The organism is Bradyrhizobium sp. LA6.1 (assembly GCF_040547805.1).
Taxonomy (GTDB): Bacteria; Pseudomonadota; Alphaproteobacteria; order Rhizobiales; family Xanthobacteraceae; genus Bradyrhizobium; species Bradyrhizobium barranii.
The window spans coordinates 1-56,213 of record NZ_JBEPQK010000020.1 but is presented as its reverse complement, the minus strand read 5'-3'; the positions used below and the strand labels follow the sequence as shown (position 1 = coordinate 56,213).

General features: G+C 64.1%; 53 protein-coding genes (1 of these 53 running past the window's edge). 26 read left to right on the top strand and 27 right to left on the bottom strand.

From position 1 onward, the window contains the following. Both ptsP and ABIB99_RS35710 read right to left on the bottom strand, forming a co-directional pair. Positions 1-1,599: the 5' portion of a phosphoenolpyruvate--protein phosphotransferase gene (gene ptsP / locus ABIB99_RS35715; RefSeq protein WP_063980570.1), read on the bottom strand. It extends 669 nt beyond the left edge of the window; 1,599 of the gene's 2,268 nt are visible here — the first part of the coding sequence; its start codon is at positions 1,597-1,599; its stop codon lies beyond the left edge, outside the window. A gap of 288 nt (positions 1,600-1,887) precedes the next feature. After that, positions 1,888-3,144 (bottom strand): aspartate kinase, encoded by a 1,257-nt coding sequence (locus tag ABIB99_RS35710; protein ID WP_063980571.1) that lies wholly within the window; start codon positions 3,142-3,144, stop codon positions 1,888-1,890. 174 nt (positions 3,145-3,318) lie between these two features. Between ABIB99_RS35710 and ABIB99_RS35705 the strand changes: the two genes are divergently transcribed. The 3 genes from ABIB99_RS35705 (at position 3,319) to ABIB99_RS35695 (ending at position 5,574) form a co-directional block, all read left to right on the top strand. Then, positions 3,319-3,786 carry a PH domain-containing protein gene (locus ABIB99_RS35705; RefSeq protein WP_354180191.1) on the top strand — a complete coding sequence of 156 codons (468 nt, stop codon included), beginning with the start codon at positions 3,319-3,321 and terminating at the stop codon, positions 3,784-3,786. A 14-nt stretch (positions 3,787-3,800) separates the two neighbouring features. Continuing rightward, positions 3,801-4,568: a bifunctional 2-polyprenyl-6-hydroxyphenol methylase/3-demethylubiquinol 3-O-methyltransferase UbiG gene (gene ubiG, locus ABIB99_RS35700; RefSeq protein WP_354180189.1), complete on the top strand. Its 768-nt coding sequence runs from the start codon at positions 3,801-3,803 to the stop codon at positions 4,566-4,568. A gap of 106 nt (positions 4,569-4,674) precedes the next feature. Continuing rightward, positions 4,675-5,574 carry an EamA family transporter gene (locus ABIB99_RS35695; RefSeq protein WP_354180187.1) on the top strand — a complete coding sequence of 300 codons (900 nt, stop codon included), beginning with the start codon at positions 4,675-4,677 and terminating at the stop codon, positions 5,572-5,574. A 13-nt stretch (positions 5,575-5,587) separates the two neighbouring features. Here the strand turns inward: ABIB99_RS35695 and ABIB99_RS35690 are convergent, their stop codons facing one another. Genes ABIB99_RS35690 through ABIB99_RS35675 form a run of 4 tightly spaced genes read right to left on the bottom strand, consistent with a single transcriptional unit; the run spans position 5,588 to position 8,062 of the window. Continuing rightward, entirely contained in the window at positions 5,588-6,070 is a 483-nt protein-coding gene (locus ABIB99_RS35690; protein WP_071908489.1) for a DUF1178 family protein, read from the bottom strand. Beyond that, positions 6,067-6,945 carry a carbon-nitrogen hydrolase family protein gene (locus ABIB99_RS35685; RefSeq protein WP_014490423.1) on the bottom strand — a complete coding sequence of 293 codons (879 nt, stop codon included), beginning with the start codon at positions 6,943-6,945 and terminating at the stop codon, positions 6,067-6,069. The genes ABIB99_RS35690 and ABIB99_RS35685 overlap by 4 nt, the downstream gene beginning before the upstream one ends. After that, positions 6,942-7,217, bottom strand: coding sequence for a glutaredoxin 3 (grxC, locus tag ABIB99_RS35680; protein ID WP_063980577.1), 276 nt, complete (start codon positions 7,215-7,217; stop codon positions 6,942-6,944). The genes ABIB99_RS35685 and grxC overlap by 4 nt, the downstream gene beginning before the upstream one ends. Positions 7,218-7,252: 35 nt before the next feature. After that, positions 7,253-8,062 (bottom strand): ComF family protein, encoded by an 810-nt coding sequence (locus ABIB99_RS35675; protein WP_028149485.1) that lies wholly within the window; start codon positions 8,060-8,062, stop codon positions 7,253-7,255. A 143-nt stretch (positions 8,063-8,205) separates the two neighbouring features. On the opposite strand from ABIB99_RS35675, the gene ABIB99_RS35670 reads away from it, so the two are divergent. Further along, positions 8,206-9,072 carry a methyltransferase domain-containing protein gene (locus ABIB99_RS35670; RefSeq protein ID WP_247316473.1) on the top strand — a complete coding sequence of 289 codons (867 nt, stop codon included), beginning with the start codon at positions 8,206-8,208 and terminating at the stop codon, positions 9,070-9,072. Between the two features lie 139 nt (positions 9,073-9,211). Here ABIB99_RS35670 and ABIB99_RS35665 read toward each other — a convergent pair whose 3' ends face one another. From ABIB99_RS35665 to ABIB99_RS35655, 3 genes are all read right to left on the bottom strand, one after another. After that, positions 9,212-9,622, bottom strand: a complete 411-nt coding sequence (locus tag ABIB99_RS35665) for a (deoxy)nucleoside triphosphate pyrophosphohydrolase (protein ID WP_354180183.1) — start codon at positions 9,620-9,622, stop codon at positions 9,212-9,214. A 10-nt stretch (positions 9,623-9,632) separates the two neighbouring features. Then, complete coding sequence (argJ, locus tag ABIB99_RS35660; protein ID WP_354180181.1) at positions 9,633-10,874, bottom strand: bifunctional glutamate N-acetyltransferase/amino-acid acetyltransferase ArgJ; 1,242 nt, start codon at positions 10,872-10,874, stop codon at positions 9,633-9,635. A gap of 100 nt (positions 10,875-10,974) precedes the next feature. Beyond that, positions 10,975-11,895, bottom strand: a complete 921-nt coding sequence (locus tag ABIB99_RS35655) for a peptidylprolyl isomerase (protein ID WP_063980581.1) — start codon at positions 11,893-11,895, stop codon at positions 10,975-10,977. Between the two features lie 353 nt (positions 11,896-12,248). Between ABIB99_RS35655 and secA the strand changes: the two genes are divergently transcribed. Then, entirely contained in the window at positions 12,249-15,089 is a 2,841-nt protein-coding gene (gene secA, locus ABIB99_RS35650; RefSeq protein ID WP_231143790.1) for a preprotein translocase subunit SecA, read from the top strand. A 245-nt stretch (positions 15,090-15,334) separates the two neighbouring features. Here secA and ABIB99_RS35645 read toward each other — a convergent pair whose 3' ends face one another. After that, a complete protein-coding gene (locus tag ABIB99_RS35645; protein ID WP_014490415.1) occupies positions 15,335-15,769 on the bottom strand; it encodes a MarR family winged helix-turn-helix transcriptional regulator in 435 nt (144 codons plus the stop codon). Between the two features lie 179 nt (positions 15,770-15,948). On the opposite strand from ABIB99_RS35645, the gene ABIB99_RS35640 reads away from it, so the two are divergent. The 7 genes from ABIB99_RS35640 to ABIB99_RS35610 all read left to right on the top strand — a co-directional run bounded on the left by ABIB99_RS35640 (position 15,949) and on the right by ABIB99_RS35610 (position 23,522). Next, positions 15,949-17,133, top strand: coding sequence for a substrate-binding domain-containing protein (locus ABIB99_RS35640; RefSeq protein WP_063980616.1), 1,185 nt, complete (start codon positions 15,949-15,951; stop codon positions 17,131-17,133). Between the two features lie 151 nt (positions 17,134-17,284). Further along, positions 17,285-18,799 carry an amidase gene (locus ABIB99_RS35635; RefSeq protein WP_063980617.1) on the top strand — a complete coding sequence of 505 codons (1,515 nt, stop codon included), beginning with the start codon at positions 17,285-17,287 and terminating at the stop codon, positions 18,797-18,799. 96 nt (positions 18,800-18,895) lie between these two features. After that, complete coding sequence (locus ABIB99_RS35630) at positions 18,896-19,753, top strand: branched-chain amino acid ABC transporter permease (protein ID WP_063980618.1); 858 nt, start codon at positions 18,896-18,898, stop codon at positions 19,751-19,753. A gap of 2 nt (positions 19,754-19,755) precedes the next feature. Further along, entirely contained in the window at positions 19,756-20,973 is a 1,218-nt protein-coding gene (locus tag ABIB99_RS35625) for a substrate-binding protein (protein ID WP_063980619.1), read from the top strand. A gap of 6 nt (positions 20,974-20,979) precedes the next feature. Further along, a complete protein-coding gene (locus tag ABIB99_RS35620) occupies positions 20,980-22,113 on the top strand; it encodes a branched-chain amino acid ABC transporter permease (protein ID WP_063980620.1) in 1,134 nt (377 codons plus the stop codon). Continuing rightward, positions 22,100-22,834 carry an ABC transporter ATP-binding protein gene (locus ABIB99_RS35615; RefSeq protein ID WP_063980621.1) on the top strand — a complete coding sequence of 245 codons (735 nt, stop codon included), beginning with the start codon at positions 22,100-22,102 and terminating at the stop codon, positions 22,832-22,834. The genes ABIB99_RS35620 and ABIB99_RS35615 overlap by 14 nt, the downstream gene beginning before the upstream one ends. Continuing rightward, positions 22,827-23,522: a branched-chain amino acid ABC transporter ATP-binding protein gene (locus ABIB99_RS35610; protein WP_063980622.1), complete on the top strand. Its 696-nt coding sequence runs from the start codon at positions 22,827-22,829 to the stop codon at positions 23,520-23,522. Before ABIB99_RS35615 ends, ABIB99_RS35610 begins: the two co-directional genes overlap by 8 nt. A 109-nt stretch (positions 23,523-23,631) precedes the next feature. Here the strand turns inward: ABIB99_RS35610 and ABIB99_RS35605 are convergent, their stop codons facing one another. The 4 genes from ABIB99_RS35605 to ABIB99_RS35590 form a co-directional block, all read right to left on the bottom strand. Then, positions 23,632-25,191 carry a L,D-transpeptidase family protein gene (locus ABIB99_RS35605; protein ID WP_225048569.1) on the bottom strand — a complete coding sequence of 520 codons (1,560 nt, stop codon included), beginning with the start codon at positions 25,189-25,191 and terminating at the stop codon, positions 23,632-23,634. A 453-nt stretch (positions 25,192-25,644) separates the two neighbouring features. Beyond that, positions 25,645-26,607 carry an acetyl-CoA carboxylase carboxyltransferase subunit alpha gene (locus ABIB99_RS35600; protein WP_063986022.1) on the bottom strand — a complete coding sequence of 321 codons (963 nt, stop codon included), beginning with the start codon at positions 26,605-26,607 and terminating at the stop codon, positions 25,645-25,647. Between the two features lie 273 nt (positions 26,608-26,880). Beyond that, positions 26,881-27,837, bottom strand: coding sequence for a site-specific tyrosine recombinase XerD (xerD, locus tag ABIB99_RS35595; RefSeq protein ID WP_354180174.1), 957 nt, complete (start codon positions 27,835-27,837; stop codon positions 26,881-26,883). 17 nt (positions 27,838-27,854) lie between these two features. Beyond that, the gene (locus ABIB99_RS35590) at positions 27,855-28,001 is read right to left on the bottom strand and encodes a hypothetical protein (RefSeq protein ID WP_035730492.1); all 147 of its coding nucleotides are present in this window, start codon (positions 27,999-28,001) and stop codon (positions 27,855-27,857) included. Positions 28,002-28,159: 158 nt separating this feature from the next. Here ABIB99_RS35590 and ABIB99_RS35585 point away from each other — a divergent pair, with 158 nt between their 5' ends. The 3 genes from ABIB99_RS35585 to ABIB99_RS35575 all read left to right on the top strand — a co-directional run bounded on the left by ABIB99_RS35585 (position 28,160) and on the right by ABIB99_RS35575 (position 31,322). Further along, positions 28,160-28,786 carry a shikimate kinase gene (locus ABIB99_RS35585; RefSeq protein ID WP_085403588.1) on the top strand — a complete coding sequence of 209 codons (627 nt, stop codon included), beginning with the start codon at positions 28,160-28,162 and terminating at the stop codon, positions 28,784-28,786. Beyond that, a complete protein-coding gene (aroB, locus tag ABIB99_RS35580; RefSeq protein WP_354180171.1) occupies positions 28,783-29,931 on the top strand; it encodes a 3-dehydroquinate synthase in 1,149 nt (382 codons plus the stop codon). The genes ABIB99_RS35585 and aroB overlap by 4 nt, the downstream gene beginning before the upstream one ends. A gap of 86 nt (positions 29,932-30,017) precedes the next feature. Next, positions 30,018-31,322 carry an HlyC/CorC family transporter gene (locus ABIB99_RS35575; protein ID WP_071908474.1) on the top strand — a complete coding sequence of 435 codons (1,305 nt, stop codon included), beginning with the start codon at positions 30,018-30,020 and terminating at the stop codon, positions 31,320-31,322. Positions 31,323-31,457: 135 nt separating this feature from the next. On the opposite strand, the gene ABIB99_RS35570 is transcribed toward ABIB99_RS35575, so the two are convergent. Continuing rightward, positions 31,458-31,733, bottom strand: coding sequence for a BolA family protein (locus ABIB99_RS35570; RefSeq protein ID WP_028149466.1), 276 nt, complete (start codon positions 31,731-31,733; stop codon positions 31,458-31,460). A gap of 158 nt (positions 31,734-31,891) precedes the next feature. On the opposite strand from ABIB99_RS35570, the gene ABIB99_RS35565 reads away from it, so the two are divergent. Further along, the gene (locus ABIB99_RS35565) at positions 31,892-32,524 is read left to right on the top strand and encodes a J domain-containing protein (RefSeq protein ID WP_014490400.1); all 633 of its coding nucleotides are present in this window, start codon (positions 31,892-31,894) and stop codon (positions 32,522-32,524) included. Here ABIB99_RS35565 and ABIB99_RS35560 read toward each other — a convergent pair. Next, positions 32,521-33,567 (bottom strand): sensor histidine kinase, encoded by a 1,047-nt coding sequence (locus ABIB99_RS35560; RefSeq protein WP_135216430.1) that lies wholly within the window; start codon positions 33,565-33,567, stop codon positions 32,521-32,523. The two genes, ABIB99_RS35565 and ABIB99_RS35560, sit on opposite strands and share 4 nt — an antisense overlap. A gap of 185 nt (positions 33,568-33,752) precedes the next feature. Next, a complete protein-coding gene (locus ABIB99_RS35555; RefSeq protein WP_135216431.1) occupies positions 33,753-34,856 on the bottom strand; it encodes a citrate synthase/methylcitrate synthase in 1,104 nt (367 codons plus the stop codon). A 78-nt stretch (positions 34,857-34,934) separates the two neighbouring features. Between ABIB99_RS35555 and ABIB99_RS35550 the strand changes: the two genes are divergently transcribed. Then, complete coding sequence (locus ABIB99_RS35550) at positions 34,935-36,146, top strand: citrate synthase family protein (protein ID WP_135216432.1); 1,212 nt, start codon at positions 34,935-34,937, stop codon at positions 36,144-36,146. Positions 36,147-36,231: 85 nt separating this feature from the next. On the opposite strand, the gene ABIB99_RS35545 is transcribed toward ABIB99_RS35550, so the two are convergent. Beyond that, positions 36,232-36,891, bottom strand: a complete 660-nt coding sequence (locus ABIB99_RS35545) for a DedA family protein (RefSeq protein ID WP_135216433.1) — start codon at positions 36,889-36,891, stop codon at positions 36,232-36,234. Positions 36,892-37,188: 297 nt separating this feature from the next. On the opposite strand from ABIB99_RS35545, the gene cobS reads away from it, so the two are divergent. From cobS to ABIB99_RS35510, 7 genes are all read left to right on the top strand, one after another. Continuing rightward, on the top strand, positions 37,189-38,187 hold the full coding sequence (gene cobS / locus ABIB99_RS35540) for a cobaltochelatase subunit CobS (RefSeq protein WP_063980631.1): 999 nt from the start codon (positions 37,189-37,191) through the stop codon (positions 38,185-38,187). 3 nt (positions 38,188-38,190) lie between these two features. Continuing rightward, positions 38,191-38,601, top strand: coding sequence for a GNAT family N-acetyltransferase (locus tag ABIB99_RS35535; protein WP_028149462.1), 411 nt, complete (start codon positions 38,191-38,193; stop codon positions 38,599-38,601). Then, positions 38,598-40,505 (top strand): cobaltochelatase subunit CobT, encoded by a 1,908-nt coding sequence (cobT, locus tag ABIB99_RS35530; RefSeq protein ID WP_014490393.1) that lies wholly within the window; start codon positions 38,598-38,600, stop codon positions 40,503-40,505. Before ABIB99_RS35535 ends, cobT begins: the two co-directional genes overlap by 4 nt. Beyond that, a complete protein-coding gene (locus tag ABIB99_RS35525; RefSeq protein ID WP_354180166.1) occupies positions 40,502-41,572 on the top strand; it encodes an esterase-like activity of phytase family protein in 1,071 nt (356 codons plus the stop codon). Before cobT ends, ABIB99_RS35525 begins: the two co-directional genes overlap by 4 nt. A 31-nt stretch (positions 41,573-41,603) precedes the next feature. Continuing rightward, a complete protein-coding gene (locus tag ABIB99_RS35520; RefSeq protein WP_354180165.1) occupies positions 41,604-42,299 on the top strand; it encodes a hypothetical protein in 696 nt (231 codons plus the stop codon). A 287-nt stretch (positions 42,300-42,586) separates the two neighbouring features. Beyond that, positions 42,587-43,699 (top strand): NADH:flavin oxidoreductase/NADH oxidase, encoded by a 1,113-nt coding sequence (locus tag ABIB99_RS35515; protein ID WP_354180164.1) that lies wholly within the window; start codon positions 42,587-42,589, stop codon positions 43,697-43,699. Positions 43,700-44,025: 326 nt separating this feature from the next. Next, positions 44,026-44,433 carry a hypothetical protein gene (locus ABIB99_RS35510; protein ID WP_063980635.1) on the top strand — a complete coding sequence of 136 codons (408 nt, stop codon included), beginning with the start codon at positions 44,026-44,028 and terminating at the stop codon, positions 44,431-44,433. 245 nt (positions 44,434-44,678) lie between these two features. Here ABIB99_RS35510 and ABIB99_RS35505 read toward each other — a convergent pair whose 3' ends face one another. Together ABIB99_RS35505 and ABIB99_RS35500 are read right to left on the bottom strand one after the other, a co-directional pair. Further along, the gene (locus ABIB99_RS35505; RefSeq protein WP_014490387.1) at positions 44,679-44,924 is read right to left on the bottom strand and encodes a PilZ domain-containing protein; all 246 of its coding nucleotides are present in this window, start codon (positions 44,922-44,924) and stop codon (positions 44,679-44,681) included. Between the two features lie 361 nt (positions 44,925-45,285). Next, entirely contained in the window at positions 45,286-46,623 is a 1,338-nt protein-coding gene (locus tag ABIB99_RS35500; RefSeq protein WP_354180161.1) for a T6SS phospholipase effector Tle1-like catalytic domain-containing protein, read from the bottom strand. 276 nt (positions 46,624-46,899) lie between these two features. On the opposite strand from ABIB99_RS35500, the gene ABIB99_RS35495 reads away from it, so the two are divergent. Then, the gene (locus tag ABIB99_RS35495; protein WP_225005617.1) at positions 46,900-47,448 is read left to right on the top strand and encodes a nucleotide exchange factor GrpE; all 549 of its coding nucleotides are present in this window, start codon (positions 46,900-46,902) and stop codon (positions 47,446-47,448) included. A gap of 333 nt (positions 47,449-47,781) precedes the next feature. Here the strand turns inward: ABIB99_RS35495 and ftsZ are convergent, their stop codons facing one another. From ftsZ to rpmB, 7 genes are all read right to left on the bottom strand, one after another. After that, a complete protein-coding gene (gene ftsZ / locus ABIB99_RS35490) occupies positions 47,782-49,035 on the bottom strand; it encodes a cell division protein FtsZ (protein ID WP_084794938.1) in 1,254 nt (417 codons plus the stop codon). A gap of 59 nt (positions 49,036-49,094) precedes the next feature. Next, positions 49,095-49,706 (bottom strand): hypothetical protein, encoded by a 612-nt coding sequence (locus ABIB99_RS35485; protein ID WP_354180158.1) that lies wholly within the window; start codon positions 49,704-49,706, stop codon positions 49,095-49,097. A gap of 298 nt (positions 49,707-50,004) precedes the next feature. Continuing rightward, positions 50,005-50,493, bottom strand: a complete 489-nt coding sequence (locus ABIB99_RS35480; protein ID WP_354180156.1) for a hypothetical protein — start codon at positions 50,491-50,493, stop codon at positions 50,005-50,007. 20 nt (positions 50,494-50,513) lie between these two features. Next, on the bottom strand, positions 50,514-52,463 hold the full coding sequence (locus tag ABIB99_RS35475) for a DUF3732 domain-containing protein (protein ID WP_354180154.1): 1,950 nt from the start codon (positions 52,461-52,463) through the stop codon (positions 50,514-50,516). Then, complete coding sequence (locus ABIB99_RS35470) at positions 52,463-52,945, bottom strand: three component ABC system middle component (RefSeq protein ID WP_354180152.1); 483 nt, start codon at positions 52,943-52,945, stop codon at positions 52,463-52,465. The genes ABIB99_RS35475 and ABIB99_RS35470 overlap by 1 nt, the downstream gene beginning before the upstream one ends. A 24-nt stretch (positions 52,946-52,969) precedes the next feature. After that, positions 52,970-54,133 carry an ABC-three component system protein gene (locus tag ABIB99_RS35465; RefSeq protein WP_354180150.1) on the bottom strand — a complete coding sequence of 388 codons (1,164 nt, stop codon included), beginning with the start codon at positions 54,131-54,133 and terminating at the stop codon, positions 52,970-52,972. A gap of 254 nt (positions 54,134-54,387) precedes the next feature. Beyond that, entirely contained in the window at positions 54,388-54,699 is a 312-nt protein-coding gene (rpmB, locus tag ABIB99_RS35460; protein WP_063980641.1) for a 50S ribosomal protein L28, read from the bottom strand. 602 nt (positions 54,700-55,301) lie between these two features. Here rpmB and ABIB99_RS35455 point away from each other — a divergent pair. Beyond that, positions 55,302-56,087, top strand: a complete 786-nt coding sequence (locus ABIB99_RS35455; RefSeq protein ID WP_354113820.1) for a DUF3108 domain-containing protein — start codon at positions 55,302-55,304, stop codon at positions 56,085-56,087. Positions 56,088-56,213: the final 126 nt, after the last annotated feature.

Sequence of the window (56,213 nt, the reverse complement as noted above, 5' to 3'; positions counted from 1 at the left end):
GAGTGCGGGATTCTCCTCGATCACCGCTTCCATATAGGGCAGTGCCTTGTCGCCGCCGATGTCGAGGGTGCGGAAGGTGACGGGCTTGGTGCCGGCAGCATCCAGCACCGTGCGATAGAGCGCGAGCTGGTCGCTGGTGCGCGGCAGGCTCTGCCCCACCATGAATTGCAGCTCGGTGCGGAACAGGCCGATGCCGGCGCTGCCGGTGTCCTCGATATGCGGCAGGTCGATCGCAAGACCTGCGTTGATCATCAGCTCGACCTTCTGGCCGTCCTTGGTGACGCAGGGACGGTCGCGCAGCGCAAGGTATTGCGCCTGGCGGCGGGCGCGGAAGCGCACGCGTTCGGCGAAGGCGGCTTCGACCTCCTGCGACGGGCGCACATAGATCGAGCCCGAGGTGCCGTCGACGATGATGGCGTCGCCGGGATCGGCGATGCCGGGCGCGTTCGGGACTTCGCCGACCGCGGGGATGCCGAGCGCGCGGGCCACGATCGAGACGTGGGAGTTGGCGGTGCCTTCCTCCAGCACGATGCCGCGCAGGCGCTTGCGGTCGTAATCGAGCAGCGCCGCAGGGCCCATCGCGCGCGCGATGACGATGGCATTGTCGGGCAGTTGTTCGCGCGAGGGCGCGTGGTCCTGGCCGACCAGCTGCCGCATCAGGCGGTAGCCGAGATCCTCGAGATCGTGCAGCCGGTCACGCAAATAGGGATCGGTCGAGCGCAGCATGCGCGCGCGGGTGTCGGACTGCACGCGCTCGACGGCGGCTTCCGCCGTGAGGCCGGTCGCGACCGCCTCATGCAGCTTGTGCGACCAGCCCTGGTCGTTGGCGAACATGCGATAGGCTTCCAGCACCTCGCGGTGCTCGCCGCCCTCGGCAACGTCGCCACGCTCCAGCATGCGGTCGAGATCGGCGCGCAGCTTGGCGAGCGCGGTGTCGAGCCGCTTGATCTCCTTCGGCAGATCCTCGGCGATGTAGTCCTTGATGACGACGCGCGGCTCGTGCAGCACGACATGGCCGAGCGCGATGCCTTCCGAGAGGATGGCGCCGACCTTCTGCGCCGAATGCCGCGCGGCCGGCTCCTGGCCCGGCTGGGCCAGCGCAGACAATTCGCCGGAGGCGATCAGCTCCGCCAGCACCATCGCGGTGGTCTGGAGCGCCTCGAGCTCCTCCTCGACATAATTGCGCTTGGCGCGGTTCTGCACCACCAGCACGCCGAGCGTGTTGCCGGCGCGCAGGATCGGCACGCCGAGGAAGGAGTGGTAGATTTCTTCGCCGGTCTCCGGGCGGAACGAGAAGGCTGGGTGGCTTTGCGCGTCGCTGAGGTTGAGCGGGGTCGCCTCGCTGGCGACGAGGCCGACCAGGCCCTCATGGGCGCTCAGCACGGTGTGGTGCACAGCCTCGCGGTTGAGGCCTTCGGTGGCGTAGAGCTCGAGCGTGTTGTCGATGCGCAGCACATAGACCGAGCACACCTCGGCCACCATATTGGCGGCGATCAGCACCACGATCTTGTCCAGCCGCTCCTGGGCCGAGACCTGCTCCGCCATGGTTTCGCGGAGCCGTCTCAACAAGACGCGGGGACCTCCCGACGCGCTCCGCATGAACCGTCAATCTCCTCCGTCTGCCTGGCCCGGCGGTATCGGCCGGCGGCTGGCCCAAAATTCCAGAAAAACAACCAAATTGTTCGTCCGGCGCAGGCACAAACACAAATCTACTCAAGATTTAGCGCTTGCACCGAATCAGCGCCGCCTGAACTGGGACACAGTCTGCGGCAGCCCACCCTGTTCGCCGTATAGCGAATTGAGGCTTGTTTTGCCAAGCAAAACGCCTGCCAAACGCGAAGGTGTGTACACCTTCGCGTTTGCTGCGACCGCTAAGAGAAAATTCGTCTAAGCCTGATCGAGACCGTAGAGCGTGTGCAGGGTGCGTACCGCGAGCTCGGTATAGGCGGTGTCGATCAAAACCGAGAATTTGATCTCGGAGGTTGTAATGGCCCGGATGTTGATATTCCGTCCGGCGAGGGCCGAAAACGCCTGGGCGGCGACGCCGGCGTGGCTGCGCATGCCGCTGCCGATTACCGATATCTTAGCGACGTCGGTGGCGGTATCGAGCCGGGCATAGCCGATCTTGCCCTTGGCGGCCGTGATCGTGTCCTTGGCACGGGTGTAGTCGGCCGCCGGCACCGTGAAGGTGAGATCGGTGGTCTTGCCGTCCTCGGAGACGTTCTGCACGATCATGTCGACGTTGATGTTGGCATCCGCCAGCGGGCCGAAGATCGACGCTGCCACGCCGGGCTTGTCCTCGATCTGGCGTACCGAGATCTGGGCCTCGTCCTTCGAAAAGGCGATGCCGGTGACGACGTGGCTTTCCATGATCTCCTCCTCGCTGCAGATCAGCGTGCCGGGCGGCTGGTTGGCATGCGGGTCGATATCCTCGGGCTTGTCGAAGCTCGAGCGGACGAAGATCGGCATGTTGTGGACCATGCCGAGTTCCACCGAGCGGACCTGGAGCACTTTTGCGCCCTGGGAGGCCAGTTCCAGCATGTCTTCGAACGCGATCTTGTCGAGGCGGCGGGCCTTCGGCACGATTCGCGGGTCGGTGGTATAGACGCCGTCGACATCGGTGTAGATGTCGCAGCGGTCGGCCTTGACGGCGGCGGCGATCGCCACTGCCGAGGTATCGGAGCCGCCGCGGCCGAGCGTGGTGATGCGATTGGTCTCGGGATTGATACCCTGGAAGCCGGCGATGACCGCGACCTCCTTGCGCTCCCGGAAGCGCTTGATGATCTCGCTGCCGTCGATGTCCTCGATCCGGGCCGAGGCATGGGCGTCGCTGGTCTTGATCGGGATCTGCCAGCCCTGCCAGGAGCGGGCCTGGATGCCCATGCCCTGAAGCACGATGGCGAGCAGGCCCGACGTCACTTGTTCGCCGGAGGCGACGACGGCGTCGTATTCGCGCGCGTCGTGCATCGGCGAGGCCTCGGTGCACCAGGCCACCAGCTCGTTGGTTTTGCCGGACATCGCCGAGACGACCACGGCCACTTCATGGCCGGCGTCGACCTCACGCTTCACATGACGTGCGACGTTGCGGATACGTTCGATATTGGCGACGGACGTGCCGCCGAATTTCATCACGAGGCGGCTCATGACGACGCGTGCATTCCCTCATAAGGATCAGTATGGTGACCCGCACCGGACGGGTGCCGGCGGACACCGACCGCGCGTATACATAGCGGCGGGGCCGGGGGCAAGCGGGTTCCTGCGGGGGCAGGGTAAGGTCCGACCTAAGGTCGGGCTTGGGGGTATGGGTTAACCGAGATCATGGCGCGTTATATCGACGAGATCCTGCAACCGGGCGAGCGGGTGCTGTATTCGACCAATGCGCACTGGATCTTCTATTTTCCGGCCATCGTGGCCTGGATCGCGGCTCTCGCCTTTCTCGGTCTGATGCCGCAGGCCACGGCCGATGGCCTCAGGGTGCTGTGCCTCATAGCCGCCGGCGTCGTAGCTCTGGCCGCCCTTTACTGGACCATCAAGGGCTGGTTCCATCGCTTCACGACCGAGACCGACGTCACCAACTTGCGGGTTGTGCACAAGACGGGGTTCATTAAGCGCCGGACCTTTGAAATGGCGCTGGACAAGGTCGAGAGCGTTGATGTCGATCAGTCGATTCTTGGACGTATTCTCAACTACGGCGACGTGACGATTCGCGGCGTTGGCGAGGGGATCGAGAAGATCACGACCGTCGACTCGCCGCTCGCCTTCCGTAGTTCGATCACCACGCGGTAGGACCGCGCCTAACCATGAGCATGCAGCAAAATACTTCCGCAACCGCAAGCCCGGGCTCGACCGTCGACGCCGCCGAGATCGCGAAATTCTCGAAACTTTCGGCCGAGTGGTGGGATCCCAACGGCAAGATGGCGCCGCTGCACCGGATCAACCCGCTGCGGCTCGGCTACATCCGCGATGCCGCCTGCCGCAAGTTCGAGCGTAATGTGCGCAGCCTCAACTGCCTCGGCGGCCTGCGAGTGCTCGACATCGGCTGCGGCGCCGGCCTGCTGTGCGAGCCGCTGTCGCGCCTCGGTGCCCAGGTCATCGGCGTCGATCCCTCGGTCAGCAACATCGCCGCCGCGAAGCTGCATGCCGACAAGAGCCATCTGTCGATCGATTACCGCTGCACCACGGTCGAGGAGATCGACCCGCGCGAGCGCTTCGACATCGTGCTGGCGATGGAAGTGGTCGAGCACGTCGTCGATGTCGGCGTCTTCCTCAAGCGCTGCGCGGCGATGCTGAAGCCGAACGGGCTGATGGTGGTCTCGACGCTGAACCGGAACTGGAAGAGCTTTGCGCTCGCCATCGTCGGTGCCGAATACGTCCTGCGCTGGCTGCCGCGCGGCACCCACGAATGGAACAAGTTCGTCACCCCCGACGAGCTGACGAAGTATCTTTTGGACAACCGTCTCGTCATCACCGAGCAGACCGGCGTCGTCTACTCACCCTTCGCCGACAAATGGACCCTCTCCTCCGACATGGACGTGAACTACATGGTCGTGGCGGAAGGGATGGTCTGAGGGGTACGCGAGGCGCGAGCATCGCACCCATGACGTGGGCGTGATTGACCTGCTTCGCCGCTAGCGGCAGGTTGGCCACGGCTTCCCCTCCTACCGCTCCACCCGCATGCTTACCATCGCCAGCCTCTGGATTCCCTTCACCGTCATTGCTGCGCTAGGCCAGGTCGCGCGCAATGCGATGCAGCGGTCGTTGACGAAGCCGCTGGGGACCTGGGGCGCGACCAATATCCGCTTCCTGTTCGGCTTCCCGTTCTCGCTGCTGTTTCTGGGCGTGGTGCTGGTCGCAACCGGTGATCACCTCGGCATGCCGCCGACCGTGTTCTGGCCCTGGCTACTGCTCGGGGCGCTCAGCCAGATCGTTGCGACCGGGCTGATGCTGCTTGCGATGAACGATCGCTCCTTCGTGGTGACGACGGCCTACCTCAAGACCGAGGCGATCCAGACCGCAATTTTCGGCTTCGTCTTCCTCGGCGATCACCTGACCTGGCTGAAGGTGCTGGCGATCGTGATCGCGACTGTCGGCGTCGTCATCACCGCACTCCGGCCCGGCGGCAAGAAGAGCTTTGCCGAGCTGAAGCCGACCATCACCGGTCTCGTCGCGGCCGCGGCATTCGCGTTGTCAGCGGTCGGTTTTCGCGGCGCCATCATCAACGTGCCTGACGTCTCCTTCGTGACGGCAGCGTCGTTCACGCTGGTGCTCGGCCTGTTCGTGCAGACGCTGATCCTGACCATCTATCTGCTCTGGCGGGCGCCAAAGGTGCTCCAGTCGATCCTGGGGCTGTGGAAGCCGTCGCTGCTCGCCGGCTTCATGGGCGCGTTCGCCTCGCAATTCTGGTTCCTGGCTTTCGCGCTGACGGCGGCAGCCAATGTCCGAACGCTCGCTCTGATCGAGGTGCTGTTCGCGCAAGGCGTAGCGTATTACTCGTTCAAGCAGCCGATCGCGCCGCGCGAGATTTTCGGCATCGTGCTGATCGTTGTTGGAGTCGCGTTGCTGGTGGGAGCCTGACGCGCTTCGCGCGTCAGTTCCTATCTTCCGGCAGCGTCGGCAGCGGCGACACCTCGATGCCTTCGTCGATCAGCGACTTGGCCTCGTCGGGCGAAGCCTCGCCATAGATCGGGCGGTGCTCCTTGTCGCCGTAATGCATCGCGCGGGCTTCGTTCGCAAAGCGCTCGCCGACATTGTCGGCGTGCTTGACGATGTGATCGCGCAGCTCCTTGAGCTTGGCGCGCAACTCGCGCTCCTGCGCCATCATCAGCGAGGTCGGTCCCGACGGCGCAGCCTCGGGCGCAGGCGTTGAGGCCGGCTCCGGCGGCGGCGTCGCCCGTCCGCGGCCCTTCTTGCCGATGATCCGCGGGGCCATGATCGCCTTCTCGACCTTGGCCGAGCCGCAGATCGGGCAAGTCACGAGCTTGCGCTTCACCTGCGAATCATAAGCCGACGAGCTCTGGAACCAGCTTTCGAATGCGTGGCTTTGGTCGCAGTGGAGCGCGTAGCGGATCATGCCGATCCCCGCACGAGGTGAAGATGGTCCGGCCCGGCCTTGGGATCGGCGACGCCGAAGCGGCGGCCGTGCTGAAGCGAGGGGATCGCGCGGCGGGCGGTCTCGACCTTGGCCGGGTCGATCTTGGCCATGATGATGCCGGGCTCGACGTCGCCCTCGGCGAGGATCTCGCCCCAGGGGTCGATGATCAGCGAGTGACCATAGGTCTCGCGCTTGTTCTCGTGCAGGCCGGCCTGCGCGGCGGCGAAGATGAAGCAGCCGGTCTCGATCGCGCGCGAGCGCAGCAGGATGTGCCAGTGCGCCTCACCGGTCTTGCGGGTGAAGGCCGAGGGCACGGTGATGAAATACGCGCCGCTCTCGGCCAGCGCGCGGTAGAGCGCGGGGAAGCGCACGTCGTAGCAGATCGTCAGCCCGACGCGGCCCCAGGGCAGGTCGGAGATCACGGCGGTCTCGCCCGGCTGGTAATTGGCGGATTCGCGATAGCTCTCGCCGTCCGGCAACTCGATGTCGAACATGTGGATCTTGTCGTAGCTCGCGAGCACATTGCCCTCGGGGCCAATCAGGAAGGACCGATTGACCGCCTTCTCCGGCGAGAAGCGCAGCGCCAGCGATCCGACATGGATGTGGATCTTCAGCTCGGCCGCGAGCGCGCGATAGGCCCTTAGCGAGGTGTCGTCCTCTTCGCTCTGGAGGTGCTCGAACAGCGCCTTGCGGTTGAGCTGCATCATGTTGCTGACTTCGGGCGTCTGCACGTAGTCGGCGCCATCGGCCGCAGCCTGCCGGATCAGCCTGGTGGCCTGCGCGAGGCTCGGCTCGGGCATCAGGCCGGTGCGCATCTGGATCATCGCGGCGGTGAAGGTGCGATCCTCGCTCATGACACCGCCTTTACGCTTTCGAGCAGGCCGTCGAGCTTGCCCTCGCGGTCGAGCGCATAGAGCTCGTCGCAACCGCCGACATGGGTTCCGCCGATCCAGATTTGCGGGAAAGTCGAGCCCCCGCCGGCGCGGTCGTACATCTCTTCGCGCCAGGACGGGTTCCTGGCGATGTCGAACTCCGTGAAGGTTGCCTTCTTGCGGGTCAGCAGCGATTTGGCGGCGGAACAATAGCCACAGCCCGGCCTGGTGTAGATTTCGACAGCGTCGGTCATGTCGTGTGGCGCTCTCATGTCATGAAGTCATTGAATTATATGGGACGGGGGCCGCTCTCGACAACCCGGGCGAACACCAGCACGTCCACCTGGGCCGCCTTGGCGCGGAGCAGGGCCCGCGCACAGGCGTCCAGCGTCGCCCCCGAGGTGAGGACATCGTCGATCAGGACGATGCGGCGGCCCTGGATTTCCGCCTGGCGGTCGGGGGATACCTGGAATGCGCCCTGCACATTGGTGGCGCGCTGGGTCCGCGACAGGCCGATCTGCTGCTCGGTCGCGCGCACCCGGCGCAGCACTTCACCGCGCACCCTGACACCGCTCTGCCGCGCGATGATGCGCGCCAGCGCCCCGGACTGGTTGTAGCGGCGCCGCCACGCCCGGCGCCAATGCAGGGGCACCGGCACCAGCATGTCGGCTCCGGTGAGCAGTTCGGCGCCCGCGCGCGCCATCCAGCGACCCATGGCCGGCGCCAGATCGGTACGGTCCTGGTATTTCAGCGCATGCACCAGCGTGCGCGCGACGTCGTCATAGCGCACCGCCGCGCGTGCACGCTGGTAGGCCGGCGGGCTCGCGATCGCCTCCATCGACAGCATGTCGGGGCCGGGATCATAGACGAAGGGAATGCCGAGGCGCGGGCAATAGGGCCGCTCGATGAAGGACAGCCGCGCCCAGCAGGCCGCGCAGACGCCTTCGCCATCGACCGGCTCCCGGCAGGACACGCACAATGTCGGCAGCGCAATGTCGAGCGCGAGCCGTGCGGCACGCGACAGCACGTGGCGGCCGGCCGTCCATGCGGCACGCAATGGCGCGGCGATGGAGCGGGTGGGGGCGGCGTCGGCTTCCATGAGGGGAGGCTAGCGTTATGGGAAGAGCCGCTCAAGCGACTGAATCGATCTCGTGCCCCGGACGCAGCGCAGCGCTCCCGGCGATGCGAAGCATCGTCCGGTGCGGTGCGCTGCAGAGCCGGGACACGAGAGAGGAGATTGCCATGGCGGTCGTGATCGGCGTAACCAGCGGCATGGCCCAGACCCCGCAGACCCCGCCCGCTCTGTTCGATCGCGCATTGCTGCATGCGCGGCAGCGGCGCGCACATGCGCAGGGCGAGGTGACATTCCTGCTCGATCGTGTTGCAGAGGACATGACTGACCGGCTGGCCGCCGTGATGCGGGAATTTCACGCTGCGGCCGATCTCTGGACGCCCGGAGAGGGGCTCATAGGGCTGCCATCACTTCGGCGGATCGCGCTCGACGAAGCGGGCGCGGAAAAACTGCCCTTTGCCCCGGAAAGTCTCGACCTCGTCGTCTCGGCGCTGGCGCTGCAATTCGTCAACGACCTGCCGGGGGTGCTCATGCAGGTGCGGCGTGCGCTGAAGCCGGACGGATTGCTGCTCGCCGCGATGATCGGCGGCGACAGCCTGACCGAGCTGCGGCAGGCCTTTGCGGCGGCCGAAGCCGAATGCGAGGGCGGCGTGTCGCCGCGCGTGGCCCCGTTCGCGGATTTGCGCGACATCGGCGCGCTGTTGCAGCGGGCGGGCTTTGCGCTTCCGGTCACCGATGTCGACCGTGTCGTGGTGCGCTACGCCAATGCATTTGCGCTGATGCAGGATCTCCGCCGCATGGGCGCGGCCAATGTGCTGATCGAGCGGCGGCGCACGCCGACGCCCCGCGCGACGCTGCTGCGCATGGCCGAAATCTACGCCGAACGCTTTGCGGATGCCGACGGCCGCATCCGCGCGACATTCGACATCATCTGGCTCTCCGGCTGGGCCCCGCATGCAAGCCAGCAGCAGCCGCTCAAGCCGGGGTCGGCGAAAGCGAGCCTGGCGGAGGCGGTGAAGAAGGCGGGGAAAGAGTGATCCTCATGGTGAGGGGGCGCGTAAGGCGCGCTTAGCGGACAATGCTTCGCATCGCCGCGAGAACCATGCAGGCCCCGCTCTTGCCGTGTGGCCATCCTTCGAGACGCGCGTGCCGCGCTCCTCAGGATGAGGTCCGTACTCACATCAGCAAATCGATCAGATGCGGGATCAGCGGAATGTCCGCGGGCGGCATCGGGTAGTCGCGCAGCTTGTTGGCGCGGACCCAGGCCAGGGTCTGGCCTTCGCGCGGCGTGACCAGCCCCTCCCAGCGCCGGCAGATGTAGAGCGGCATCAGCAGGTGAAAGGTCTCGTAGCCGTAGCTCGCAAAGGTCAGTGGCGCCAGGCACGGTTCGGCGACGGTGATGCCGAGCTCTTCATGCAGCTCGCGGATCAGGCTCTGCTCCGGCCGCTCGCCGGGCTCACACTTGCCGCCGGGGAATTCCCAGAGGCCGGCAAGCGTCTTGCCCGGGGGGCGCTGCGCGATCAGGACGCGCTTGTCGGCGTCGACGAGCGCGCAGGCCACCACCAATGTCAGTTTGAGATCGGCCATCGGCGTTCGCTTAAGACCTGTAATCCCCGTTGATCGCGACATACTCCTTCGTCAGGTCGCAGGTCAGCACGCGGTCGCGACCCTTGCCGAGGCCGAGCGAGACCTTGATCGCGATTTCCGGGGCCTTCATCGCTTCCGACACCTGCGCCTCGTCATAGGACGGATCGCGCGCGCCGCTCTTGGCGACGCGGATGCCGTTGAAGGAGATCGAGAGCTTGTCGCGATCGGCCGGCTCGCCGGCTTTGCCGACCGCCATCACCACGCGGCCCCAATTGGCGTCCTCGCCGGCGATTGCGGTCTTGACCAGCGGCGAGTTCGCAATCGACATCGCGATCTTGCGCGCCGAGGCCTTGGTCTTGGCGCCCTCCACGGTGATCTCGACCAGCTTGCGCGCGCCTTCGCCGTCGCGGGCGACCTGCTCGGAGAGATTGGCGAGCACCTGGTTGAAGGCTTTCACGAAGGCCTTCAGTCGCGGATCGCTGGCCCGGCTGATCTTCGGTGCGCCGTGCGCGGCTGCGGCGCCGGTGGCGAAGGCCAGCAGCGTGTCCGAGGTCGAGGTGTCGCCGTCGATCGTCACCGCGTTAAAGGTGTCCTCGACGCCGCTCTTGAGCAGGGCTTGCAGGGCGGCGGGTGCGATCGGCGCGTCGGTGAAGATGAAGGACAGCATCGTCGCCATGTCGGGGGCGATCATGCCGGCGCCCTTGGCCATGCCGTTGATGGTGACCTTGGCCTTGCCGAGCTTGACGGTCGCGGTCGCGACCTTCGGGAAAGTGTCGGTGGTCATGATGGCCTTGGCCGCGGCGAGATAGTCGCCGGACTCGGCAGTCTCGGCCAGCCGGCCGAGCACACCGTCGAACTTGGTCGCGTCCAGCGGCTCGCCGATCACGCCAGTCGAGGCCAGGAAGATCTCGCCCTCGCTGCATCCGACCGCCTTGGCCGCGATCTTCGCGGTCAACGCGGTGGAGCTGCGCCCGGTCTTGCCGGTGAATGCATTGGCGTTGCCGGAATTCACCACCAGCGCGCGCGCCTTGCCGCCCTTCAGCTTGGCGCGGCACCATTCGACCGGGGCGGACGGGCATTTCGACCTGGTGAAGACGCCCGCGACCGCGGTGCCCTTGTCCATTACCGCCAGCAGCACGTCGGTGCGGTTCTTGTAGCGGATGCCGGCTTCGGCCGTCGCAAGGCGGACGCCCGCGATCACGGGCATGTCGGGGACAGTTTTGGGGGCGAGCGGGGAGACGGAGGAGGACATCGGGGCGCCTTGGTGAGGTCTGGATATGCAGATGGCCGGGCATTTGCCCGGCCATTGCGACGTTAGATACTATTGGCGTCCGCGAAGTGACAGCGAATTCTTACTTCTTCGCGGGGGGCGCCATCTTGCTGTCGGACGGCTTGGCAGGGTCGGCCGGCTTGGCATCCGGCTTGGCATCCGCTGCCGGCTGGTCCGTCCGCTCGACCTTGGCTTCCGCGCGGAGCTTGGCGACGTAGTCGGCCTGGGCCTTGCGGGTGACGTACTGCTCGATCTGGGCCTTGACCTGCTCGAAGTCCGGCGCCTTGCGGTTGCGCTTTTCCTCGACCTTGATGATGTGCCAGCCGAACTGCGACTTCACGGGATCGGAGATCTTGCCCGGCTCCAGCGTGAAGGCCACGGCCGAGAACTCCGGCACCATCTGCTCCTTGGTGAAGAAGCCGAGGTCGCCGCCATCGGCGGAGCCCGGATCCTTGGACTTCTTCTTGGCGAGCTCGGCGAAATCGGCGCCCTTGTCGAGCTCGGCCTTCACCGCCTTGGCCTCGTCCTCGGTCTCGACCAGGATGTGGCGGGCGCGGACCTCCTGCTCGCCGGTGATCTGCTTGGAGGCCTCCTCATAGACCTTCTTCATGGCGTCGGGGGTGGTGGCGGCCTTGCCCTCGTTGGCGAGCAGGCTGTCCATCAGCAGGCGGTTCCGGGCGAACGCCAGGCGCTTCTTGAACTCGTCGCCGTCGGCGACCTTCTTGTCCTCGGCAGCCTTGCTGACAATCTTCATGTCGATCAGGAAGGACAGCACGTTCTCGTCCTTGGTCGCCGGGTCCATCTGGGCGAGGCTCGCCCCGAGTTCCTCCTCGGCCATGGCAACGTCGCTCTTCTTGATTTCCGCGCCATTGACCTTCGCCAGCACCGGATCGTCGGCAGCCCGGCCGGGACCCGCGATCAGCGCCAACGCAAGGCAGCCCACGAGGGCGGTGGCGAGGCCGAAGCGCAGGCCGGTTTTGGTTACCGGGAACGAGGTGGTCATGGAAAATCCTTTTGTTGAAGCAGGGGGCTGCTCTAGCGGGGCGGACACTCGCCCAATTCAGGGGGGCTTGGCAACGCGAAAAGTCTGTCAAAATGATGAATTAGCCGCAATGCGCCCGCCGTTGACAAGGCCCTGACCGGGCCATATCTCTGCCCGGTCGCGACCATGGCGATGGCGTTTATTTTGCTGCGTTTTTGGCCGTTGAACCCAGACTTGCCCAATTCCCACCCATATGGCGGATGCCCCCCGCAGTCCGGGCTCTGCCGCCATCAGGCGTCACGGTGAGTTGATAGGCAGGGGGGTGACAACTTCTTGGCTGCAACGCGGTTGAATCGCGAACACAGGAACTAGGCATGATCGGCGCGCTCGCCCGCAAGTTTTTCGGCTCCGCCAACGACCGGCGGGTGAAGGGATACCAGTCCCGCGTCAACGCGATCAACGCGCTGGAGCCGGAGGTTTCGAAACTCTCCGACGAGGCGCTGAAGGCCCGCACCGTCGAGTTCAAGAAACAGCTCGCCGAGGGCAAAACGCTCGACGATCTGCTGGTGCCGGCCTTCGCCACCGTGCGCGAAGCCGCCAAGCGCACGCTCGGCCAGCGTCATTTCGACGTCCAGTTGATCGGCGGCATCGTGCTGCACGAGGGCGACATCGCCGAGATGAAGACCGGCGAAGGCAAGACGCTGGTCGCAACGCTCGCGGTCTATCTCAACGCGCTCGCCGGCAAGGGCATTCACGTCGTCACCGTCAACGACTACCTCGCCCGCCGCGACTCCGGCTGGATGGGCCAGATCTACGGCTTCCTCGGCCTGACCACTGGCGTGATCGTGCACGGCCTGGACGATGCCGAACGCAAGGCGGCCTATGCCTGCGACATCACCTACGGCACCAACAACGAATACGGCTTCGACTATCTGCGCGACAACATGAAGTACCGGCTCGAGGACATGGTCCAGCGCCCGCACTTCTACGCCATCGTCGACGAAGTCGACTCGATCCTGATCGACGAAGCGCGCACGCCGCTGATCATCTCCGGCCCGCTCGACGACCGTTCCGATTTCTACAACACCATCGACGGCTTCCTGCCCAAGCTCGACAAGACCGATTACGAGGTCGACGAGAAGCAGCGTACGGTGACGCTGACCGAAGGTGGCATGGAGAAGATCGAGACGTTGCTGCGCGACGCCGGCCAGCTCAAGGGCGAGTCGCTCTACGACGTCGAGAACGTTTCCGTCGTGCACCACATCAACCAGGCGCTGCGCGCCCACACGCTGTTCACGCGCGACAAGGACTACATCGTCCGCGACGACGAGGTCGTCATCATCGACGAGTTCACGGGACGCATGATGGCCGGCCGACGTTATTCGGAAGGCCTGCATCAGGCGCTTGAAGCCAAGGAGCATGTCCAGGTTCAGCCGGAAAACCAGACGCTGGCCTCGATCACCTTCCAGAACTATTTCCGGATGTACGAAAAGCTCGCCGGCATGACCGGCACGGCGCTGACCGAAGCCGACGAACTCTTCGACATCTACAAGCTCGAAGTCGTGGAGATCCCGACCAACGTGCCGGTCGGCCGCCTCGACGAGGACGACGAGGTCTATCGTACCCAGAACGAGAAATACGCCGCGATCCTGGCCGAGATCGAGCGCGCCAATGCGCGGCTGCAGCCGGTGCTGGTCGGCACCGCCTCGATCGAAAAATCGGAAGTGATCGCCGAATACCTCAAGAAGCACGGCTACCGGCAGATCGATTTCGGCAACGAGAATTCGATGCAGAAGCTGTACGCCGCGGCCCGCGCCGGCAAGCCGGCAAAACTGTTCGCGGTGCTGAACGCGCGCTTCCACGAGCAGGAAGCCTATATCGTCGCGGAAGCCGGCGTGCCCGGCGCGATCACGATCGCCACCAACATGGCCGGCCGCGGTACCGACATCAAGCTCGGCGGCTCGCTCGAGATGCGGATCCAGCAGGAGACTGCCGGCATCGAGGACGAGGCGGAGAAGGCGAAGAAGATCGAGCAGATCAAGGCCGACATCGAGCACTTCCGCGAGATCGTGCTGAAGGCCGAGGAAGAGGTCGAGATCGAGCCGGCGAAGGGCTCGAAGCCCGCCAAGACCGTGAAGAAGCCCGGCGGCCTCTACATCATGGGATCCGAGCGTCACGAATCCCGCCGCATCGACAACCAGCTGCGCGGCCGTTCCGGCCGTCAGGGCGATCCCGGCCGCTCGAAGTTCTTCCTGTCGCTGGAAGACGATCTGATGCGCATCTTCGGTTCGGATCGCCTCGACAGCATGCTGCAGCGTCTCGGCCTGAAGGAAGGCGAGGCGATCATCCATCCCTGGATCAACAAGGCGCTCGAGAAGGCGCAGCAGAAGGTCGAGGCGCGCAACTTCGACATCCGCAAGAACCTGCTCAAGTTCGACAACGTCCAGAACGACCAGCGCAAGGTGATCTTCGATCAGCGCGTCGACCTGATGAAGGACGACAGCGTCGCCGAGACCGTTACCGACATGCGCCACGCCTTCATCGACGACCTCGTCGCCAAGCACGTGCCCGAGCATGCCTATGCCGAGCAGTGGGATGTGGCCGGCCTGAAGGAAGAGCTGAAGCGCGTGCTCGATCTCGACCTGCCGGTCGACGAATGGGCCAAGGAAGAGGGCATCGCCGACGAGGAGCTGCTCACCCGCATCGAGACCAAAGCCGACGAGCACATGGCGGCCAAGGTCGGGCAATGGGGTCCCGACGTGATGCGTTACGTCGAGAAGACCATTCTGCTCCAGACGCTCGACCATCTCTGGCGCGAGCATCTGATCATGCTCGACCATCTGCGCCAGGTCATCGGCCTGCGTGGCTACGGCCAGCGCGATCCGTTGCAGGAGTACAAGACCGAGGCCTTCAATCTCTTCCAGGAGATGAGCGCGCATCTGCGCGAGGCCGTCACGGCGCAGCTGATGCGGGTCGAGATCGTCCCGCCGGAGCAGGAAGCCCCCGTGCTGCCGCCGATGGAAGCGCACAAGTTCGACCCGAACACCGGCGAGGACGAAATGGCGCTCGCCAGCGTCACGCTCGGTGCGCAGGCTTCCGACGCAGCTCTTCGCGATCCGAAGAACCCCGCAAGCTGGGGCAAGGTCGGCCGCAACGAGGATTGCCCGTGCGGCTCAGGCAAGAAGTACAAGCACTGCCACGGGCGGTACGGCTAGCCGCTAAGCTCCGCTGTGAGGCGCGACGTCGGCGCCTCACTCTCCACTGTCGTCGCCCGGCTTGACCGGGCGACCCAGTACGCCGCGGCTTCTCGGTTCAATCAAAACTGTCTCTGGAATACTGGATCGCCCGATTAAATCGGGCGATGACAGCCGAGTGTGTGGCGCGCAACTCGCACCACATCGTCGTCCTGGCGCTCCGCTTCGCTTGTCCAGGACGACGATGAGATTGAAATCGACGCCGCTCAATTCGAGCTGTCGATCAAGCTCTCCAGCAGCCGCTTCAGTTCGCTCGTCGATTTGTCGCCGTAGCTCTCCAGGATGTGCTCCTCCTGGTCGACCGCGAGCGAGTTGAGCTTCTTGCACAGCACCTTGCCGCGGTCGGAGATGAACATCAAAACCTTGCGGCGATCATTCGGGTCCTGCACGCGATAGACCAGCGTGTCGGAGACCATGCGGTCGATCATCTTGGTCAGCGTCGGATGATTGAGCAGCACCGCGTCCGCGAGTTCGCCCATCGAGTGGCCATCGCCGTCCGACAACACCTTAAGGATGCGCCACTGCTCGACGGGAACGCCTTCCTTGCTCAGCCGCAGTTCCAGCTGCCGGTTGATCTCCCGGTTGGCTTGCGCGAGCAGGTAGGCGAGGTGTTCGGTGATCGGGGAGTTCGGTTTTGCCACGGCTAAGACTTCGTCTTGACCCAAATGAGTGAATGTCTTGCAATCAATGCTGCTTCTATATGCACTTCAATTGTTGAATATTCAATATTTTCAAAATAGGATGATTGCCTAACAAAAGGGCGGATGCCGCGGCCGCCTGCTCATTGTGCTTTCAGGTCTGGTGCCAGACAGGAGTTGGCGTGCACGCGACGGTAAACTTCCCGGCTCACGGCAGTCCGGCGATGCCGCCGTCCTTGCTGCTGAGGAATCTGTCGTCGTCGGGCGCCGATAGCTCGCTGTCGCCGGGCGATCATGCTTTCCTCAGGCGGCGTGGCGCGAACAAGCTGCGCATCGGCGGTTTCATCTGCTGCACGGGATCGCCGGGTGTGTGGGGCCCCTGCGCGACCAACAGCGCGCAACTCGCCGTTGCCGAGATCAACAAGCGCGGCGGCATCCTCGGCCGCGAGATCGAGCTGTCGATCTACGACGCCGGCGGGCCGCTCGACGAGGTGCTGAACCGCGCCGAACAGGCGATCGCGTTCGACGAGGTCGATCTCATCGTCGGGCTGCACACCAGCGCGGTCCGCGTCGGCTTGCGCGACGTCACCACGCGTCACCGCATCCCCTACATCTATACGCCGGTCTACGAAGGCGGCGAGCGCACGCCCGGCGTGATGGCGATCGGCGAGACGCCGCGCTGGCAGAGCCGGCCGTCGATCCACTGGCTTGCCGACGTCAAGAAGGCGTCGCGCTGGTACCTGATCGGCAGCGATTACGTCTGGCCCTGGCAATCGCACCGCGCCGTGAAGAACTACATCAAGGAAACCGGAGGCCACGTCGTTGGCGAGGAGTTCGTCCCCCTCGGCGAGGACAATCACGAGCCGCACCTGGCGCGCATCCGCGCCGCGCGGCCCGATGTCGTGCTGATCTCGCTGATCGGCACCGACAGCGTCACCTTCAATCGTGCTTTCGGCGAATGCGGCCTCGGCGCCACGACGCTGCGGCTGGCGGGAGCCATGGACGAGACGGTGCTGCTCGGCATCGGCGCCGACAACAGCGAGAACATGTTCTGCGCATCCGGCTATTTCTCCGGCATCGGCTCGCGGGCCAATGACGACTTCCAGATCCGCTATCGCGCGATGTTCGGGCCGAACGCCCCGCCGATCGGATCGCTCGGCCAGTCCAGCTATGAAGGCCTGCGTTTCCTCGAAGCCGTGGCGAAAAAGGCAGGTTCGCTGTCGATGGCGCCCATGCTCGCGGCGGGCCGCAACATCGTTTACGGCGGCGCGCGCGGCCCGGTCGTCGTTCGCAACGGCCACGCCCGCATGCAGATGTATCTCGCGGAGGCCGACGGCCTCGACTTCAAGCTGATCAAGCCGGTCTGAGCCTGCTGCGGCAATCCGGACAGCCCCATCTTAAAATAATACTTGAAAAGGAAAATATTTCCGCTTTGAATGTTTCAGCAGGGCCGCTGCGCGCGTCGCGCCAATCGCGGCCGCGCGCAGGGACCGTACCAAGAAACTTCAGGAGAGCGCCGTGACAGTTGTCCTTCCCACGCCTGCCCAACTTCTTGACGTCGCCAAGCAGTGCGGCCTTTCGCTGACCGATGCCGATGTCGCCTCGTTCCGCGGCCTGATGCAGGGCTCGATCGAGGCCTATAATCTCGTCGGCGCGATGCCGGACGAAGTGCCGGAGGTGAAATATCCGCGCACGCCGGGCTACCGGCCCTCACCCGAGGAGAACCCGCGCAACGCCTGGTATCGCAAGTCGACCGTGAAGGGTGCGGCGAGCGGCAAGCTCAAGGGCAAGACCGTCGCGCTGAAGGACAACATCATGCTCGCCGGCGTGCCCATGATGAACGGCTCGGCGACGCTGGAAGGCTATGTTCCCGATTTCGACGCCACCATCGTCACGCGCATGCTCGATGCCGGCGCCGAGATCGCCGGCAAGGTGCATTGCGAATCCTTCTGCATGTCCGGCGGCAGCCACACCGGTGCGGTCGGTGCCGTGCACAATCCGCACAAGATGGGCTATTCGGCCGGCGGCTCGTCCTCCGGTTCCGGCGTCGTGGTCGCGCTCGGCGAGGTCGACATGGCGATCGGCGGCGACCAGGGCGGCTCGATCCGCATGCCGTCCTCGTTCTGCGGCACCTACGGCATGAAGCCGACCTGGGGCCTCGTCCCCTACACCGGCATCATGCCGATCGAGGTCTTCGTCGACCACACCGGTCCGATGACCGCGACCGTCGCCGACAATGCGCTGCTGCTCGAAGTGCTCGCCGGCGACGACGGCTACGATCCCCGCATCAAGGCGCCGAAGGTCGAGGAGTACACCAAGGCGCTCGGCCAGGGCGTCAAGGGCATGAAGATCGGCATCCTCAAGGAAGGCTTCGAGCAGGCGAACGCGGAGGCCGCCGTCAACGAAAGCGTCCGCGAGGCCGCCAAGCGCTTCAAGGACCTTGGCGCCACGGTCGAGATCGTCTCGATCCCGATGCATCTTGTCGGTCCCGCGATCTGGACGCCGATCGGCACGGAGGGCATGACCCAGACCATGATGTATGGCGATGGCTATGGCCTCAGCCGCTCCGACCTCTACTCGACCTCGCTGATGGACTTCCATCGCGGCTGGCGCCGGCAGGCGGATTCGCTATCGGAGACGACAAAACTGTTCCTGATGCTCGGGACCTACATCAACAACAGCTTCGGTCCCCGCTATTACGGCAAGGCACTCAACATCTCGCGTCGCCTGACCGCGGCCTATGACAAGGCGTTCGGCGAATACGACCTGCTGCTGCTGCCGACGACGCCAATGAAGGCGACGAAGCTGCCGGAGCCCACCGCGAGCCGCGAAGACTACGTCGCCCGCGCGCTCGAGATGATCTCCAACACAGCGCCGTTCGACATCACCCATCATCCCGCGATGTCGCTGCCCTGCGGCATGGTCGACGGCCTGCCCGTCGGACTGATGCTGGTCGGCCGCATGTTCGAGGAATCCACGATCTACCGCGCCGCGCATGCCTTCGAGCAGATCGGCGACTGGAAGAAGATGTGAGCGAGGCATCGATGCAGACGGACGGACCAGAGCGTTTTCAAGCGAAGTGGATACCGGTTCGCGTCAAGAAAATGCGTAAAAATAAGAATCCAGCGCATGGCTAACGCGTTCGTCGCGGCGTTCGAAATCCTGAGCTTCGGCGCGATCATCGTCCTGATCGTGCTGGGGCTCGGAATCATCGCCAGCATGATGGGCATCTTCAACTTCGCGCAAGGAGAGTTCGTCCTGCTCGGGGCCTACATCACCTATCTCGCCTACGCCAAGGGCCTGCCGATCTGGGCCGGCATGGTCGCGGCGCCCTTCGTGGTCGGTGCGCTCGGCTTCGTGCTGGAGGCGCTGATCATCCGCCGCTTCTACGCCGCGCCGATCGTGGCGATGCTCGGCACCTATGCGCTCGGCCTGATCATCCGCGAATCCGTGCGCGGCCTGATCGGTGGCTTCTATCTGACCGTGCCCGAGCCGATCGGCGGCTCGATCGATATCGGCGCCATGCATATCTCGGCCTGGCGCTTCACCATCATCGTCATCACGCTCCTGGTGATGGCGGGCTGTTACCTCCTGCTGTCGCGCACGAGTTTTGGCCTGCGCATGCGCGCCACCCTGGAAAATCCCTCGCTGGCGCGGGCCTCAGGCATCTCCACGCCCCTGATGTACGGCGCCACGTTTGCGTTTGGCTCCGCGCTCGCCGGCCTTGCCGGTGCGCTGATCGTGCCGGTGTTCAGCCTGTACGCCGATCTCGGCCTGCGTTTCCTGATCCAGGGTTTTGTCGCGGTGATGGTCGGCGGCGTCGGCTCCTTCATCGGACCGGTGGCGGGCGCCGGCGTGATCGGCACCCTCAGTGCCGCGCTGCCATGGGTGATGGCGCCCGTCGTCGCCGACGTCCTCGTCTTCGTGCTCGCCATTGTCTTCATCAAATTTCGGCCACAGGGCCTCATCGCTGGAAAAGGGGTTTAGTCATGTTCGATCGTACTCAGCTTTCGCGTCGCCGCTTCCTCTCCAATCTTGCCTTTACCACCGGCGCGGTCGCGACCGGCGTCGGAAGCTGGGTGATCCCGGCGCCGTGGGCGAACGCGGCGGAAGGCCCGATCAAGGTCGGTATCGCGACCGATCTCACCGGCCCGATCGCTTATGCCGGCAATGCCGACGCCAATGTCGCCAAGATGGTGATCAAGGAGATCAATACGGCCGGTGGCCTGCTCGGCCGTCCGCTCGAGCTCTATATCGAGGACACTGCGTCGAACGAATCCGTCGCCGTCGGCAACGTCCGAAAACTGATCCAGCGCGACAAGGTCGACATGGTGCTGGGCGGCATCACCTCGTCGATGCGCAACGCGATCAAGGACCCGATCGTGGCGCGCGGCAAGACGCTCTACATCTATCCGCAGCTCTACGAAGGCAAGGAGTGCACACCCTATCTGTTCTGCACCGGGCCGACGCCGGCGCAGCAGTGTGACGAGTTCATCCCCTGGCTGATCAAGAACGGCGGCAAGAAGTTCGCGCTGCCGAGCGCCAACTATGTCTGGCCGCACACGCTCAACGTCTACGCCCGCAAGGTCATTGAGGCGAACGGCGGCGAGGTCGTGTTCGAGGAATATTACCCGCTCGACCAGATCGACTTCTCATCGACCGTCAACCGGATCATCTCCAACAAGGTCGACGTCGTCTTCAACACTGTCATTCCGCCGGGCGTCGGCCCGTTCTTCAAGCAGCTCTATGAAGCGGGCTTCCTCAAGAACGGCGGGCGCCTAGCCTGCGTCTACTATGACGAGAACACGCTCAACATCAACCAGGCCGCCGAGATCGAAGGGCTCGCAAGCTGCCTCGACTATTTCAAGGTGCTGACCAAGGAGAACCCGTTCGACGCAAAAATCCAGGCGGCGTACGAGAAGGACTTTCCCGGCAACTTCCTGTTCGCGGCCGGCAGTGCCGCGACCGGTACCTATCGCGGCCTCAAGCTGTGGGAAGCGGCCGTGAAGGAAGCCGGCAAGGTCGATCGCGACTCGGTTGCCGCCACTCTCGATCACGCCAAGATCGCCGAAGGCCCGGGCGGCCCGGCCGAGATGGTGCCGGGCAAGCGGCACTGCAAGATGAAGATGTACACCGCGGTCGCCAAGGGTGGGAACTACGAGATCGTCGGACGCAGCGACGGGCTCGTCGATCCCAAGGAATGCTGAGGCGGAATGCCGAAGTCGATGACTGTGGTAAGAGAAGCCATCGCCGGCGACGAAGCGGACGGTGCGATGGCTGAACGCGTGGCCGCGGGACAGGCCAAGGAACAGGTCAAGGCAGGACGAAAGGTCCTGCCGATCGTGGAGGGCGTCGTGCTCGTCGCGGCGCTGCTCGCGCCGCTGGTGCTGCAGGACTACCTCACCGTGTTCGCGACCCGCGTGATCATCCTCGCGCTGTTCGCGTTGTCGTTCGATCTGGTCTGGGGTTATGCCGGCATCATGAGCTTCGGCCAGGCCCTGTTCTTCGGCTCGGCCGGCTATGGCGTCGCGCTGCTCGCGCGCGACCTCGACATCACCAACATCTTTGTGGTGCTGCCGGCGGGAACGCTGATCGGCCTCACCTTCGCGCTGCTGCTCGGCGGCTTCCTGCTGCTTGGACGGCACCCCTCCAGCGTCATCTTCGTGTCGCTGGGCACGCTGACCGGCTCCTACGCCGCCGATCGCCTCGCGCGCGGCTGGTACTATCTCGGCGGCCAGAACGGCATCCCCTCGATCGCGCCGATGTCGCTCGGCGGCTACGAATTTACTGAGGGCCCGGCCTTCTACTATCTCGTGCTCGGTATCCTCGTCGTGGTCTACCTGCTCTGCCGCTTCCTGGTACGCTCGCAATTCGGCCTGGCGCTTGCGGGCCTGCGCGAGAACGAGCAGCGCATCGCCTTCTTCGGCTACAAGGTACAGCACCTGAAGGCGATCATCTTCGCGATCGGCGGCGCCATCGCAGGTCTTGCCGGCAGCCTTTATGCCTTCCATGAAGGTTTCGTCTGGCCCAACATGGTCGGCGTCGTCGTCTCGACGCAGGTCGTGCTCTATGTGCTGTTCGGCGGCTCCGGCACGTTGATCGGCGCCGTCATCGGCGCCGTGATCGTCGAGGGCGTCAGCTTCTGGCTCTCTGACAATTATCGCGAGATCTGGCCGATCATCCTCGGTCTGCTGCTGCTGCTCGTGATCCTGTTCCGGCCACTTGGCCTGATCAGCTTTGTGCTCGGCGAGCGCGAACGGGTCGGCAGCTTTGGTGCCAAGCCCAAGGAGACCGTGAAGCGGACTGAGAAGCAGACTGAGAAGGAGAAGCGCAATGCCGCTCCTTGAAGCTGCCGATATCAAGAAGATCTTTGGCAAGCTCACCGCGCTCGACGGCGCCGCGCTGACCGTCGGCGAGAACGAGTTTCACGGCCTGATCGGACCGAACGGCTCCGGCAAGAGCACGCTGATGAAGTGCATTGCGGGGGCCGAAGTGCCGACCCAAGGCAAAGTGAGTTTCATCAACACCGACATCACCGCGTTCACGCCGACCGAACGGGCCCGGGCCGGCATGAGCCTGAAATTCCAGATCACCAGCGTGCTGCCGACGCTGACGCTCTACGACAACATCCTGCTCGCGCTGCAGGCGCAGTCCTCGCTGTTCGATCTCGTATTCTCGCGCACGCGGGACGCGCTGCACGACCAGGTCATGACCATGCTGACGCAGTTCCGCCTCGCCGATCGCGCCTTCGACGCGGCGGCCGCACTGTCGCACGGCCAGCAGCAATGGCTGGAGATCGCGATGGCGCTCGCGGGCAAGCCGAAGCTGCTGCTGCTGGACGAGCCGACCGGCGGCATGAGCCTGGAGGAGCGCCGCGTCACCGGTGAATTGCTTCAGCCGATCAAAAAACATTGCTCGCTCGTCATCGTCGAGCACGACCTCGATTTCATCCGCGACATTTGCGATCGGTTGACCGTGCTCGACCAGGGCAAGGTGCTGGCATCAGGCACCGTGTCGGAGATCCAGGCCAACAAATCCGTTCAGGAGATCTATCTGCGCCGTGCCTGAATTTTTGGACATCAAGCATCTCGACGCGGGCTATGGCCGCAGCCAGGTCCTGTTCGACGTCACCCTCGGCATTCCCTGGCGCGGCGGCGTCGCCGTGCTCGGCCGCAACGGCGCAGGCAAGACCACGCTGATGAAGACCATCGTCGGCGAGCTGCCGGCGTGGAAGGGCGAGGTCGCCTTCGACGGGCGCGACATCAGCCGCCGCGCGACCCAGGAGCGCGTGCGCGCCGGCATCGGCTACGTGCCGCAGGAGCATTCGGTATTCGCGCGCCTGTCGGTGCGCGACAATCTCGCGGTCGGCTCGCTCGCCAGCAAGAAGGACGACGCGGTCGACCATGTGCTGACTATCTTCCCGAAACTCGGCCAGCGCCTCGACCAGCCCGCCGGCACCCTCTCCGGCGGTGAGCGCAAGATGCTCGCCATCGGCCGCGCGATGCTGGGCGATCCGAAGCTGTTGTTGCTGGACGAGCCGACCGAAGGCGTCTGGATCGGAGTGATTGAGGAGATCACCGAGCGCCTGATCGAGCTCGCGAAGAGCATCGCCGTCATCATCGTCGAGCAGCACCTCGACCTCGCGCTGCGCGTCGCCGATTACGCCTATGTACTGGACCGCGGCAGGGTCGCGCTGCAAGGGCAGGCGAACGATGTGCGCGTCAATCCGGAGCTGATGCGGTACCTGGCGCCGTAGGTCGCGCTGCCCGTCTTTGAGTGAGGCGCAGCGCTCTCACTGTACCTCATCAAGGGGAATGACGGCGTCAGGCTGAGATGGATCGGAGAGATTAAGCGGAGCGCCGCCCTTACTTCACCGCCCCAAAGCGGCTGTCGAACGAGTTCGACGACACCACCGGCGCGGCGCCCATGATCTGCGTCGCTTCACTCGCGCCATCCGACACCGACGGCTTCAGCGCCGGCCGCGTCGCGGCGAGGCGCGTGTCCGGCTTCACCGGTTCGGCCGGCTTGGCGGCGGCGACGGCCGGCTTCGGCGCGTCCTTGGACGTATCGCGGCCGGGCACGAACCGGGTCACTGCGGCCTTCAGCCTCGATGTCGCGGTGGGTGGCGTTGCGGGCGCAGCGGCAGGGGCCACGGACGCGGTCGCTTGCGGGGGAGGCGTGGTCGCCGTCGTGTCGGCGGTGCCGAGGCCCATCTTGCGGCCGAGGTTGGAGAAGAAGCCGCCTGACGATTTCTCTTGGGATTTCTCGCTGGCCGGCGCGGCCGCGGCGACGCGGGTGGTGGCGGCGGGCGCGCTGACGGCGACGACCGGCTCCTGGTTCACGGGAGCGGCGGCGACCGCATCGAGATTGGGCTTGGGCGGATTGACGTGTCCGGGGATCGTGCCCGGCGCCTTCGCCATCGCCAGCATCTCCAGGGTCGAGCCTTCGGCGTTCTCCGAGAGTCCGGTCGATCCCTCCGGAATCTTCGAGGCAAAAATCTTGTTCATGCCGCCGTCGATGCCGGTGTTCATGCGCGCGATTGGCGTGCCCTTGGCGACGAGCTTGTTGTATTCGACCTGGTCGCGCGCATCCTTGTCGCGCACCGCGCTGGCGATGTTCTCGGGGATCACATAGGCCGGGCACTTCGCGGACGCGTCGAACACCGGATCGCGCTTCGCGTCAGGCGTCTTCGTTGCGTCGAACACGTATTTGCGCTCGCAGAAATCGACCTTCGGCTCCTGCCGCGTCACCTCGAAATGATCATAGCCTTCCTTGATCATCTTCCAGAACGGCATGTTCGGGTTGTTCCGGTGCTTGGCCATGTTCACCGGCGTCATCTTGAACGGATAGGCCTGCAGCTGGAACGCCTTCTGGCCGCCGAAGAACGACTCGCGGCCAAGCGAATAAATCTCCGCGATCTGCTCGTCCGTCATCGCGTAGCAGCCGCGCGACGAACAATCGCCATGCACCATCAGCTGCGAGCCGGTGCGCCCCAGAGCCTTGTCGAACGCGTTCGGATAGCCCGTGTTGAACGAGAGATAGTAGGCCGACTGCGGATTCATCTGGCCCGGATTGATCGAGTAGAATCCTTCCGGCGCCTGGCGGTCGCCTTCGCGCACCTTCGGACCGAGATCGCCCGACCAGCGGCAGATCGGATAGGTCTTGAGCAGCGCGAACTGGCCGTTGCGGGCCTGCTTCCAGACCTCGAGCTCGGCCTCCTGCTTGAACAGGCGGACCAGGATCGGCGATTGCAGGTCCATGTCCTTCTCGACCATCGCGGCGAGAAGCTTTGGCGGCACCGGCTGGTTGGCCTTGGCGTTGGTCGCGAGCGAGACCTGGTCGGTGTCGCAGCCGGCCAGCAGAACACTGGCTGTCAGCAGCGCAACCGAAGCCAAAAGCGCGCGAGCAAGCGAACGAGAAATCAAGATGGACCCCACACCGTGCCGGGCAGAGAGCGCGAACCCCAATCTCGAAGCATGATCCGACCGGAGATCCGGACCCGTCGTGACGGGCGTTTTCGAACCACGCTCCAGCGCTTGTGCCCTGAAGCCATTGATTAAAATTCTAACCTCTGGGTCATGTGGTCGCAACCCGAGCTGGGATCACGAGCCCGTTGGCCCAGTGGCATGGTCAACGAAGACTAAATGGACGCGACTTTGGGCCGTACTTGGGCCTTCCGGCCCAATCCGCACAGAGATCGCTGATTTGGGCAAAAAAAGGGTTAACGGGGAGTTACCGGGGCGGTCGGGGGCCGCCCGAAAGGTCTTGTAGGGTGGGCAAAGGCGCAAAGCGCCGTGCCCACCATCTCGCTCCCCATACTGTTTGGAATGGTGGGCACGCTTCGCTTTGCCCACTCTACGGCACCGAAAACGGCCGAATCAGCCCAGTTTCCGGCCGATATCGAGGAATTTCTGCCGCCGCTGCTTGCGGATGGTGTCGCCGTCCAGGCCGCGGAGCTCGTCAAAAGCCTTGGCGATGGCATCGCCCGTGGTGGCGATCATGGCGGTGGGGTCGCGGTGGGCGCCGCCGACCGGCTCCTTCAAGATGCTGTCGATCACCCCGAAGCGCAGCATGTCCTGCGCGGTGATCTTCATGTTGTTGGCGGCTTCCTGCGCCTTGGAGCCGTCGCGCCACAGGATCGAGGAGGCGGCCTCGGGCGAGATCACGCTGTAGATCGCGTGCTCCAGCATCAGGACCCTGTTGGCGGTGGTGATGGCGATGGCGCCGCCCGACATGCCCTCGCCGGTGATGATGGCGACGTTGGGCACGGTCAGCGCCATGCAGGCATCGGTCGAGCGCGCGATCGCCTCGGCCTGGCCGCGCTCCTCGGCGCCGATGCCGGGATAGGCGCCGGCGGAATCGGCGAGCGACAGCACGGGCAGGCCGAACCGCTCGGCCATCTCCATCAGCCGCACGCATTTGCGATAGCCCTCGGGCCGCGCCATGCCGAAATTGTGCCGGATGCGACTCTCGGTGGAATCGCCCTTTTCCTGGCCCATCACGCAGATGGCCTCACCGCGGAAGCGGCCGAAGCCGGCAACCAGCGCCTCGTCCTCGCCGAACTTGCGGTCGCCCGCGAGCGGGGTGAATTCGGTGATTAGGCCCTTGATGAAGTCGTTGAAATGCGGCCGCTGCGGATGCCGCGCGACCAGCGTCTTCTGCCACGGCGTCAGGTTCAGATAGAGGTCGGCCAGCGCCTGCGCCGCCTTGTCCTCGATCTTCCCGATCTCCTCGGAGATATCGGTGCCCGAGGCCGCAAGCGTCCGCAGCTCGTCGACCTTGGAGTCGAGCTCGGCGACCGGCTTTTCGAAGTCGAGATAGCTGCGCATGTGATCTGGCATCAACTCAATATAGCGAGGACGGGGCGGGGCGTCGAAGCAGGTTTGGACCGGCGGAAAGAAATGTAGCTTCTTCAATGAGTTGGCTTGTGCGCTCTAAAGCAGCCCGCCAAATCATGCGTGAGGCCACGGCTCTTTCTGCGGAGATGTGGCCGAAGTCAAGGCGGTTTCATGGGTTGCCTGTAGCCCGGATGGAGCGAAGCGCAATCCGGGAGGGTCTTTCCGCGAGGCGGGCGGCCCCGGATTTCGCTGCGCTCCATCCGGGCTACAAGAGAACTATTTCTCCGCCAGCGGGTGCAGGTCGCGCACCAGGCTCTTCAGGCGCTCCTCGACCACATGGGTGTAGATCTGGGTCGTGGAGATATCGGTGTGGCCGAGCAGGGTCTGCACGATGCGCAAATCCGCGCCGTTGTGCAGGAGGTGGCTGGCAAAGGCGTGGCGCAACACGTGCGGGGAGACCAGCCGGGCCTGCAGCCCCGAGGCGACAGCAAGCTCTTTCAGGTCGCGGGCGAAATGCTGCCGCGTCAGATGCCCGCTCTCGCCGAACGATGGGAATAGCCATTTCGAGGCGGCCACGCTGTTCTTCTTGTCGGCTTTTGCCGCTTCCGTCGCCACGAGATAGTCGGCCATCGCCTGCCGTGAGGCCTCGTTGAGCGGCACCAGGCGTTCCTTGTTGCCCTTGCCGCGCACCACGATCATGCGGGCGTCGCGTTTTGCCGCGGAGCGCGGCAGCGCCACCAGCTCGGAGACGCGCAGGCCCGTGGCGTAGAGCACTTCGAGCAGGCAATAGAGCCGCAACGCGCGCAGCCGTTTCGAGGGCGAAGCGTCCTCCGCCTCGCTCAATTCCTTGGCGCGGCGGAGCATGCGGTCGACATCCGCGATCGACAGCACCTTCGGCAGGCCGCGGCCGCGCTTGGGGCCGGACAGGATCGCCGCGGGATCCTCGGTGCGGATGCGCTCGTTCAGGAGAAAGCGGTAGAGATGCCGCATCGCCGACAGCCGCCGCGCGACGCTGGTGGACTTGAAGCCGCGGCTGTCGAGATCGGCGAGATAATCGCGCAGGATCTGCGTCTCGGCGTCAGCAAAGCTGTGCCCGACGCGGCCCAAAAATTCCGAGAAATCGGTGAGGTCGCGGCGGTAGGCGTCGAGCGTATTGGGGCCGGCGCCCTGTTCCGCCGCGAGCATGTCGAGGAACAGGCCGGTGAGCTTGCTGTCTGAGGGCTGTACGCGCATGCCCTGGAGGCTAGCTCCTATTTCTTGAGAAACTTATCCGGCGGGATCGTCACCGTCATTTCCCGCGACTTCGGGCTCACGAAGTTCGCCAGCGCGAAGACCACGCCATAGACGATGCCGGCGAGCACGGCGACGACCGTCAGGAAGCGGAACAGGCTGGGCATTGGGCAAGGTCTCGGGAAGGTCTCAGGCGTCCAAATTAACCAATGAAATCATCCAACATGTTCGCCGTTTCGTGGCAAGAGTCCTCTGGCGAGGGCCCCGAGGGGGTCGTATAGGTGGCCAAAGCATGCCGCCTCCGGCGGCAGATCGAGCGAGACCCATGCCCGACGCCGCGTTGCCGATACAAGCTGCCCCTGAGGCCGACATCCTGTCGGCGCTCGGGACGCGCTCGATCGTGCTCGTCGGCATGATGGGGGTGGGCAAATCCACCATCGGGCGCCGCATGGCGGCCCGGCTCAAGCTGCCCTTCGTTGACGCCGACACCGAGATCGAGGTCGCTCATGCCGGCATGACCATACCGGAGATTTTCGAGCGCCATGGCGAGCCGTATTTCCGGGATGGCGAGGCGCGGGTGATCGCGCGCCTGCTCGACGGCGAGCCGATCGTGCTGGCGACCGGTGGCGGTGCCTTCATGCGCGAGGAGACGCGCAATCGCATTGCGGCCAAGGCGGTTTCGATCTGGCTCAAGGCCGACCCTGACGTCATCATGCGCCGGGTGCGCCGCCGCGCCGACCGCCCGCTGCTCCAGACCGCCGATCCCGAAGGAACCGTGACGCGCCTCCTCACCGAGCGCGAGCCGATCTATCGCCATGCCGACCTCACCATCGCCTCGCGCGACGTGCCGCACGACAAGATCGTCGAGGAATGCATCGAGACGCTGCGCGCCCATCTCCGCGGCGAACAAGCCGCACAATCACCTGCCGACGTTGCGAGTGCCGTACGATGACTGCGCCGTTGAAACATTCAGATCCTGTCAACGTCGACGTCGCGCTCGGCGATCGCGCCTATGACATCGTCATCGGCCGCGGCGTGCTGGCTTCGCTCGGCGAACAGGTCGCGCGCTTGCGGCCCGGCGTGCGTACGGCGATCGTCACCGATCGCACCGTCGCAAAATACTGGCTCGAGCCGACCGAAGCGTCGCTCGCTTCTGCCGGCATTCCGACCTCGCGCATCGTGGTCGAGGAAGGCGAGATCTCCAAAACCTATGCCGGCCTCGAAAAGGTCAGCGAGGCCCTGATCGCCGCGAAGATCGAGCGCAACGATCTCGTCATCGCGCTCGGCGGCGGCGTGGTCGGCGATCTCGCCGGCTTTGCGGCCGCGATCCTGCGCCGCGGCGTCGATTTCGTGCAGGTGCCGACCTCGCTGCTGGCACAGGTCGATTCCTCCGTCGGCGGCAAGACCGGCATCAATTCGCCGCAGGGCAAGAATCTGCTCGGCGCCTTCCACCAGCCCGTGCTGGTCATTGCCGACACCGCCGTGCTCGACACGCTGTCGCCGCGGCAGTTCCGCGCCGGCTATGCCGAGGTCGCCAAATACGGCGTGCTCGGCGACGAAGCCTTCTTCATCTGGCTGGAGAAGAACCACGCCGACATTTTCAAGGGCGGCTCGGCGCGCGAGCACGCGATCGCGACCTCCTGCCGCGCCAAGGCCGGCGTCGTCTCGCGCGATGAGCGCGAGACCGGCGAACGCGCGCTGCTCAATCTCGGCCATACCTTTGGTCACGCGCTTGAAGCCGCGACCGGTTTCTCCGATCGCCTCTTCCATGGCGAGGGTGTTTCGATCGGCATGACGCTGGCGGCGCAGTTCTCGGCGAAGCTTGGCATGATCGGGGAGGCCGATGCAGCGCGCGTCGAGCGTCACCTCATCGACGCCGGCCTGCCGACGCGCCTGCAGGACATCGCCGGTTTCGCGCAGGAAGGGCTTGCCGACGCCGATGCGCTGATGGCGCTGATGGCGCAGGACAAGAAGGTCAAGCGCGGCAAGCTCACCTTCATCCTGCTGGAGGCGGTCGGGCGTGCCGTGATCGCGAAGGACGTCGAGCCGGCGCCGGTGCGCGATTTCCTCAAAGAGAAGCTCGCGCAGAAGGCTTGATGCGCGGCTGAACGGCGCTAGAGCGTTTTCGAGCGAAGTGGGTACCGGTTCGCGAAAACGCGTCAAAGCAAAAACCAGAGTGGTGCATGGACTGGCTCGGATTCACCATCGTCATTCTCTGCCTGCTCGTCTCGGGCTTTTTCGCCGCGAGCGAGACCGCGCTGACCGGCGCCTCGCGCGCCAGCATGCTGCGGCTCTCCAAGCAGGGTAACCACGACGCCGATGTCGTCTCGCAGCTGCTCGACATGCGCGAGCGCCTGATCGGCGCGCTGCTGCTCGGCAACAATATCGCCAATATCAGCGCGTCTGCGCTCGCCACCAGCATCTTCACGGCCTGGTTCGGCGATGTCGGCGTGCTCTATGCCACCGGCGTGATGACGGCGCTGGTCGTGATCTTCGCGGAGGTGCTACCGAAGACCATCGCGATCAACGCGCCCGACCGCATGGCGCTTGCGGTCGCCCGCCCGATGCGGCTGACGATGTATGTGCTGGGACCGTTGCTGCGGATCGTCGAGGTCATCGTCCGTCTGCTGATGCGCTTGTTTGGTCTGGCCGGCGAGCACCAGGCGATCCTGTCGCCGACCGAGCGCCTGCGCGGCGCGGTCGACCTGCTGCACCACGAGGGCAAGGTCGAGAAGCAGGACCGCGACATGCTCGGCGGCCTGCTCGATCTGCGCGAGCTCCAGGTCTCCGACGTCATGATCCACCGCACCGAGATGATGATGATCAATGCCGACCTGCCGCCGGAGGAACTGGTGCGCGAGGTGCTGGCGACCGAGTACACCCGCATTCCGCTGTGGCGCGAGAAGCCGGAAAACATCATCGGCGTGCTTCACGCCAAGGATCTGTTGCGCGCGATCCGCGCCGCGGACGGCGATACCTCGCGCATTGACGTCTCCACCATCGCGCTGCCGCCCTGGTTCGTGCCGGAAATGCGCCCGGTCTCCGAGCAGCTCAAGGCATTCCGCCGGCGAAAAACCCATTTCGCCCTCGTCGTCGACGAGTACGGCGAGGTTGAAGGTCTCGTGACGCTGGAAGACATTTTGGAAGAGATCGTCGGCGACATCTCCGACGAGCACGACGTCGTGGTCGCCGGCGTGCGCGCCCAGCCGGACGGCTCGGTCGTGGTCGACGGCTCGGTGCCGATCCGCGATCTCAACCGCGCCATGGACTGGCACCTGCCCGACGAAGAGGCAACGACGGTCGCCGGCCTCGTCATTCACGAGGCGCGCTCGATCCCCGACCGCGGCCAGAGTTTCACGTTCCACGGCTTCCGTTTCCGCGTCCTCCGCCGCGAACGCAACCGCATCACCGCGCTCCGTATTTCACCGGTGCCGCGTGACGCGGAGATGGAAGAGGCCAAGCCAAGGCGGGCGGGAACGTCGTTTTGACGCACGGTGTCATCGTCCGCCTTGTGCGCAGTTGCGCACGGGGGCGGACGATCCAGTACGCCGCAGCCTATCGATTGAATCTCGCCAGCAGTGCTTACTGGATGCCCCGCCTTCGCGGGGCATGACAGCGGAGTCTTACGTTCCGCCTTCCCCCGGTGCCTGCGCGTGGATCGCGAGCGCGTGCACGCTGCCGGCAAGTTCCGCGGCCAGCGCCGAATTTATCATGCGGTGGCGATCGACCCGGCTCTTCCCTTTGAAGGCCTGAGACACAATATAAACGCGAAAGTGTGTCTCGCCGCTCGGTCGATGGCCGGCGTGGCCCTCATGCAAATGTGACTCGTCGACGACCTGCAGGCTTTCCGGCGTGAAAGCTTCCCGCAACTTGTTGCTGATAGTGTCTTTCATAACCATGAGTGCCATTAAAGCGCGCAGCCGCACTCCGTCAATTGCATAGGCCGCCTGCGGCGGCCGTACCTCGAAGACGCCGGAGCGAAACTTCGGCTGCGGGTTCCCAGCTAATTGCAATGTCAAGACTTGAAGGTTTTTGCATTGCGTAGTCAAAGTCAGTCATGCCGATCGATTCATCAAAGTTCTTCGACTCCATCCGGGTCAAGCCGAAAGGCAAGCAGCCGGAAGTGAAGCCGCGCGACGCCGTGGTCAATTGCGAATGGGCCGGGTGTCAGAACAAGGGCGCGCACCGTGCGCCGAAGGGCCGCGAGAACCAGCGCGAGTACTGGCACTTCTGCTTGAACCACGTGCGCGAGTACAACCAGAACTACAATTTCTTCTCCGGCATGAATGCCGATGCCGTCGCGCGCTACCAGAAGGATGCGCTGACCGGTCACCGCCCGACCTGGAAGATGGGCGCCAATGGCGGCAAGAAGGGCGCGGAAGCCGAGATCGACATGGCGTCCGATCCGTTCAGCATGTTCAGTGAGATCAACGGCCGCGCGGGCTGGCGGAAGGGTCCTCAGGCCGAGCCCAAGGCCGAGACGCGCAAGGTGATGAACGCCGAGCGCAAGGCGCTCCAGGTCATGGGCCTCGGCCCCGATTCCACGCTCGCCGACGTCAAGAGCAAGTACAAGGCGCTGGTCAAGCAGCACCACCCCGACGCCAACGGCGGCGACCGGTCAACCGAAGACCGCCTGATCGAGATCATCAAGGCCTACAATTACCTGAAGACGGTGGTCCGCGAGGCCTAGGCTACGCCTTCGGGGAAGGACAGTTCGCAAACCAGTCCTTCCGGCCTCCACTGCCGGGTAATGGTTCCGCGCAAGGTCCGGATGATGCCGTCGACCGCGCCGATTCCAAAGCCCTTGCGCGTCGGCGCCTCGTTGACCCGAGGACCGCCGCTCTCCGACCAGTGCAGCACGAGAGCCTCTGCACCTTTGGTCTCCCAGCTGATCTCCAACCTGCCCGAAGGCCTCGACAGCGCGCCATACTTGGCGGCGTTGGTGGCGAGCTCATGCAGCGCGACGGCGATCGACTGGGCCAGCGTGGGCGGCAGGCGGACGTCGTCTCCCGCGATCCTGATCCGCTCGCCGTCCCCGCTTGCGTACGGCCGGAGTTCCTCTTCGACGATGGTCTTCAGATTCGCGCCGGTCCAGCGCGAAGCCGAGAACAGCCTCTGCACGTTGGCAAGCGCGCTGAGCCGGCCTGCAAACACGGTCTGGAACTCTTCTGCGGTATCCGCCTTCGTCAGCCGCAGCATCGCCTGAGCCACTGCGAGCAGATTGTTGGAACGATGATCGACCTCGGAGGTGAGGAGCATCATCCTCTGCTCGGCCTGCTTGCGAGCCGTGATGTCCACCAGCATGTTGACCGCACCAACCAACCGGCCGCGTTCGTCGCGCAGCGGCGTCGGATATGGCATGAAGCAGATCCGGGAGCCGTCCGGCCGCTCGGCCACGGCCTCGACGTCGCGCACCGGCCGGTTCTGCTTGAGCGCGATTGCCATCGGGCATTCATCGTGGGGAAGCGCCGTGCCGTCGGGCAGATACAGCTTCCAGGTCACGCACCACATCTCGCCGATCTTCGGCATGCGTCCGGCAAAATCGATGCAGGCGCGATTGAAGAAGGTGATGCAACCTTCCGCGTCGGTTGTGTAGATCGCGGCCGGCAGAGCCTGCAGCAAGTCGCGGAATCGTCTTTCAGAATCCGTGCCGGCCTCGGTCCGGTTGGCGGCATAGCCTGCGGCGATCTCGCCGATCCTGGCCTCGTCCGCTTGTCCAAACAGGTCCAGCATTGGAATCTTGATCCGAGGGGGCTCACGGTTAAGTCCCCAGACCCAAAGATGTTCCAAGTTCGTCGCCCGGACCGTGCGCGCGCTCCCGCAATTACGATCTCGCGCGACGGCTCTGCCGTGTCATCGTGCGTCCGGGCGAGGCACGACAGCGCAGTGAACGGCCCGGCTGTCGTGCGCTTTCTACTCTATCCGACGGAAGCCTTCGGCATTTCACCCACATATGACGAACTCGGCCGGATCAGCCGCCCCGTCCGCTGTTGCTCGCGCGCATGGGCGGTCCATCCCGCTGCACGCGCCACTGCGAAGATCGGCGTGAAGGCCTGGCGTGGAATGGCGAGGGCATCGAGCAGAATCGCCGTGAAGAACTCCACGTTCGTCTCCAGCGGCCGGTCAGGATTCTTCTTGCGCAGCGCGCTGCGGATATAGGCCTCGACCTCGCCGGCAAAGGGCAAATCGGTGCCGCTGGACGCCAGCGCCTCGACTGCGGTCTTGAGCACATCGGCACGCGGATCGCGCACGCGATAGACGCGGTGGCCAAAGCCCATCATCCGTTCGCCGCGCGCCAGCGCCGCATCCACCCAGGGCTGGATGCGCTCGCGCGAGCCGATCGCGTCGAGCATTTCCAGCACCGGCTCGGGCGCGCCGCCATGCAATGGACCGGTGAGGGCGCAATAGCCGGCGGTGACGGCCGCGAACAGGTCAGCTTGCGTCGAAGCCACCACGCGCGCGGTGAAGGTTGACGCATTCATGCCGTGATCGCTGGCGGTGACGAGATAGGCGTCGAGCGCCGTGACCTCGCGCGGCTCCGGTGAGGCGCCGCGCAGCATCCGCAGCGTATCGGCGGCATGGCTCGCATTCGGATCGGGCGCGACCGGCTCCAATCCCTTGGCACGACGGACCAGCGCGCCTGCGATCACCGGAAACGCGCCGACGATCGTCGCCTCATGTTCCAGCCCGTTCTCCGCGCGCAGGCCCGCGACCGCCGCGCGGAACCCGTCGACGATGCCCATGCCGCGTGTCGCCGGCAACAGCTCCGGCAAACGCGCGAACGCACGCTCGCGCGCCGCGCCCAGGCTCGCCCGCACATTGGCTTCGCTCAGCGTGGTCTTGCTCGCGCCGTTCCAGAGCCGGGCGGTGACGCCCTCGAAGCTCGACTGGCTCGCGAGGGTGCCGACATGCTCGCCGGCGATGATCAGTTCGCCGCGCTCGCCATCGACATGGCTCAGCACGGTCTCGGCCGCGGGAACGCCGTCCAGCCCGATCTGGCTTTTGGTGAGGTGGATGTTCATGGCCAATCTCCTTTGCACTGCACCAGGAGAAAATCAGGCCTCTCGACAGATTGATCAATCTTGATTACATAAATCAATATGAATAATTCCGAGGAACTCTATCTGTCGGCCCGGGAAGCTGCCGCCGAGCTCGCGATCTCGCCGGCCACGCTCTACGCCTATGTCAGCCGTGGCCTGATCCGCTCCGAGCCGACGCCGGATTCGCGCAAGAACCGCTATCGGGCGGAGGACGTCCGCGCGCTCAAGGAGCGCCGGGTGCCGTCGCCGGAGCCGCGCGGCCTGCGCAGCTTCGATGCCGACCTGCCTGTCATGGACACGGAGATCTCGACCATCACCGAGGAGGGCGCGATCTACCGCGGCGTCAATTGCGTCGATCTCGCCGAGAACGACACGCTGGAGCACACGGCGACGCTGCTGTGGGACGTCTCCGATGTCGATCCCTTCACGCCGGACAATCAGCCCCAGATCTCCGACGAGATGCGCGCGATCGCAGAGGCCGCGCGCCGCGCCGCGCCGATCGACCGTGCCATCGCAGTGCTGGCGCTCGCGACCAGCGCGGACGCGCGTGCCTTCACCCGCGCGCCCGACGGCCGTGCGATGGTCGGCGGGCGCATTGTCCGGCTCCTGGTCGCGACCATGCTCAACGCCGAGCCGTCGTCCGAGCCGCTGCACCAGCAGATCGCGAAGTCCTGGGCGCCCGATAACAAGCACGCGCCCGACCTCATCCGCCGCGCGCTGGTGCTGCTCGCCGATCACGAATTGAACGCCTCGACCTTCACCGCGCGCTGCGCGGCATCGACCGGCCTCAACCTCTATGACTCCGTCATCGCCGGCCTCGCCGCGTTGAAAGGGCCGAAGCATGGCGGCGCCGGCGTGCTGGCCTCGCAGCTCGTCAAGGCGCTGGTCGATCGCGATGTCGCCCCGATGGTCCGTGAGCGCGTTGCGCTCGGCGAGCGCTTTGCCGGCTTCGGCCACGGCGTCTACAAGCGCGGCGATCCCCGCGCGCAGTCGCTGCTGAATGCGCTGGCGCGTGCCGGTGCGCCGCGCAAATTCACGCGCGAAGTGCCGGAGCGGATCGTCGAGGCGACCGGCGAGCTCGTCAATATCGACTACGCGCTCGCCGTCCTCGTGCATGCGCTGCGCCTGCCCTTAGGCAGCGAGCTCGCGCTGTTCGCGATGGCCCGCAGCGTCGGCTGGATCGCGCACGCCAGCGAGCAATTACAGTTCGGCAAGCTGATCCGCCCGCGGGCGCGCTATGTCGGACCGGCGCCGGGAAGAAGGGCTAGTTAAAATCTCTCTGCGAGCGCGTCGTCCTCCGCTGTCGTCCCTGCGCCCCGTGCGCAATTGCGCACTAGGCAGGGACGACGCCGGCGCACTAAGCCCGCGGCTTGGACGTGGCGACGAGGCCGTTCTGCCGGCGGCGGTAGTACCAGATGCCAAGGCCGCCGATGATCGCCACGGCCACCACCATCAAGATCCAGATGTGCTTGAACGGATGCCCATGGTGCGGCACGCCGAAATATTGGTGAAAGGCCGATACCGCCAGCACGCCCGGCAGCACATGCGCGGGAGCCCAGACCAGGATCGCCGGGATATTCACGGCATAAAACTTCGCGGGGGGCATCCCCAGCGCGCCGGCGGTGACGGGCACGAAGGCGCGGATCGGCGGCACGAAACGGGCAAAGAACACGGCCCAGGTGCCGAAGCGGTGAAAGAAGCTTTCGCTCTCGGCGACCACCCGCGGATAGTTGGTCAGCGGCCAGGTGTTGAGGATCTCGCGCTGCTGCCGGTGCCCGATCCAGTAGGCCGAGCCGTCGCCCAGCACGGCGCCGATTGCCGCCGCCAGCAGCACCCATTGCAGCTTCAATTCCCCGCCTGGAACCAGCGCGCTCAGCGCCAGAATGATGGTCGAGCCGGGGATCACCGAGCCCACCACCGGAACGGCTTCGAGCAGCGCCGCCAGGAACAGGGTCAGATAGGCCAGCCACGCATGGGCCGAAACGAAGGATATGAGCGGATCGAGAAAGGACGTCACGTCGTCTTTCGTGGGGGGCTGGAGCACCGGGGTTCGGACCCTACATAAGTAGGTGCACGCGGTAAAAGTGCCATTCGCGTGGGCAGGCCACGCCTCCCGCCCGAAATTCGAGCGTGATTCGCAAGGCAGCCCTCCAAAAATCGCGTTCCTTGCCTATCTAGATGAAAAGACAATGGAACTTTGATTGGGGCGCGGGCTTCTGCCGGCACGTTGTCTCTGATAAGTTCGCAACCGCACCCAGCCGCAGCCAACGTGCAAATAACTGGTCTCGGGATCGCCCGGGGCCTCGGAGGATTGATGACGACCGCCGCTCTGTCCAAAGTTGAGGAAATTTCCGGTCTGCCCGACATGAAGGTGTCGGTGCGCCAGGTGTTCGGGATCGACAGCGATCTCGAAGTCCCGGCCTATTCCGAAGTCGATCCTCATGTGCCCGAAGTCGATTCCGACTACCGCTTCGATCGCGCCACCACGCTCGCCATTCTCGCCGGCTTTGCCCGCAATCGCCGCGTGATGGTGACCGGCTATCACGGCACCGGTAAATCCACCCATATCGAGCAGGTCGCCGCGCGCCTGAACTGGCCCTGCGTGCGCGTCAACCTCGACAGCCACATCAGCCGTATCGACCTCGTCGGCAAGGACTCCATCGTGGTCCGCGACGGCAAGCAGGTCACCGAATTCCGCGACGGCATTTTGCCCTGGGCGCTCCAGCACAACATCGCGCTGGTGTTCGACGAATACGACGCCGGCCGTCCCGACGTGATGTTCGTGATCCAGCGCGTGCTGGAAGTCTCCGGACGCCTGACGCTGCTCGACCAGAACAAGGTGATCAAGCCGCATCCGGCCTTCCGCATGTTTTCGACCGCCAACACGGTCGGCCTCGGCGACACCTCGGGCCTCTATCACGGCACCCAGCAGATCAACCAGGGCCAGATGGACCGCTGGTCGATCGTCACCACGCTGAACTATCTCGCCCATGACGAGGAAGTGGAGATCGTGCTGGCCAAGGCCAAGCACTATCGCACGCAGGAAGGCCGCGACATCGTCAACAAGATGGTCCGCCTTGCCGATCTCACCCGTAACGCCTTCGCCAATGGCGATCTGTCGACGGTGATGAGCCCGCGCACGGTGATCACCTGGGCCGAGAACGCTGATATCTTCGGCGATATCGGCTTCGCGTTCCGGGTCACCTTCCTCAACAAGTGCGACGAGCTCGAGCGTCCCCTGGTCGCCGAGTTCTACCAGCGCTGCTTCAACGCGGAGCTGCCGGAATCGGCGGTCAACGTGGCGCTCAGCTAGACCATGCCAAACATCACCGTCGAGCGCACCATTGGGACCACCAAGAAGGCTGTGCTCGCCGGGCTCGGCGCCTATAACGACGAGCAGTTCGGGAAGCAGAAGGTCAGGAGCATCGCAGTCTCGCTGAAAGACCGCGGCAAGATCGTCGGCGGCATCGTCGGACACCTCTGGGCCACGGTTCTGTTCATCCAGTACTTCTGGATCGACCAGAAGCAGCGCGGCAAGGGTCTTGGCACGAAGCTGATCGCGGCGATCGAGGACGAGGCAAGACGGCAGGGCGCGATCCAGGCCCATGTCGACACGATGAGTTTCCAGGCGCCGGGCTTCTATCGTTCCTGCGGGTACGAGGAGTTCGGCACCCTCAAGGGCTATCCCGGCGGCGTGACGCGCCACTCGTTTACGAAGTCGCTATGAGCACATCATCATCCAACTCCAAATTCCGTAACACCAAGGAAGCCCCGACCGAGCCGTTCAAGCGCTCGGTGGCCTCCTGCCTGAAGGCGATCGCGAAGTCGCCGGAGCTCGAGGTCAGTTTTGCTGCCGAGCGCCCTGGTCTGGCGCCGGGCAAAGCGCGGCTGCCCGAGCCCGCACGCAAGATGACCAAGCGTGACGCTGCGATCGTGCGCGGCCACGCCGACTCCATCGCGCTCAAGATCGCCTGTCACGACGCAAAGTTGCATCGCAAGCTGATGCCCGGCAATCCGCAGGCGCGCGGCGTGTTCGAGGCGGTCGAGCAGGCCCGCGTCGAGGCGATCGGCGCGCGCCGCATGGCGGGCGTTGCGAAAAACCTCAGCGCGATGCTGGACGACCACTTCCATCGCGGCAAGTTCGACGAAATCACCGACCGTGCCGATGCGCCGCTGGCGGATGCGCTGGCGATGCTGGTGCGCGAGCGCCTGACCGGCATGGCGCCGCCCACGGCGGCGAAGAAGATGGTCGATCTCTGGCGGCCCATTCTCGAGGACAAGATCGGCAAGCGGCTCGACCGGCTCGATGGCCTGGTCGAGGACCAGACCAGGTTCGGCGACGCCGTGCATGACCTGTTGACCGCGCTCGAGCTCGGCGACGAGCGCAGCGCCGACAGCGAAGACAACGACGACGACGAGGAGAACCGCGACGGCGACAACGACCAGTCCGGCGCCGAAGGCTCGCCCGATTCCGATGCCGCGCAGGAGATGAGCGCCGACCAGGCGCAGGCCTCCAGCGAGGAGATGAGCGAGAGCGCGATGGAAAGCGCGCAGGCCTCGACCTCCGACACCTTCGACGACGGCGAGCTCGGCGACGACGAGACGCCGGGCGAGGCGACGCGTCCGAACGCGCACGGCAAGAACGAGCCGCGCGGGCCGGAATATCATGCCTTCGCGCCGAAATTCGACGAGGTCATCGCGGCCGAAGACCTCTGCGACCATGACGAGCTGGAGCGCCTTCGCGCCTATCTCGACAAGCAGCTCGCGCATCTGCAAGGCATCGTCGCCCGCCTCGCCAACCGCCTTCAGAGGCGCTTGATGGCGCAGCAGAACCGCGCCTGGGACTTCGACCTCGAAGAGGGCATTCTGGATCCGGCGCGGCTGTCGCGCGTGGTGACCGATCCCTATCACCCGCTGTCCTTCATGCACGAGAAGGAGGCGACGTTCCGCGACACCGTGGTGACGCTGCTGCTCGACAATTCCGGCTCGATGCGCGGACGCCCGATCACGGTCGCCGCGACCTGCGCCGACATCCTGGCGCGCACGCTGGAGCGTTGCGGTGTCAAGGTCGAGATCCTCGGCTTCACCACGCGCGCCTGGAAGGGCGGGCAATCGCGCGAGGCGTGGCTTGCCGCCGGCAAGCCGGCCAATCCCGGCCGCCTCAACGATCTCCGCCACATCATCTACAAGTCTGCCGACGCCCCCTGGCGCCGTGCGCGGAAGAATCTCGGCCTGATGATGCGCGAGGGTCTGCTGAAGGAGAACATCGACGGCGAGGCGCTGGACTGGGCGCACAAGCGCCTGCTCGGCCGGCCCGAGCAGCGCAAGATCCTGATGATGATCTCCGACGGTGCGCCGGTCGACGATTCCACGCTGTCGGTCAATCCCGGCAACTATCTCGAGCGGCATCTGCGCCACATCATCGAGGAGATCGAGACCCGCTCGCCGGTCGAGCTGATCGCGATCGGCATCGGCCATGACGTGACGCGCTACTATCGCCGCGCGGTGACGATCGTGGATGCCGAAGAGCTCGGCGGTGCCATCACCGAGAAGCTCGCCGAGCTGTTCAGCGAGACCAACACCGCGCCCACGCATCAGGCCGGTCGCCCGCGGCGCAAACTGCATTCGTGAGCACGCAATCGTCCCGCCGCAGCTTTCTTGGCCACGCGGCGGCGGGATTTTCCACTCTCGCACTCTCCCGACTGGCGCAGGCGCAGCCCACGACCGAGCCGCCGCCGCGCACCGCGCAGATCGAGCACGCCGTCACCGAGGCTGTCAGCGTCGAGGTGAACGCGCGGCCGATTCCCAATTTCGAGCCGCGCGACCGCTCGCGCGTGCGCTTCGGTCAGCTGCAATATCGCAGCGGCCTGGTGCTGACCTCGCCCTATCGCGGCTTCGGCGGCCTGTCCGCCATCCGGCTCGATGCGAAGGGCGAGCGCTTCCTCGCGATCTCCGACCAGGGCGGCTGGTTTACCGGCAGCATCCGCTATTCCGGCGGCAAGATGGTCGGGCTCGACGATGTCGAGGCATCCCCGATGCTCAATTCCGAGGGCCGGCCGATCACGGAGAAGCGGTTCTGGTACGACACCGAGTCGCTGGCGCGCGACGGCAATGTCGTTTATGTCGGGCTCGAACGCGTCAACCAGATCCTGCGCTTCGATTTCGCCAAAGGCGGCACGCGTGCCCGCGGCGAGGTGTTGCCGACGCCGCCTGCCGTGCGGAAGCTGCCCTCCAACAAGGGGCTCGAAGCGATGGTCGTCGTGCCGAAAGGCCAGCCGCTGGCCGGCACCCTGATCGCCTTCTCCGAACGCGGGCTGGACGCCGACGGCAATCTGGTCGCGTTCCTGATCGGCGGTCCGTCGCCCGGCCAGTTCAGCGTCCGCCGCACCGAAAAATTCGACATCAGCGACGCCGTGCTGCTGCCGTCCGGCGAGCTTCTCATCCTCGAACGCAAATTCTCCTGGTTCACCGGCATCAACATCCGCATCCGCGCGATCCCGCTGAAATCCATCGCGCCCAACGCGCTGGTCGACGGGCCTGCGCTGTTCGCCGCCGATCTCGGCCACGAGGTCGACAACATGGAAGGTATCGACGCCCACGTCACGCCCGAGGGCGAGACCGTGCTGACGTTGGTGTCGGACGACAATTTCTCGATGCTCCAGCGCACGCTGCTGCTGCAGTTCACGCTGGTGGAGTGAACTTCCGCCCGCCCTTCTCCGACAAACCGTCATGCCCTGCCGCGCCATCCTCGCCCTTGCCCTCACGCTCGCTGCATCCTCGCCGGCCTTCGCCACGGCCGAGCATCGGTATGGAAAGAACGAATACGCCATCATCCAGGGCGGCCGCGCGCCGAACGGGAAGCTGTCCGTCGCAGCCCATGGCGGCGGCGAGTCCGGGAGCGAAGGCTTTCGCATCTACCTGATGGCTGAGCCCGGCCATCGTCGGCTGATGACGCTCGACAATGTCGACGACGACAACATTCTGGACTCGGCGCCGGATGCCTTCCACGCCGCCTGGTCGCAGGACTCGCGCACCGTTGCGGTCTCGTTTCGCAGCGAGCGCCATATCGTCACGCTGAATCTCTACGCCATCGACGGCGGCCGCGCGCGGCTGGTCGCCGGGCCGGATCTGTTCCGCGACGTGACCGGTCGCAGCGTCGACATCAAGACCGACGGCGACATGCGCACATCCGTGCCCGCGCTGACATGGCAGGCGCCGCGCCGCTTTCACCTCACCGAGTACCGCGTGTTCGTGCTCGATGACACCGCGCTCGCCGACAAGCTCGGGCCGCTCGGCAAGGCCAGCAAGCGCGACGGCGGCGGCAACACGATCCAGTTCTCGGCCGAAGCCGACGGCGAGCTGTTGCCCGACGGCCGCATCCGCATGGGCAAGCCCGTGCCGGGCAGGTTCGAGGAGCTGGAGTAGGCCCGGCTGTCGTCCCTGCGAACGCAGGGACCCATACCGCGTGATCTACCGATTGCGGGTGGTGCTAATCCTGAACGACCAATCTTCGCCAAACTCCTCCCTGGGGTTATGGGTCCCTGCTTTCGCAGGGACGACTGCGGAGATCGCGGCACGATCCCGTGATCATATGACGCGCGCAATGCATGGCGCCGCGGGCGGGCATGTCCGCCGCGCAGCTGGCAATTCGCCGTGGGGCTACTAAACTTCATGCAATCGCTTCCATTCCTCCATCCCCCGGAACTCCCCGCATGAGCGCCCTGTTTTCCCCGATCAAGCTGCGCGGCCTGACGCTGAAGAACCGCGTCGTCGTGTCGCCGATGTGCCAGTATTCGGCCGACGACGGCGTCGCCACCGATTGGCACTTCACCCACATCAACAATCTCGCGCTGTCGGGCGCGTCGATGTTCTGCATCGAGGCGACCCATGTCGAGGCGATCGGGCGCATCACGCCGGGCTGTCTCGGGCTCTACAGCGACGCCTGCGAAGCCGCGCTGAAGCAGATCCTCTCCTCCGTGCGCAAGCATTCCTCCACGGCTATCGCGATGCAGCTCGCCCATGCCGGCCGCAAGGCCTCCAGCGCGCGGCCCTGGGACGGCGGCCAGCTCATTCCGCAAAGTGAAGGTGGCTGGCAGACGGTGGCGCCGTCGGCGTTGCCGCACAAGGAGGGCGAGGCCGCGCCGCTGGCGCTCGATGCCGCGGGCCTGAAGCGCATCCGCGAGGCCTTCGTCGACAGCGCCAAGCGCGCTGCCCGGCTCGGCATCGACGCGATCGAGCTGCACGGCGCGCACGGCTATCTCATGCATCAGTTCCTGTCGCCGATCTCCAACAAGCGCACCGACGAATATGGCGGTTCGCTCGAGAACCGCATGCGCTTTCCGCTCGAGATCTACGACGCGGTGCGCGCGGTCTTCCCGCACGACAAGCCGGTCGGCATGCGGGTGTCGTCGACCGACTGGGTCGAGGGCGGCTGGGACCTGGCGCAGACCATCGTATTCGCAAACGCGCTGAAGGCGCGCGGCGTCGACTGGATCGATGCCTCCTCCGGCGGCGTCTCGCCGCTGCAGAAGATCCCGCTCGGCCCCGGCTATCAGGTGCAGTTTGCCGAGGCCATCAAGCGCGAGACCGGATTGCCCACCATCGCCGTCGGCCTGATCACCGAAGCCAAACACGCCGAGGAGATCGTGGCATCCGGCAAGGCCGACATGGTCGCGCTCGGCCGCAGCTTGCTCTACGATCCCCGCTGGGGCTGGCACGCCGCGGCCGAACTCGGCGGCGAAGTCGAAGCCCCGCCGCAATACTGGCGCTCGCAGCCGTCGACGCAAAAGGCGCTGTTCGGCAAGACCACGTTCGGGGCAAGGTAGGGCGCGAGAGGAGACGCTGCAATTACAACTGTCGTCCCTGCCTAGTGCGCAATTGCGCACGGGGCGCAGGGACCCATACCGCGTGATCTCACCATGATGCGCGGTATGAGTTGCCACTGCACAACTTAAAGTCTCCGCCAAATCTCTCCTGTGGTGATGGATCCCGGATCTGCGCTTCGCTTGTCCGGGACGACAGCGGTGGGGCGGCGCGGGCCATCGTCTCCTCACTATCCCGCGCCCTCACGTATCCGTAACTCTCCTCACCTTCCACGCACCGCAAAACTGGCCTACCCTCCCGCGCACCCAACTCCTCAGGGAGGCCCGCCATGCGGTTTCGTGTTCGCAAGACTGCCCACGTTTTCGAGCGCGTGGGTCTCGCGATGGCAGGCGCGGCGTGCGGGTTGTTCGTCGGCGCCTATGTGGGATCTTCGATCGCCCCGCTCACGACGCAGGGCTTCCTGCTGCTGATGATGCTGCTCGGCTTCGTCGGCTTCTATCTCGGCATCGACACGCCGCAACTGCCCTTCGACGATGCGCACAGCGCCATCGACGCCGCGGAATTCCTCAGCGCCGCCGGCACGCTCTGCGCCACGCTCACCGCGCTCGCCTCCGTCGGCGTCATCGTGCTCCGCCTCGAGCCGCACCTGGCGTGGACCTGGCTCGCTTTGTTCGGCTGGATCGCCGGCGTCGCCATGCAGATCGTCGCCGGCACGAAAGCCAGGATGCGGGCGTAGCTACGACAGCTGTTGGAAAAGGTCGCGCCACAAGCACACCGCGTTCCCTCCCCCCTTGCGGGGGAGGGCTAGGGAGAGGGGTAGCCACACGGCACGCGCTATCGAATGAAGCGGGCCTGTGTTGCGTCACCTCGCACGCAGCCAACACCTATTGCTGGGCCACCCCTCTCCCCAACCCTCCCCCGCAAGGGGGGAGGGAGCAGAGCGGAATGCTCGGCGGGATTATTCAGTTGCGTTAAGCACCCCTAAAACACCACGCCCACCCGCGAGCCGCGCTTCCAGGCGATGCGGCAGCGCTTCTTGGTGTTGACGTGGAGCAGCTCGAACCTGTCGGGGATATTCACCTGCCCGCCGAGATCGACGCAGGCGCCGCCGGGCGAATAGTCGATCAGCGTGCAGGGGATCACCGGCGCGCGCGGGTCGGTGATGATCTTGGCCTGGCGGGACACCAGCCCGGAAGGTTTCACGCGGGCATGTCGGCGCGGATGCATTGGCACTCTCCTCCAATTCCGCGGACGGCGCGGGTGGTCTTGAGCGGCATGATGGAAAAGAGTTGATGCGATCCGACTAAGGGCGGCCTGAGAATTTTAATGAAAAGTAGCAGCGAACGCAGAAAGCGCCGGTAGCGGGGTGGGGCCGCCTCCATCTCCGCCGTCGTCCCTGCCTAGTGCGCAATTGCGCACGGGGCGCAGGGACCCATATCGCGTGATCTGTCGGTTGTCGGCGGTGGGCGTACCGAGCCACTGGTCCGCGCCAAACGGCTCCTTGTGGTTATGGGTCCCTGCGTTCGCAGGGACGACAGCTGAACATGTGGCGCGCTCTCGCCTCCCATGACGAGCTTCGGGCGGCACCTCACACTCGCTCCGTCTCCGTCGTCTCCGCCACCTCCGCATGCGACCTCACCGGCATCGGCACGGTCACATAATCCTTCGGCAAGTTCCCCGGCCGGTAGCCCGGCTCCACCGCCATGCGCTTCAGCACGCTCTCGTGCACATGCGCACCTTCGGGGATCACGCGCGGCTCGCAATCGGGGATGTAGAAGCCCAGAAAAACCTTTCGCTCCGGCCATTCCTTGTATTTCGCGCTCTTCGGCAGATATTCCAGCACGCGCCAGGCCGCACTCATCGAATTGTGCAGCTCGCCCACCTTGCCGGTGTATTCAGGCTCGACATATTGGAACGGCGAGTTCTTGCGCTGGATGCCCCAGGCGAGCTGGTTCACGGTGCGCGGGTTGAAGTTCAGCCCCGCCTTCGCCGCTTCCTCGATCATCCAGATCAGCGGATATTTGGACTCGCCGCTCTCGGCCTCCGGATAGCCGCCGCCGACGTCGCAATGCACGCCGGCGAACCACACCTGCATGATGTCCTGCGGCACCTTCTTCTCGTCGGGCACATAGCGGTTACTCCAATATTCCTGCGGCTCCTTGTACGCCTTGAGGCGGAACATGCAGCGCCGCTCGTCGATCGCGATCGCCTGCCGGAAGATTTTGACGCTGGGATTGCGCAGCGTGAAGGCGAGCTCCTCCAGGCTGAACACGAAGAAGAAATTGTCGCGCCGCGGCACGATCACGCTCGCCACCGTGTCCCAGACGCCGATGAAGTGGATGGTCGGCCAGCGCGTCGAGGTGATGCGCGCGAACTGGGCTGCGAGATCGAATTCGTCCTTCGGCAGCGGCCCGCTCTCGTCGAAGGCGACATCCTTGAGGTCCTCGATGTCGTTGCCGCGCCCGGTGCCGGAATATTGCTTGTAGGCGACGAGGCCGGACCCTGCGAGGTTCGCCTGCTCCGGCGAGATCAGGCCGATCTTGTGGATCAGCCCCGCCAGCACCCGCACGGTGTAGGCGCCGCGCGAGAAGCCGAACAGATAGATGCGGTCGCCCGGCGCATAATGCTCGACCAGGAAGCAATAGGCTGACAGCACGTTGTCATCGAGCCCGTAGCCGGTGGCGAGCCCCAGCACCAGATTGACGTTGGCCTTGAGCCGGTGCCACGTCGAAGGCTCCGTCACCGTGCCGACGCCCGGATCGTAAAACACCATCTGCCGCGGCTTCGTCTTGTCGGTCTTGCGCAGGCAGCGATACAGCTTCAGGACGTTGGAGATGTTCTCCGAGATCTCGTTGCCGGTGCCGTCACAGCAGATGACGAGGTTTTTCGGCTCGGTTTTGGGTTTGTGCTGGTCGTCGTGCTCCACGGTATGCCCCTCCCGGTGATGCTACCGGGGCGAGTATAGCGAAAATGGATGGCAGCGAGGAGACGAAGTCGGCATCGGCGGCATGGTGCCCCATTGCCCCATCATCTGTTGACATTAACCACCTGTTAACCATGTCGTCGCCTAATGTGGACGGTGGGGGTCACCATGTCGGCCCATATGACGCGACCGAAGTTGATGCCTTTTTCGGCCGATCCAGCCTTTGGTTCGCTTAACCGGCTGGCGGTTCGCGTCACGGCTGTCCTACGGAGCAAAGCCATGTTCGGGAAGGACGATCTAGTGGACAATCTCAGCCGCGATCTCGATCGTGCGCGCCTGCGCCGCGATGCACTCGCATCCGAAGCCACGACTCTCACGGCTCAGATCGCCGAAATCGAAGCCCGCCTTTCGGAAGAGAAGACCAGGCGGGAGCGTGATCGCGTCTTGGCCGAGATCGAAGCGATAAGAACGCGAATCAAACAAGCCGCCGGCGCGTTTGCACCCGTCGTCGATGGTCTCTCCAGGGCGATCGAGTCGGCCTCGGCCGTCGTGCCCGAGGCCCGCGAGCTCAACAGTTTCATCGTGTCGGTGGCGACCGAAATCGACAGCGTGCTCGATCCCCTGATGCGCGAACTGGATCAGCGCGCGGATGCGGTGCGGGCAGGGCAGGCCGTGCTGGACCTCCCGCGTTCGGCCAATGAAGCACCGCCCATCGAGCCGCCAAAAGACGGCAACGATCGCCTGCTTCGCTTCCCGGCATGGCTGTCTCGCGACAAGGAGCCGGAAAAAAGGGAGACGGCGGAGACCCCGCGCAGCACGGCAGCGTGACGATCGGCGCGCCGCGCAGATCGGAAGCTAGCCTGCGGCCATCCTTCGAGACGCCCGCCTACGGCGGGCTCCTCAGGATGAGGACGCGTTTCGCGGTGAGATATCAGAGCCTCGTATCACAGTGGTTCGGCACAGCCGGGGCCACAAACTCGTCATGCCCGGGCTTGTCCCGGGCATCCACGTTCTTCGTGCCGTGGGAAAGGTCGTGGATGGCCGGGACATAGGCGAGCGTAGCGACGCCGTCCTTCAGACGGCTATGCCCGGCCATGACGATGTGGGGGCATCGCGCTCGAGCGATTGCCCCGCGGTAGACAGATAACCCCCCGCGACCGCTCAGTTCGCCGAGCGGCGCAGGAAGGCCGGGATGTCGAGAAGGTCTTCGTCGGCTATATTGCGCGGAGCGGTGCGGCCGTAGGGATCGAGCGGCTGAGGCGCCGCGCGGCGCGCATATTCCGGATCGGGCCTTGCCGGTTGCACTGCGGGTCGGCCGGCCGCCGGGCGGAGCGGCGGGCTTTCCACGTGCGGAAGCGGCGCACTGCGCTGCTCGATGCGATCGGCGATGCGGCGGCTGTCGTCGCGCAGCCTGCCTGCGAGCTGCGTGAGTGCGGTTTCCACCGGCGCCGCCAGCTGCGCCGGGTCGACATTGTCGATCCCGGTCGCCACCACCGAGACGCGGACGATGCCTTCGAGGCTTTCGTCGAACGATGCGCCGACGATGATGTTGGCGTCCGGGTCGGCCTCGTCGCGAATCCGCGTCGCGGCTTCGTCGACCTCGTACAGCATGAGATCCTTGCCGCCGGTGATGGAGATGATGAGGCCACTGGCGCGCTTGATCGAGGGGTTCTCGATCAACGGATTGGAAATGGCCGCCACGGCGGCGGCGAGCACGCGCTTCTCGCCGGAAGCCTCGCCGCGTCCCATCATGGCCTTGCCCTTCTCCCGCATCACGGAGAGAACGTCGGCAAAATCGAGATTGATCAGGCCTTCCTTGACGATGAGGTCGCTGATGCAGGCCACGCCCGAATAGAGCACCTGGTCGGCAAGGGCGAAGGCATCGGCGAACGTGGTCTTCGCGCTGGCCACCCGGAACAGGTTCTGGTTCGGGATGATCAGCAGGGTGTCGACCGTCTTCAGCAGCTCCTCGATGCCGGCTTCGGCAAAGCGCATGCGGCGCTGGCCCTCGAAATAGAATGGCTTGGTGACCACGCCGATCGTGAGGATGCCGAGCTCGCGCGCGGTCCTGGCGATGATGGGGGCGGCCCCGGTGCCGGTGCCGCCGCCCATGCCGGCCGTCACGAACACCATGTGCGCGCCGGTCAACTGATCGCGGATCGTATCGATGACCTCCTCGGCTGCGGCGCGTCCCAATTCGGGCTGCGAGCCGGCGCCGAGGCCTGCGGTGACCTGGGTGCCCAGCTGGATCAGGCGCGGCGCCTTCGACATCGCAAGCGCCTGCGCGTCGGTATTGGCGACGACGAAGTCGACCCCCTGCAGCCCGGATGTGATCATGTTGTTGACGGCATTGCCGCCGGCGCCGCCGACCCCGAATACGACAATGCGCGCCTTCATCTCGTGAATATCGGTCATGCCAGTCATTCTGTCCTCGCGATTGCTCCGGCAGGCCGGGATGGAGAAGGGTTCGAGTGCTATCTGCGAGCCGCGCGGTCTGCGCCCACGATGGCCGCGGCCAGATGTCCCAATCGACGCGCGGCTCCCGCGGTCGTGCCGCCAGCCTGGCGACCGGTCCGTAAGTCCGCCACTTCGTCTTCCAGTCGTGCCGCCCACGCATTGGCTGCCGCCGTCTCGGCGGCCGCCTGCAGCAGCTCGACGGCCAGGCGATCGGCGCGCTCGCGCTCGCGCTCGAACACGGCCCTGTAGGCGGCTGCGACGTCTTCGAGCCGCGCGACCTCCGCCTTCAATGCTTCGGTCTCCATAGCGTTTTCGAGCGAAGTGGGTACCGGTTCGCGCAAGGAAAACGCGTCAGAACAGGAATCTGGAGCCCCGTTCCGATCTCGTCGGAACGGAAATGGCTCCATCGTCTCGACTTTTGCCAGGGAGGCATCGAGGGGGTCCGCCCGGCGGGCCCGCCGCGGGCGGGGCGTGTAGCGGAGCTCGGAGAGATCAACGCTCACCAGGGCCTTGCCGTCCTCCGACCGCGAGCGCGGCAAACGGCGACGTCTCGCCAAGGCACGAGCGGCCTCGCGCGAGATATTGAGGCGGGCACTGAGATCGGCATACGTCAACAACGCAACGCACATCGGCGCTTCTCCTGGAGCAAACCGGGAAGGCATTTCGAGCTAATGATGGCTGGACGATTACCGCAGGCTAGGCTGCGTTGGTTAACGGACGGTTAACGCGCGCGGGGGGGCCTGTCCGTCTTGCGCAGGCAGCGATAGGGCATCAGGGCGCTGGAGATGTTCTCGGAGATCTCGTTGCGGGTGCCGTCACAGCAGATGACGAGGTTTTTCGACTCGGGTTTGGGTTCGTGCTGGTCGTCCTGCTCCTCGGTATGCCTCCCAGTGATGCTGCCGGGGCGAGTATGGCGGAAAATGGGATTTATTCGTTATCTTCTTCGTGAATTCGGACCCTTTGGGTTTGCGACACTTCCTCTTCCATCAAAATCAAGAACCCGCAGCAAATTGCTGCTGCGTAGGTTATAACTTCCTTCGGGTCGACGCCCTTCAGTTCGGCTTGGAGCCTATCGAAAGATTTGCTCATAACCGTTCGTAGCCGACTTACATCAATCTGGAGTGCCTTATCCCTGCTCCGATGCGCAATCTTGTTCCTGATCGTGTTGATCAGGGTCATCATCTCCCATTCTGGCCTGTCATGTGTAGCCGGAGTATACGCCCGCGCTATCGAGAGCTTGTCGAAGAAGGATAGGCGAGCTCCCTCAAGATACTTCGGATGAGCAAAGATTGATCTTAAGTAGTCGTCAAGATTGCCCTCGATCTCCAAATGAGCGTTGAGCGCGATAGCGACGGATACATCGACGTGACGTAGGTTCTCTCGAAATTTGCCAATGAAGTTGTCCTCTTCTGACATTTCGACGGGCCCAACTAGAGCTACCATTCGGAAGGTACAAGAGCTTGGCCACGCCACTCCTCTGTTAGAGTGACTCCTGGAAGGTCACCCCAAACTCCCTCATCAGCATGATCAAGCACGATAATCTGAAGGCGACCGCCGGCCGCTTCCGTTTCCCGCCCCAACAGGGCAAACACTTTGCGGACAGCTACAATGTCTTGATCCCGAAGAGTGAACCCCTCTGCCGTATCGTCGCTCGCGGTGCGTTTGGGAAAGTACACTTGGCTTGGTTGATCGTAGACTAAAAAGGCCGGCACGAAATGTTGAGGTTCGGTCAGGAAGAATTTCTGTAAAGCAAGTGTTAGGCTAATGTGATACGCAAGCCAGTTTGCTCCACTGCCAATCTCCCAAAGATAGTCGTCTCGGCTACCGCGAATTACCTTCACGGTAAGGTCATCAATTATAAGTCTAACTGGAGCGTCAGGCCATTCGGCGTCAAGCTGAGGGACCATTTGGCTGGTCATACTCTCAACTCTGGCAAGAGCGTTGTTTAGCTTGCGACGAATCTCCGCTTCGGAAATGATCTTTTGAAGATCTTCGATTTGTTTCCGAAGTGTCGCGATCTCTGTACGCAGGTCCGACGATTGGTCGGCGCGATCATACAATTGCAGTGCTTGCTCAAGGCGTCCTAAGAAACGTTCGATCCGATCGAAATGGTCAGTAGCTCTACGTGCAATCTCGGAGTCTCGCTCTAAGTTAGAAATCTCATTCCGAGTTTCGTTTAGTCGACTAAGTACCTCCTCTGTGGCCGAACGCTGTCTGAGCATTTCTTTGTCTAGTGTGCCTGATACACTTGGTAGAGACTTAAGTCTTACATCCAGAGCGTCCAGATTGTCGCAAAGCCTCAAGAGCTTGTCTCTATCGCCTCCACTAAGCTCAGTAATAGGATCGTCAGATTCGTCGTCGACTAAGCCACGAATCCAATTGGCGAGGGCAAGTCGATCACGCTGCACGTGAATCGATCCGGCATAGAATTCGCTGCTTTCGTGAAGTCGTCGAAGCTCATTCAGTCGTTGTCGATGTTCGTGAAGTTTTTCCGCTAGCTCGCTCTCCCTCGATCTTAGAGTCTCCAACCTTGTCAAGGTTACGTCGATTCCTGCAAGCGAGGGTCTTGCATTGGAGGCTTTGTCGGTAACTACCTCTCGAAGCAGATCAACAATATTTGCCCAATCCGGCGGGATAGTCTCGTTTGCGGCAAGCAACCCGAGCTCGATCGCTTGCCTCAACCACCCCTGCGCCTCCAACTGCCATGCGGAGTTAGCCAAAGCTATCGCTCTCATTTCTGTTTCTTTGCGTCGCAGAATGCGATTGAGTCGATCTAATTCAAACCTGGCTTGTAGAATTGCACCTGTAACGGCGCCCAGCACATAAGGAAAAATAGTTTTGAGCTTCTCGCGATGCTCAGTAGTGTCTGCCTTGAAGAACATAACGTCTGGATTGGCGACGATGTTCTGTGGCTGAAACGTAAATGCCATAAGGTCGCGAAAGCTTGGCTGCGCTTTGTATCCGCTCTCCGAGTTCGGGTCGAATTCTAGGTTTGTTAGCGTGGCTACCCGATTGAGCGTGTCCTTGACGAAGTCGAGGTTGGCGTTCTTGCCCTCTATGCGATCGGGGATAGTGATTTCCCGCCCTTCCAGAAAATACATATCACCGGTGCCCTGTTGGTCACCGGGCTCGCGTCTAGCTAAAAGCTTTAGGCCCTCTACAGTTTCAATAACGATTCCAAACCATCCGCACTTTTCGCGAATTACGCCTACAGGTATGGCGCACCTGTCAGAGCCCAAACAATAGTCAATGATCGGAACGACCGCCGATTTTCCTGTTTTCGATGCGCCGCTGATAACGTTTACGACGCCGTGTTTGAAGTCGACAACCCTTGGAGGGGTGTGTGTGCGGGGCCACAATACGAGCTTGCGAATCTGAAAATACATCAGAACTCCACTGCCAAAATCGAACCTACTTGCTGAAAGCTCAGCTGCGAGAACCAAAAGCCGACTTTCTCTGCTGCTCCGGAAAATGCTCTAATTCGCTCTGGAAGTTTTGGATTTCGCGCGCCGTCCTCTAGTCCATTTGCGCGAATGGTGGTTGACGCATAGTCAAGCGTTAATAGGCGCTGGCTAATGCCTAGGCCAATCGATTGCAAAGTGAGGGGGCGAAGGGCAAGCGCGCGTTCATGAACGGCTAGGAGATTTTCTCGTTCCTTGCCTAGCTTTGCTGCAAACAGTGCAAGTCCCGATGGTTTCAGCGTCGAGCTAATAATATCTAGAGTCGATCGATGAAGCAGGAGTGGCAAAACTAGAAATGACAGCGGAAATAGCGGATTGCGGCCATCTTCCGCTTGGTATCCAAGCCCAAACCGCCAAAGAACATATGCACCCAAGGCTGGATTTTGGATGATCTCAATTTCGTCCAATGGCCGTGAGCTTGGCACTTAGAATTACTCCTCGTTTGGTCCGAGCAGTGCTTCGTACTCTGGATGCCAACCTAATCGTTTGGCGTCGGCCAAGGCATTGAAGCAGCCATGGACGAAATGCTCAGGGACTGCCCGGCCATCGATCGGAATTTGTACCTGGGCGCAGCGTCGGTAAATTGCGCGCCCTTGGCGGGCAGAGTCGTTGAGCGGGGAGACGTCCGCTACCTCGGTGGAGATGAGACCGTGACGCCACACAAGAGAATCATCGAAGTCGCGTAAGCTCCCCTCGAAGACGAGTCCAGTTTCGGCCCAGCGGGTCTTATCAGAGGACGAGCGAAGAAAGTCGCTGACGGCCCTCACCCGGTCATCGTAACTTGAGTCAATAATCTCAAGCTGTCGGATAAAAGTCGGGCGCTGAATGAGAATAGCCGTGACCTCACTTTCGTTGGGCTTTTCAGTGAGCGATGTCAGCAGGCCGGGAAGGTTGTTCCGCTGAACAAAGGCTATGAAGTTTGCCTTGAAGCGATCGCCGTCTATCTTTGCTGCTTTTCCTTGCCGTATTAGTTCGTCGGCCTGCTCTTTGGCGATTCCGATCGCAGACTCGCAAAGAACGTCCACCAGCTCGGGGACAACCGTTGTTTTGATGAGCGCGCGCAGGCTCTCAAGTGGATCGGCTTCGCTAACAATTGCCAATCGAGTTATGATGGCGGCGCGCTCATCGTCCCCTGCTGAAAGAAAGCGCTGAACGTAAGGGGCACAAGCCGACGGCTTCTTCTTTTTGAAGCCTAAAGCCACGGCTGCAGTCAGCTCTTCGATGTCGGCGTCTGAGTTGCAATCGTTTAGTGCCTGGGCCAAAGAGCCAGCGTGGATAGGGGAAACGTAGATCCGAAACTGACACTTCTTGGGATCAATTGTTCCACTCGCTGCGCTTTCGAGCCAATTGGCGATCGCCTTCCAGAGGTCCGCAGCCCAATCCGACAGCGGGTTTTGCTTAAGGGCGCTTTTCGTTTGTTCTAGTGCGAGGGTGCCGTCGGCGTAATGGACAGCTACATCATCGAGCAGCTCTAAAGAGACCTGAGCTTCGCTGGGACAAGTCAGAAGGTGATAGCAAAGTCGAACCGGTTGCAGTGCGAAACCCAGATATGGTCCGGGTGCAGCATGCTTTACGGCCTTTACAGCAACGTTCATTCCGCCCCGCCGGATGACAATATGAGTCTGCGACGACTTCCCTATTTCTTTCTATGCACGTCGCGGTTGATGGCCAATAAGTCTAAAGCATAGGCTGCGAATCGAGGGTAGGGGAGTCCTCGCGGCAAGAAGTCGTTGTTTTGCTCAACAACAAAAAACGGCCGGATCTTTCGATCCGGCCGCGACGCAAAACTCTACTGGCTAAGACTACGCCACGCGACGCAACTTAGCCCCCGCCCGATTTCAAAATTGGATTAGCTGGCCTTCTTCGCCGGCGCGGCGGTCGGGCCGACCTTCTTCTGGATGGCGCGCTTCAGCTCGAGGGCGCGCGGCGACAGGACGTCGGCCTTGGCCTTGAGCAGGAAGGGGTCGAGGCCGCCATTGTGGTCGACGCTCTTGACCGCGTTGGTGGAGACGCGCAGGCGCACGTTGCGGCCGAGCGCTTCGCTGATGAACGTCACGTTGACGAGGTTCGGCAGGAAGCGGCGCTTGGTCTTGATGTTGGAGTGGCTGACCTTGTGGCCGACGAGGGGGCCCTTGGCCGTCAGTTCGCAGCGGCGAGACATGGTAGAAATCCTCTTCTGTCCCCCAAACGATTTGCGGCCGCCATTCTGGGCGCCACGGGGGCTAATTCTGTGTCCTTGCAGGGAGCGGGCGGACGTATAGGGGGGAAGGGACGGGACGTCAAGGCGACGGGCCGTTTTTGGCCCGTCGTCCCGGGGCGCGCGAGAGCGCGAACCCGGGATCTCAGGCCTCATATCCGGTGTCATCGCCCGGCCTGACCGGGCGATCCAGTATTCCACCAGCGGCGCGGCTGGAGCCGAGGGGCGGCGGCGTACTGGATGCCCCGGTCAAGCCGGGGCATGACAGGGGAATAAGTGGCACGACCTTACCACCCCCGATCACCAAAACGGCAATGATTGAAGTGCCTTACCATCACATAAAGGGCGTATTCACCCCCGAAGTATCAAGTGGAGTTCCGCAAGCCTCCGCGCCCGGACACATTGTTTGCCGCGGTTTTTGGCTTAAGTAACAACCGTTCGCGCCCCGATTGGATTGTTTCGTGCTCACATCCCCCCGACTTTGGCTCCAAGGCTTGGTCAGTCACGGCTCAGTCAGTCCGCGCTCTGCCGGCCGGCTGGCATTCGCAGTCCTTTGCGGGCTCGTCGTGGCGTGGGGCGCGGAGCCCGTCGCGGCACAGGGCAAGCTCGAGGCGCAGTATGAGGCGACGCTGGCCGGCATTCCCGTCGGCAAGGGCGCCTGGAACATCGACATCGGGGACGACGTGTTCGCGGCCGCGGCCTCCGGCGGCACCACGGGGCTGCTGAAATCGTTCGCGGGCGGGTCCGGCACCGGCGCCTCGCAAGGTAGGGTGGTCAACGGCGCGCTGGTCGCGACCGGCTACCAGGCCTCCACCACCACCTCGAAGAAGACCGAAGAGATCCGCATCACGCTCGACAAGGGCAATGTGAAGGAGTTCGGCATCGTGCCGGAGCCGCCTGTTGATGCCGACCGCATCGTCGTCACCGATGCGCATCGCCGCGGCGTCTGGGATCCGATGACGGCCTCGCTGCTGCGCGTGCCCGGCACCGGCGACCCCGTGACGCCGGACGCCTGCCACAACGCAGCACCCGTGTTCGACGGCCGCATGCGCTACGAGCTGAAACTCGATTTCAAGCGCATGGAGAGCGTGAAGGCGGAGAAGGGCTACAGGGGCCCGGTCGTGGTCTGCGCGCTCTATTTCGTGCCCGTGGCGGGCTACATTCCCGACCGTCCCGTGATCAAATACCTCGCCGCCCAGCGCAACATCGAGATCGCCTTCGCCCCCGTCGCGGGCACGCGCATCCTGGTCCCGTTCTGGCTGAAAGTGCCGACGCCGCTCGGCCCGGCCATGCTGGAAGCGACCAGCTTCATCACGTCAGCCCAGCCGCCAAAGGTCGCCAAGACGCAGTAGAGCGCGCTGCCCACCCTCCCCTGGAGGGGGAGGGTCGATCGCGCGCAGCGCGAGCGGGGTGGGGTGATCTCTCCAATGGAACAGTTGCCGGGGGGGGGGTTAAACCCACCCCCCTGCGGATTTAGG

Bases quoted from the DNA above. Each gene is read 5' to 3' on its own strand.
- ABIB99_RS35710 (WP_063980571.1), bottom strand. From the start codon at position 3,144: ATGAGCCGCCTCGTGATGAAATTCGGCGGCACGTCCGTCGCCAATATC.
- ABIB99_RS35705 (WP_354180191.1), top strand. From the start codon at position 3,319: ATGGCGCGTTATATCGACGAGATCCTGCAACCGGGCGAGCGGGTGCTG.
- ubiG (WP_354180189.1), top strand. From the start codon at position 3,801: ATGAGCATGCAGCAAAATACTTCCGCAACCGCAAGCCCGGGCTCGACC.
- ABIB99_RS35695 (WP_354180187.1), top strand. From the start codon at position 4,675: ATGCTTACCATCGCCAGCCTCTGGATTCCCTTCACCGTCATTGCTGCG.
- ABIB99_RS35690 (WP_071908489.1), bottom strand. From the start codon at position 6,070: ATGATCCGCTACGCGCTCCACTGCGACCAAAGCCACGCATTCGAAAGC.
- ABIB99_RS35685 (WP_014490423.1), bottom strand. From the start codon at position 6,945: ATGAGCGAGGATCGCACCTTCACCGCCGCGATGATCCAGATGCGCACC.
- grxC (WP_063980577.1), bottom strand. From the start codon at position 7,217: ATGACCGACGCTGTCGAAATCTACACCAGGCCGGGCTGTGGCTATTGT.
- ABIB99_RS35675 (WP_028149485.1), bottom strand. From the start codon at position 8,062: ATGGAAGCCGACGCCGCCCCCACCCGCTCCATCGCCGCGCCATTGCGT.
- ABIB99_RS35670 (WP_247316473.1), top strand. From the start codon at position 8,206: ATGGCGGTCGTGATCGGCGTAACCAGCGGCATGGCCCAGACCCCGCAG.
- ABIB99_RS35665 (WP_354180183.1), bottom strand. From the start codon at position 9,622: ATGGCCGATCTCAAACTGACATTGGTGGTGGCCTGCGCGCTCGTCGAC.
- argJ (WP_354180181.1), bottom strand. From the start codon at position 10,874: ATGTCCTCCTCCGTCTCCCCGCTCGCCCCCAAAACTGTCCCCGACATG.
- ABIB99_RS35655 (WP_063980581.1), bottom strand. From the start codon at position 11,895: ATGACCACCTCGTTCCCGGTAACCAAAACCGGCCTGCGCTTCGGCCTC.
- secA (WP_231143790.1), top strand. From the start codon at position 12,249: ATGATCGGCGCGCTCGCCCGCAAGTTTTTCGGCTCCGCCAACGACCGG.
- ABIB99_RS35630 (WP_063980618.1), top strand. From the start codon at position 18,896: ATGGCTAACGCGTTCGTCGCGGCGTTCGAAATCCTGAGCTTCGGCGCG.
- ABIB99_RS35625 (WP_063980619.1), top strand. From the start codon at position 19,756: ATGTTCGATCGTACTCAGCTTTCGCGTCGCCGCTTCCTCTCCAATCTT.
- ABIB99_RS35620 (WP_063980620.1), top strand. From the start codon at position 20,980: ATGCCGAAGTCGATGACTGTGGTAAGAGAAGCCATCGCCGGCGACGAA.
- ABIB99_RS35615 (WP_063980621.1), top strand. From the start codon at position 22,100: ATGCCGCTCCTTGAAGCTGCCGATATCAAGAAGATCTTTGGCAAGCTC.
- ABIB99_RS35600 (WP_063986022.1), bottom strand. From the start codon at position 26,607: ATGCCAGATCACATGCGCAGCTATCTCGACTTCGAAAAGCCGGTCGCC.
- xerD (WP_354180174.1), bottom strand. From the start codon at position 27,837: ATGCGCGTACAGCCCTCAGACAGCAAGCTCACCGGCCTGTTCCTCGAC.
- ABIB99_RS35590 (WP_035730492.1), bottom strand. From the start codon at position 28,001: ATGCCCAGCCTGTTCCGCTTCCTGACGGTCGTCGCCGTGCTCGCCGGC.
- ABIB99_RS35585 (WP_085403588.1), top strand. From the start codon at position 28,160: ATGCCCGACGCCGCGTTGCCGATACAAGCTGCCCCTGAGGCCGACATC.
- aroB (WP_354180171.1), top strand. From the start codon at position 28,783: ATGACTGCGCCGTTGAAACATTCAGATCCTGTCAACGTCGACGTCGCG.
- ABIB99_RS35575 (WP_071908474.1), top strand. From the start codon at position 30,018: ATGGACTGGCTCGGATTCACCATCGTCATTCTCTGCCTGCTCGTCTCG.
- ABIB99_RS35570 (WP_028149466.1), bottom strand. From the start codon at position 31,733: ATGGTTATGAAAGACACTATCAGCAACAAGTTGCGGGAAGCTTTCACG.
- ABIB99_RS35565 (WP_014490400.1), top strand. From the start codon at position 31,892: ATGCCGATCGATTCATCAAAGTTCTTCGACTCCATCCGGGTCAAGCCG.
- ABIB99_RS35560 (WP_135216430.1), bottom strand. From the start codon at position 33,567: ATGCTGGACCTGTTTGGACAAGCGGACGAGGCCAGGATCGGCGAGATC.
- ABIB99_RS35555 (WP_135216431.1), bottom strand. From the start codon at position 34,856: ATGAACATCCACCTCACCAAAAGCCAGATCGGGCTGGACGGCGTTCCC.
- ABIB99_RS35550 (WP_135216432.1), top strand. From the start codon at position 34,935: ATGAATAATTCCGAGGAACTCTATCTGTCGGCCCGGGAAGCTGCCGCC.
- cobS (WP_063980631.1), top strand. From the start codon at position 37,189: ATGACGACCGCCGCTCTGTCCAAAGTTGAGGAAATTTCCGGTCTGCCC.
- ABIB99_RS35535 (WP_028149462.1), top strand. From the start codon at position 38,191: ATGCCAAACATCACCGTCGAGCGCACCATTGGGACCACCAAGAAGGCT.
- cobT (WP_014490393.1), top strand. From the start codon at position 38,598: ATGAGCACATCATCATCCAACTCCAAATTCCGTAACACCAAGGAAGCC.
- ABIB99_RS35520 (WP_354180165.1), top strand. From the start codon at position 41,604: ATGCCCTGCCGCGCCATCCTCGCCCTTGCCCTCACGCTCGCTGCATCC.
- ABIB99_RS35515 (WP_354180164.1), top strand. From the start codon at position 42,587: ATGAGCGCCCTGTTTTCCCCGATCAAGCTGCGCGGCCTGACGCTGAAG.
- ABIB99_RS35510 (WP_063980635.1), top strand. From the start codon at position 44,026: ATGCGGTTTCGTGTTCGCAAGACTGCCCACGTTTTCGAGCGCGTGGGT.
- ABIB99_RS35505 (WP_014490387.1), bottom strand. From the start codon at position 44,924: ATGCATCCGCGCCGACATGCCCGCGTGAAACCTTCCGGGCTGGTGTCC.
- ABIB99_RS35495 (WP_225005617.1), top strand. From the start codon at position 46,900: ATGTTCGGGAAGGACGATCTAGTGGACAATCTCAGCCGCGATCTCGAT.
- ftsZ (WP_084794938.1), bottom strand. From the start codon at position 49,035: ATGACCGATATTCACGAGATGAAGGCGCGCATTGTCGTATTCGGGGTC.
- ABIB99_RS35485 (WP_354180158.1), bottom strand. From the start codon at position 49,706: ATGTGCGTTGCGTTGTTGACGTATGCCGATCTCAGTGCCCGCCTCAAT.
- ABIB99_RS35480 (WP_354180156.1), bottom strand. From the start codon at position 50,493: ATGTCAGAAGAGGACAACTTCATTGGCAAATTTCGAGAGAACCTACGT.
- ABIB99_RS35475 (WP_354180154.1), bottom strand. From the start codon at position 52,463: ATGTATTTTCAGATTCGCAAGCTCGTATTGTGGCCCCGCACACACACC.
- ABIB99_RS35465 (WP_354180150.1), bottom strand. From the start codon at position 54,133: ATGAACGTTGCTGTAAAGGCCGTAAAGCATGCTGCACCCGGACCATAT.
- rpmB (WP_063980641.1), bottom strand. From the start codon at position 54,699: ATGTCTCGCCGCTGCGAACTGACGGCCAAGGGCCCCCTCGTCGGCCAC.